The 57,671-nt window shown below is 62.2% G+C and carries 43 protein-coding genes (2 of these 43 running past the window's edge); 22 read left to right on the forward strand and 21 right to left on the reverse strand.

The annotated features are described in order from the left end of the window. From QMK33_RS05540 to QMK33_RS05555, 4 genes are all read left to right on the forward strand, one after another. Window positions 1-4,866, forward strand: partial view of a DNA repair ATPase gene (locus QMK33_RS05540; protein ID WP_283563565.1) — the 3' portion only. The gene continues 27 nt to the left of window position 1, outside the view; the window shows 4,866 of its 4,893 coding nt (coding positions 28-4,893); the start codon falls outside the window, past its left edge; it ends in the stop codon at window positions 4,864-4,866. 97 nt (window positions 4,867-4,963) lie between these two features. After that, window positions 4,964-5,320, forward strand: a complete 357-nt coding sequence (locus tag QMK33_RS05545) for a RusA family crossover junction endodeoxyribonuclease (protein ID WP_283563566.1) — start codon at window positions 4,964-4,966, stop codon at window positions 5,318-5,320. Continuing rightward, window positions 5,317-5,994, forward strand: a complete 678-nt coding sequence (locus QMK33_RS05550) for a hypothetical protein (protein WP_283563567.1) — start codon at window positions 5,317-5,319, stop codon at window positions 5,992-5,994. Before QMK33_RS05545 ends, QMK33_RS05550 begins: the two co-directional genes overlap by 4 nt. Before the next feature lie 239 nt (window positions 5,995-6,233). After that, window positions 6,234-8,519, forward strand: a complete 2,286-nt coding sequence (locus QMK33_RS05555; RefSeq protein WP_283563568.1) for an nSTAND3 domain-containing NTPase — start codon at window positions 6,234-6,236, stop codon at window positions 8,517-8,519. A gap of 137 nt (window positions 8,520-8,656) precedes the next feature. Here QMK33_RS05555 and QMK33_RS05560 read toward each other — a convergent pair whose 3' ends face one another. Next, window positions 8,657-9,490 carry an ATP-binding cassette domain-containing protein gene (locus QMK33_RS05560; protein ID WP_283563569.1) on the reverse strand — a complete coding sequence of 278 codons (834 nt, stop codon included), beginning with the start codon at window positions 9,488-9,490 and terminating at the stop codon, window positions 8,657-8,659. Between the two features lie 278 nt (window positions 9,491-9,768). On the opposite strand from QMK33_RS05560, the gene QMK33_RS05565 reads away from it, so the two are divergent. Beyond that, a complete protein-coding gene (locus QMK33_RS05565) occupies window positions 9,769-10,170 on the forward strand; it encodes a transposase (RefSeq protein ID WP_283563570.1) in 402 nt (133 codons plus the stop codon). A gap of 123 nt (window positions 10,171-10,293) precedes the next feature. Here QMK33_RS05565 and QMK33_RS05570 read toward each other — a convergent pair whose 3' ends face one another. The 5 genes from QMK33_RS05570 to QMK33_RS05590 form a co-directional block, all read right to left on the reverse strand. Then, complete coding sequence (locus QMK33_RS05570) at window positions 10,294-11,010, reverse strand: ABC transporter permease (RefSeq protein ID WP_283563571.1); 717 nt, start codon at window positions 11,008-11,010, stop codon at window positions 10,294-10,296. Window positions 11,011-11,059: 49 nt separating this feature from the next. Further along, complete coding sequence (locus QMK33_RS05575; protein ID WP_283563572.1) at window positions 11,060-12,838, reverse strand: OmpA family protein; 1,779 nt, start codon at window positions 12,836-12,838, stop codon at window positions 11,060-11,062. 136 nt (window positions 12,839-12,974) lie between these two features. Continuing rightward, a complete protein-coding gene (locus tag QMK33_RS05580) occupies window positions 12,975-13,967 on the reverse strand; it encodes a hypothetical protein (RefSeq protein ID WP_283563573.1) in 993 nt (330 codons plus the stop codon). A gap of 202 nt (window positions 13,968-14,169) precedes the next feature. Next, entirely contained in the window at window positions 14,170-14,850 is a 681-nt protein-coding gene (locus QMK33_RS05585) for an outer membrane beta-barrel protein (RefSeq protein ID WP_283563574.1), read from the reverse strand. A gap of 315 nt (window positions 14,851-15,165) precedes the next feature. Further along, a complete protein-coding gene (locus tag QMK33_RS05590; protein WP_283563575.1) occupies window positions 15,166-16,776 on the reverse strand; it encodes an OmpA family protein in 1,611 nt (536 codons plus the stop codon). Between the two features lie 337 nt (window positions 16,777-17,113). On the opposite strand from QMK33_RS05590, the gene QMK33_RS05595 reads away from it, so the two are divergent. Beyond that, window positions 17,114-18,208, forward strand: a complete 1,095-nt coding sequence (locus tag QMK33_RS05595) for a sensor histidine kinase (RefSeq protein ID WP_283563576.1) — start codon at window positions 17,114-17,116, stop codon at window positions 18,206-18,208. Between the two features lie 6 nt (window positions 18,209-18,214). Further along, window positions 18,215-19,009 (forward strand): LytR/AlgR family response regulator transcription factor, encoded by a 795-nt coding sequence (locus QMK33_RS05600; RefSeq protein ID WP_283563577.1) that lies wholly within the window; start codon window positions 18,215-18,217, stop codon window positions 19,007-19,009. Window positions 19,010-19,031: 22 nt separating this feature from the next. On the opposite strand, the gene QMK33_RS05605 is transcribed toward QMK33_RS05600, so the two are convergent. Together QMK33_RS05605 and QMK33_RS05610 are read right to left on the reverse strand one after the other, a co-directional pair. Then, window positions 19,032-19,511, reverse strand: a complete 480-nt coding sequence (locus tag QMK33_RS05605; RefSeq protein ID WP_283563578.1) for a DinB family protein — start codon at window positions 19,509-19,511, stop codon at window positions 19,032-19,034. Window positions 19,512-19,691: 180 nt separating this feature from the next. Next, window positions 19,692-20,375: an outer membrane beta-barrel protein gene (locus QMK33_RS05610; RefSeq protein ID WP_283563579.1), complete on the reverse strand. Its 684-nt coding sequence runs from the start codon at window positions 20,373-20,375 to the stop codon at window positions 19,692-19,694. Window positions 20,376-20,502: 127 nt separating this feature from the next. On the opposite strand from QMK33_RS05610, the gene QMK33_RS05615 reads away from it, so the two are divergent. The 7 genes from QMK33_RS05615 (at window position 20,503) to QMK33_RS05645 (ending at window position 26,978) form a co-directional block, all read left to right on the forward strand. Then, window positions 20,503-21,120: a sce7726 family protein gene (locus QMK33_RS05615; protein WP_283563580.1), complete on the forward strand. Its 618-nt coding sequence runs from the start codon at window positions 20,503-20,505 to the stop codon at window positions 21,118-21,120. 74 nt (window positions 21,121-21,194) lie between these two features. Further along, window positions 21,195-22,931 carry a circadian clock protein KaiC gene (gene kaiC, locus QMK33_RS05620; RefSeq protein WP_283563581.1) on the forward strand — a complete coding sequence of 579 codons (1,737 nt, stop codon included), beginning with the start codon at window positions 21,195-21,197 and terminating at the stop codon, window positions 22,929-22,931. Window positions 22,932-22,963: 32 nt separating this feature from the next. Further along, window positions 22,964-23,293 (forward strand): circadian clock KaiB family protein, encoded by a 330-nt coding sequence (locus tag QMK33_RS05625; RefSeq protein ID WP_283563582.1) that lies wholly within the window; start codon window positions 22,964-22,966, stop codon window positions 23,291-23,293. A gap of 9 nt (window positions 23,294-23,302) precedes the next feature. Next, complete coding sequence (locus QMK33_RS05630; protein ID WP_283563583.1) at window positions 23,303-23,617, forward strand: circadian clock KaiB family protein; 315 nt, start codon at window positions 23,303-23,305, stop codon at window positions 23,615-23,617. Next, a complete protein-coding gene (locus QMK33_RS05635) occupies window positions 23,614-25,314 on the forward strand; it encodes a PAS domain-containing sensor histidine kinase (RefSeq protein ID WP_283563584.1) in 1,701 nt (566 codons plus the stop codon). Before QMK33_RS05630 ends, QMK33_RS05635 begins: the two co-directional genes overlap by 4 nt. A gap of 69 nt (window positions 25,315-25,383) precedes the next feature. Then, window positions 25,384-26,427 (forward strand): DNA polymerase IV, encoded by a 1,044-nt coding sequence (dinB, locus tag QMK33_RS05640; protein WP_502867050.1) that lies wholly within the window; start codon window positions 25,384-25,386, stop codon window positions 26,425-26,427. Window positions 26,428-26,591: 164 nt separating this feature from the next. Beyond that, complete coding sequence (locus tag QMK33_RS05645) at window positions 26,592-26,978, forward strand: nuclear transport factor 2 family protein (protein WP_283563586.1); 387 nt, start codon at window positions 26,592-26,594, stop codon at window positions 26,976-26,978. A gap of 90 nt (window positions 26,979-27,068) precedes the next feature. Here QMK33_RS05645 and QMK33_RS05650 read toward each other — a convergent pair whose 3' ends face one another. Both QMK33_RS05650 and QMK33_RS05655 read right to left on the reverse strand, forming a co-directional pair. Next, window positions 27,069-27,656 carry an REP-associated tyrosine transposase gene (locus QMK33_RS05650; protein ID WP_283563587.1) on the reverse strand — a complete coding sequence of 196 codons (588 nt, stop codon included), beginning with the start codon at window positions 27,654-27,656 and terminating at the stop codon, window positions 27,069-27,071. A gap of 314 nt (window positions 27,657-27,970) precedes the next feature. Further along, on the reverse strand, window positions 27,971-29,896 hold the full coding sequence (locus tag QMK33_RS05655) for a CocE/NonD family hydrolase (RefSeq protein WP_283563588.1): 1,926 nt from the start codon (window positions 29,894-29,896) through the stop codon (window positions 27,971-27,973). Window positions 29,897-30,044: 148 nt separating this feature from the next. On the opposite strand from QMK33_RS05655, the gene mgrA reads away from it, so the two are divergent. Then, window positions 30,045-31,043 carry an L-glyceraldehyde 3-phosphate reductase gene (mgrA, locus tag QMK33_RS05660; RefSeq protein ID WP_283563589.1) on the forward strand — a complete coding sequence of 333 codons (999 nt, stop codon included), beginning with the start codon at window positions 30,045-30,047 and terminating at the stop codon, window positions 31,041-31,043. A gap of 235 nt (window positions 31,044-31,278) precedes the next feature. Here the strand turns inward: mgrA and QMK33_RS05665 are convergent, their stop codons facing one another. Next, window positions 31,279-34,635, reverse strand: coding sequence for an AsmA-like C-terminal region-containing protein (locus QMK33_RS05665; protein ID WP_283563590.1), 3,357 nt, complete (start codon window positions 34,633-34,635; stop codon window positions 31,279-31,281). Between the two features lie 216 nt (window positions 34,636-34,851). Between QMK33_RS05665 and QMK33_RS05670 the strand changes: the two genes are divergently transcribed. Next, the gene (locus QMK33_RS05670; RefSeq protein ID WP_283563591.1) at window positions 34,852-35,892 is read left to right on the forward strand and encodes a LacI family DNA-binding transcriptional regulator; all 1,041 of its coding nucleotides are present in this window, start codon (window positions 34,852-34,854) and stop codon (window positions 35,890-35,892) included. A 99-nt stretch (window positions 35,893-35,991) separates the two neighbouring features. Here QMK33_RS05670 and QMK33_RS05675 read toward each other — a convergent pair whose 3' ends face one another. Continuing rightward, window positions 35,992-37,902 carry a DUF294 nucleotidyltransferase-like domain-containing protein gene (locus QMK33_RS05675; RefSeq protein ID WP_283563592.1) on the reverse strand — a complete coding sequence of 637 codons (1,911 nt, stop codon included), beginning with the start codon at window positions 37,900-37,902 and terminating at the stop codon, window positions 35,992-35,994. A gap of 72 nt (window positions 37,903-37,974) precedes the next feature. Further along, window positions 37,975-38,673, reverse strand: coding sequence for an SMI1/KNR4 family protein (locus tag QMK33_RS05680; protein WP_283563593.1), 699 nt, complete (start codon window positions 38,671-38,673; stop codon window positions 37,975-37,977). A 440-nt stretch (window positions 38,674-39,113) separates the two neighbouring features. Between QMK33_RS05680 and QMK33_RS05685 the strand changes: the two genes are divergently transcribed. Further along, entirely contained in the window at window positions 39,114-40,715 is a 1,602-nt protein-coding gene (locus QMK33_RS05685; RefSeq protein WP_283563594.1) for a family 43 glycosylhydrolase, read from the forward strand. On the opposite strand, the gene QMK33_RS05690 is transcribed toward QMK33_RS05685, so the two are convergent. Then, window positions 40,605-42,965, reverse strand: a complete 2,361-nt coding sequence (locus tag QMK33_RS05690) for a GH92 family glycosyl hydrolase (protein ID WP_283563595.1) — start codon at window positions 42,963-42,965, stop codon at window positions 40,605-40,607. The two genes, QMK33_RS05685 and QMK33_RS05690, sit on opposite strands and share 111 nt — an antisense overlap. A 308-nt stretch (window positions 42,966-43,273) precedes the next feature. Between QMK33_RS05690 and QMK33_RS05695 the strand changes: the two genes are divergently transcribed. The 3 genes from QMK33_RS05695 (at window position 43,274) to QMK33_RS05705 (ending at window position 47,512) form a co-directional block, all read left to right on the forward strand. Further along, window positions 43,274-45,025 carry a class I mannose-6-phosphate isomerase gene (locus QMK33_RS05695; protein WP_283563596.1) on the forward strand — a complete coding sequence of 584 codons (1,752 nt, stop codon included), beginning with the start codon at window positions 43,274-43,276 and terminating at the stop codon, window positions 45,023-45,025. Window positions 45,026-45,126: 101 nt separating this feature from the next. Next, window positions 45,127-45,927: a DeoR/GlpR family DNA-binding transcription regulator gene (locus QMK33_RS05700; protein WP_283563597.1), complete on the forward strand. Its 801-nt coding sequence runs from the start codon at window positions 45,127-45,129 to the stop codon at window positions 45,925-45,927. Between the two features lie 193 nt (window positions 45,928-46,120). Beyond that, window positions 46,121-47,512, forward strand: coding sequence for a sugar porter family MFS transporter (locus QMK33_RS05705; protein WP_283563598.1), 1,392 nt, complete (start codon window positions 46,121-46,123; stop codon window positions 47,510-47,512). Window positions 47,513-47,575: 63 nt separating this feature from the next. Here QMK33_RS05705 and QMK33_RS05710 read toward each other — a convergent pair whose 3' ends face one another. Further along, entirely contained in the window at window positions 47,576-48,253 is a 678-nt protein-coding gene (locus tag QMK33_RS05710; protein ID WP_283563599.1) for a 3'-5' exonuclease, read from the reverse strand. A 79-nt stretch (window positions 48,254-48,332) separates the two neighbouring features. Between QMK33_RS05710 and QMK33_RS05715 the strand changes: the two genes are divergently transcribed. Then, entirely contained in the window at window positions 48,333-48,782 is a 450-nt protein-coding gene (locus QMK33_RS05715) for a GNAT family N-acetyltransferase (protein WP_283563600.1), read from the forward strand. A gap of 117 nt (window positions 48,783-48,899) precedes the next feature. Next, on the forward strand, window positions 48,900-49,331 hold the full coding sequence (locus QMK33_RS05720) for a hypothetical protein (RefSeq protein WP_283563601.1): 432 nt from the start codon (window positions 48,900-48,902) through the stop codon (window positions 49,329-49,331). Window positions 49,332-49,476: 145 nt separating this feature from the next. Here QMK33_RS05720 and QMK33_RS05725 read toward each other — a convergent pair whose 3' ends face one another. The 6 genes from QMK33_RS05725 to QMK33_RS05750 all read right to left on the reverse strand — a co-directional run. Continuing rightward, window positions 49,477-50,709 carry an NADP-dependent isocitrate dehydrogenase gene (locus QMK33_RS05725; protein ID WP_283563602.1) on the reverse strand — a complete coding sequence of 411 codons (1,233 nt, stop codon included), beginning with the start codon at window positions 50,707-50,709 and terminating at the stop codon, window positions 49,477-49,479. Window positions 50,710-51,046: 337 nt separating this feature from the next. Beyond that, window positions 51,047-52,819, reverse strand: coding sequence for a bpX3 domain-containing protein (locus tag QMK33_RS05730; protein ID WP_283563603.1), 1,773 nt, complete (start codon window positions 52,817-52,819; stop codon window positions 51,047-51,049). Then, window positions 52,820-55,264, reverse strand: a complete 2,445-nt coding sequence (locus QMK33_RS05735) for a hypothetical protein (protein WP_283563604.1) — start codon at window positions 55,262-55,264, stop codon at window positions 52,820-52,822. 10 nt (window positions 55,265-55,274) lie between these two features. Then, entirely contained in the window at window positions 55,275-55,979 is a 705-nt protein-coding gene (locus tag QMK33_RS05740) for a hypothetical protein (RefSeq protein WP_283563605.1), read from the reverse strand. Between the two features lie 127 nt (window positions 55,980-56,106). Continuing rightward, window positions 56,107-57,264 carry an AAA family ATPase gene (locus QMK33_RS05745; protein ID WP_283563606.1) on the reverse strand — a complete coding sequence of 386 codons (1,158 nt, stop codon included), beginning with the start codon at window positions 57,262-57,264 and terminating at the stop codon, window positions 56,107-56,109. Further along, window positions 57,261-57,671, reverse strand: the 3' portion of a protein-coding gene (locus tag QMK33_RS05750) for a conflict system bpX4 domain-containing protein (RefSeq protein WP_283563607.1). The gene runs 222 nt beyond the window's last position; the window shows 411 of its 633 coding nt (coding positions 223-633); its start codon lies beyond the right edge, outside the window; the stop codon is at window positions 57,261-57,263. Before QMK33_RS05750 ends, QMK33_RS05745 begins: the two co-directional genes overlap by 4 nt.

Genomic DNA, 57,671 nt, shown 5'->3' on the forward strand with positions numbered 1-57,671 from the left:
GGTACGTACGAAATTCTGCGCACACGCCTGCAAAAAAGCGGTACCGACCTGCAAGCGCGCCTCGAAAAACTCAACGTCGAGCGCAAAACCGTATTTGGGGCCATCGATACGCGCCTGCTGGGCACGGGCCGCATCACCACCACCAATAATTGCGTGCCCTGGGATATGGTGCCGGTGGGCAATCAGTTCGTTTTCGGCTTCAACGTTGTGATTGGCCTGAAAACGGAAACGGATTTGGCCGACGTGTTTGGCGTGTATAACTACGTTAACCATGAATTTCAGCCGCTGGGGCTGGAGCTACTGGAAAATGCGCAGTTTCTGGAGGAATTTCGCAACCTCTATAAGTATTACAAAAATACGCAGTTTGTAAAATTCGCGGTGTTGGGGCCGCACTTGTTCATGGTGTTTCGGGTGGGCAAAACGCCCAACGATACCAAGACGTTTAAGTGGCTGCTCAAGGACGATACGCTCACGTACCTCGATAACCGGAGCGACCACGAATACGGGTTTCCGTCGCAGCAGGAGTTTGTGTGGAAGCGGGCCACGCGCGACATGCAGGTGGCCGGTAAATACCCGCACATCAGCATTGAGAACAAGGTTTTTGTCGAAACTATCGGCGGTGACCTTACCATTAAGGTAGAGAATAACACCGAATCTGGCCGCGGAATTCTGGCCGAGCCGGTGGCCGATAAAGACCAGACGCTTGACGACTCGGAAGTTTATTTTGCCAGCATTGATAATTTGATTCTGCTGAAAATAAAGCCGTATCAGGAGCCAGCTTATCGGTATTTTTTATTCAATACCAAGCTGCGCACTGCCCAGCGGCTCGACGCGCTGGCCGAGGCTTGCATTTTGCTGCCCGATGGCCAGGGCTTAATTTTTCCGCACGGCTTTTATTTGCAAACCGGCGAGGGAAAATTATTTGAAAGCGGGCTGCGCGACATGCTGTTTGAGAAGCGGCTGGCGTCGCCCAACGGCGAGGATTTTCTCTACGTATTTTACAACAAGGAAAGTGGCACGTATTTATTGCTGTCGTATAATTTAATTGCGCAGCGGGTTGATAATCCCATCATCTGCGGCGGCTATGCCTTATTTGACGACGGAGAATTGTGCTATTTGCGGCCCGATGAGGAAGCCAAGAAGCACCATGCCGTGCAAATCTGGCAAACGCCCTACGTGGCGGCCGATTTTGAGCTGCCCGTCACCCAGGAATCGACGCTTTATAAGCTAGGCAACAAGGAGATAGTGCGGGCGATGGCCGAAGTACAGGAAGTGCTGACGCTGGTAGGCAAGGAGGACAGCTACGCGGGCCTCTACCTCGACCTTATCCGGCGTACCACCACCCTGGCCGACACCTACCATTGGCTGCGCGACCCGGCCGCCCAGGCCCTGGCCGAGCCGCTGGCCGACATCCAGCAGGCCGCCACGGCGGCGGTGGAAGAGTTTGATAAAGTGCGCAGTATCCGCAAAAGCACGGCTGAGGCGGTGCAGCGCGCCTTGGGCCAGGCCGACGAGTTGCGCGCCCGCATCAGCCGCATGGCCGACGTGACGGAGGTGAACGAATACGTGGGGCTGCTGGCCGAGTTGCGCGCCACGCGGGGGGCGGTAATTTCGCTGAAAGAGTTGCGTTACGTGGACGTGCCCGCCGTGGAAAAAGCCGCCACCGACCTAGCCGAAGTAAGTCAGCAGGTGGCCGGCCAAACCGTGGAATTTCTGCTGCGGCCCGACGCGCTGAAACCCTACGCCACCCGCGTGCAGACCATTGCCGACGGGGTGGAGAAAGTGCAAAAAACCACCGAGGCCAACGAGCGCGAAAAGGAAGCCAACGCGGTATCGGGCGAGCTGGAATTATTGATTGAAGTGGTGGGCAGCCTGCCGATGGATGACCCCACGCAGACCACGCAGATTATTGATACTATTTCCACTATTTACGCGGGCTTCAACCAGATTCGGGCGGCGCTGAAGCGGCGGCGGCAGGCGCTGGCCGGTACCGAGGCCCAGGCCGAATTCACGGCCCAGCTCAAGCTGCTGGAGCAGGCGCTGGTCAATTACCTCGACCTGAGCGACACGCCCGCCAAGTGCGACGAATACAGTACCAAGCTGCTGGTGCAGCTGGAAGAGTTGGAGGGTAAATTTCCTGATTTTGACCAGTTTATAACCCAGATTGCCGAGCGCCGCGAAACGGTGTACGAGGCGTTTGAGTCGCGCAAGGTGAGCCTCATTGCGGCCCGCAACCAGCGGGCCTCGGCCCTGGCGCAGTCGGCCGAGCGCATTATCAAGGCGGTGCAAAACCGGCTCACGCGCCTCGACACGCTGGACGCCATCAACGGTTATTTTGCCGCCGATATGCTGGTGGAAAAAGTGCGCCAGACCGTGCAGGAATTGCTCGACCTCGGTGACCCCGTGAAGGCCGACGAGCTGCAAAGCCGCCTCAAAACGGTGAAGGAAGATGCCGTGCGCCAGCTAAAAGACCGCGCCGAATTATTTACCGACGGCGGGCAGGCGCTCAAATTCGGCCCCTACGCTTTCACCGTCAATACCCAGGCGCTCGACCTCACCATTGTGCTGCGCGAGGGCGAGCTGAATTACCACCTCACGGGCACCAATTTCTTCCGGCAACTAACCGACCCCGCCGTGCTCAGCGCCCGCCCGGTGTGGGACCAGGCCCTGGCCTCCGAAAGCGCCGACGTGTACCGCGGCGAGTACCTGGCCTGGCTGGTGCTGCAAGCCGCCGCTCACCCCGCACCCGCCCACGCCGACGCGCCCGCCGTGTTAGGTATCAGCGAGTTATCTAAGCTAAATCTCACAGAGTTAACCGCTTACGTGCAGCAGTTTATGGCCCCGCGCTTTGCCGAGGGCTACCTAAAGGGCGTGCATGATGCCGATGCCGCCGTGCTGCTGGCGGCGCTCGTGCGCCTCACCCAAACCGCCGATTTGCTGCGCTACCCGGCCCCGGTGCGGGCCGCCGCCGCGCTCTACTGGCACCGCTTCGCGCCCGAAGCCCGGCGCGCCAGCTGGCAGCGGCAGCTGCACGGCATCGGGGTGCTGCTCCAGGTTTTTCCCGATGCCCGCGAGTTTCGGCCCCTCATGCTGGAATTGCAGCTGGCGGTGGAAGAATTTGCCCTGGCGACCGGCCTATTTAAAACGGAAGCGGTAGCCGAGGCGGGCGAATATTTATTCTACGAATTAACCCGCGGCGAAACATTTATTATTGCCGCCGAGGCCGGCGAATTAATTACCCAATTTCAAGCATCCTTACAAGAGCGCCAAGCTACCGAACAGTACGAAACCTCCGTGGCCGCGCTGGCCGACCAGCCCGCCGCGCAGTTTCAGTTGGTGCGGCAGTGGCTGCGCTCGTTCGGGCAGCAGGCGGGGTCTGATGCGCAATTACTTGATTTCCAAGACGAAGCCGCGCAGCTGCTCGCTACCGATACCTTCGACGCGGCCCGCGTGGTGCGCGCCGCGCTGCGCGAAACGCTCGGCGGCCTGCAAGGCAGCCACCCGCGCATTGAAAACCAGCAGTATAACCTGAATTTCCCGGAGTTTCGGCAGCGGCAGCGGCATTATGCGCAGGTGGTGGTGCCGCAGTTTGAGGCGTTTGGGGCGCTGAAAAAAACGCTGCTGGCCCGCACCACCGACACGCTGCGGCTGGGTGAGTTCCGGCCCCGCGTGCTGGCCTCGTTCGTGCGCAACAAGCTGATTGATGAGGTGTATCTGCCGCTCATCGGGGCCAACCTGGCCAAGCAAATCGGCACGGCCGGGGCCGATAAGCGCACCGACCTCATGGGCCTGCTGCTGCTGGTGTCGCCGCCCGGCTACGGCAAAACCACGCTCATGGAGTACGTGGCCAACCGCCTGGGGCTGATTTTTATGAAAATCAACGGGCCTGCCATCGGCCACGCCGTGACCAGCGTAGACCCCACCCAGGCCCCCAACGCCGGGGCCCGCGAGGAGCTGCTGAAGCTTAATCTGGCTTTCGAGATGGGTGACAACGTGATGATATATCTGGATGATATTCAACACTGTAACCCCGAGTTTTTGCAGAAATTCATTTCCCTCTGCGATGCCCAGCGCAAGATGGAGGGCGTGTACGAGGGCCGCGCCAAAACCTACGATTTCCGGGGCCGCAAGGTGGCCGTGGTGATGGCCGGCAACCCCTACACCGAGTCGGGCGAGCAGTTCCGCATCCCCGACATGCTCGCCAACCGCGCCGACATCTACAACCTCGGCGATATTATCGGCGATACCCGGCCGGCGTTTTTGCTCAGCTACATCGAGAACGCGCTGGTGGCCAACCCCGTGCTGGCCCGCCTCGCCGCCAAAAGCCAGGCCGACGTGTACCCGCTGCTGCGCCTGGCTGCCACCGGCGACAGCACCGGCCTCACCTTCGAGGCCACCCACTCGCCCGAGGAAATCAACGAGTACGTGGCCGTGCTGCAAAAGCTGCTGGCCCTGCGCGACGTGGTGTTTCGGGTCAATGAGGAGTACATCCGCTCGGCGGCCCAGGCCCACGACTACCGCACCGAGCCGCCCTTCAAGCTCCAGGGCTCGTACCGCAACATGAGCAAGCTCGCCGAAAAGGTGCGCCCCATTATGAACGAGGCCGAAATCCAGGCCCTGCTCGACACCCACTACACCAACGAGGCCCAGACGCTCACCAGCGGCACCGAGGCTAACCTGCTCAAGCTTCGTGAGTTGCTGGGCCGCCTCACCCCCGAAGAAGCCGCCCGCTGGGCCGACATCAAAGCCACCTTCACCCGCAACCTGCGTACCAGCAGCGGCGGCCAGCTGCTCCAGGTGCTCACCCAGTTAGAGAATATCTCCGGTGGTATTGGGGGGATTCGGGAGGCGTTGGGAAGGGAGTAAAGCTATTTTTCGGCACGAAATACTGCCTTCGTAACGATGAAATCAGCAGTTGATGGTTACTATTTTTGAGCTTTTACTACCCCGTCGTCCGCTGTCTTTGCAGGCGACGAAGCTGCAACGCTGGAAAGAGTACGTTCGGCAGGAGGCAGCCAGGGTTTGGATTGGCCCGCCGTCGGATGCGCCCGCTTTTCGGCTTACCTTGGTTTACCTCTGCAACACCTATCCGGTCGATATCGACAATATTATCAAGCCCATTCAGGATTCGCTGGAAACCATTGTGTATCCAGCCGACGGCTTGGTTACCGATGTTGATAGCCACCGACGATTATTCACCGACTCCTTCAACCTGGCTACGCTACCGCCCCTGCTCATTCAGGGAATTGTCCTCCAAGCAGAATGCGTTTACGTGAAGGTGCAAGCAGGTTCTGTCAATCCAATCTCCTTATATTTATGAGTATCGCTGCAAATCTGAGTATCGACCAGAAACTCCACGAGGTAATCCGTAGCTATACGGAACAGGGCTTTACCGTGAAGCGAGCGCCCGGCCCCAAAGAGGTGCCCTTTGACCTAGACGGCTACATTCCCGACCTGTTGCTTGAAAAGCTTGACCAGCATATTATTGTCGAAGTAAAATTGGTGGGCGTTCCCCTTTCGGTTGACCGCCTACAGACGCTGGCAGCTGCTATCCGCCAGCACCCGGGATGGCAGTTTCTCCTGGTTACGGCCGATGATGTAGTGGCTGACACGCTCACCACTGACAAGGGTGCTCCGGCACCCTGGCAAATTGCCGTTGAGCGCACGCAACGGGCCGCGCATTTGCTCCATCTCGGCGAAACCGACGCGGCTTTCCTCCTGCTGTGGTCGGCGCTGGAAGCCCTGCTCCGGCACCACGCCGCGCAAATAGGACTTCCTATTGAACGCTTGCCCACCACCGCCCTGCTCGATTACCTGTACTCGCAAGGTGAATTGACTTTTGAGCAATTCGAACAAGCTCGCACGGCCCTCCAGGTGCGCAATCGGCTGGCCCACGGCTACGCAGCCACTGAAACCAACCAAGAAGCCCAGCCTATGCACACGCTCGTCGCCGATTTGCTTCAGGAGTGGCAGCCCATTCGCAACGCCGCGTAACCCTGTCTTCGCCCGCAACCTGCGCACCAGCAGCGGCGGCCAGCTGCTCCAGGTGCTCACGCAATTGGAGAATATCTCCGGCGGCATTGGGGGGATTCGGGAGGCGCTGGGGCGGGAGGGGGTAAAGAACGATTACTAGTCGTCTTATCTTTATCTTGCTTCAGCGTAGAGTAGGGGAAAAGCGGTCTCCGTTAACTATGTTTGTTCATAATACGGATAAGTACAATAATAACTTCAAGATGGCTAATTACGATTTTCTAAGTTTATCTGCTGACGAATTTGAGGAACTTTCAGGTGATTTGCTACAGAAGAAATTCTCAATTGAATTAGAGTCCTTCACAAGTGGTAGAGATGGGGGTATCGATTTGCGCCATTCAACAGATAGGGGAAAGACGTTAATAGTGCAGTGCAAGAGATATAAAGATTACTCATCACTGCTTTCAGTACTGGCCAATAAGGAGCTTGATAAAATTAAGCTTCTAAAACCATCTAGGTACGTATTAGTGACTTCAGTTGGTCTGACTCCGCATCAAAAGAAGGAGATTAAGAGAATATTAAGTCCGTTTATTAAGAGGCAATCTGATATACTTGGTAAAAGTGATATAAACGCTTTGTTGAGGCAGTTTCCAGATGTAGAGAAAGTGCATTTTAAGTTGTGGATGTCTAGTGTATCTGTATTAGAACGTATCATACATAGCAAGGTGTACAACCAAACTATGATTGAAAAAGAATCTATTAAACAAACGGTTAAGCTTTATGTAAGAAATAGGAGTCTTGATGAAGCTTTTGAAATAATAAAAGAAAACAAATACGTTGTAGTGTCAGGTATACCAGGTATTGGTAAAACTACACTAGCTCGAATTCTTGTTTGTCAATTGCTTTCTAGTGGATATGATGAATTAATAGTAATTTCTAATTCTATAGATGAAGCTTATGCTGTTTTGCGTGAAGAAGCAAAACAGGTTTTCCTTTTTGATGACTTCTTAGGGTCAAACTTTCTGAATAATACGCTCACTACTAATGAAGAACAGCGAATAGTTTCGTTTATTGAATATGTAAAAAAATCAAGTAACAAAATATTTATTTTCACTACTCGCGAATACATTTTAACTCAAGCAAAACAAAGGTATGATATTTTTGATATAACTAATTTTGCTAAATGCATAGTAGATGTTTCTAAGTATTCGCAAGGAGTGCGTGCTAAAATATTATACAATCACATATTTTTTTCTGATTTGAGTGAGCCCTATGTCGATGCATTATTGAAAGATGATGGCTACTTAAAAATCCTTGAGCATCCCAATTTCAATCCTAGAACTATCGAAATAGCACTCCGCCCATCAGCTTGGCGTGGGATAGAGCCTGATGAATTTCCTGCTAAATTTATAACTTATTTGAAAAACTCTAATGAAATTTGGCGGCACGTCTTTACACAACAAATTTCTTCTTTATCACAGGTTTTGCTCGCTAATTTAATGTCAGCTGGTGCGCCTATTATGCTCGATGATTTGAAGCAGCTTGTTCAGAATTTTGCTAATAAGTACAGTGCAAAATATGGTGTAAAATACGGAGAACATGATTTTCAGAATTCTATAAGAGAAATAAGCGATACATTTATTAATTTAGATAAAGATGATAAAAATAATTTTTTAGTTTCTTACCATAATCCTTCTGTACAGGATTTTTTAGTTAGCCACTTTTCAGGACTTAATGACTATGTTTTGGACGTTATCAATGGAGCGATTTTCTTTAATCAATTATTTACAATTTTCACTTTTGATAGCAGTTATAAATACTTAAATAAAATTATTCTAAATAGCCTTCAAAAAATTGCTTTAATAAGTCGCCTGAAGAGCAGTGTTGATGAACTCGGATATTCTGTAGTTAGAAGCTCAAAAAATACACTAGGTCAATTGAACTGGTATAGTCCAAAGCTTAGTAGTTATGAGAGGTTACTTACGATTAAAAATAACATAGAACTGTCTAAAAATAAATCGTTAAGAAATATTATCAAAGAAAAATTTGATGCATTAGCTATGCCTTCTAATTTAGCTAGTTGGAATGCAGAGTATTATATTGAACTCATGCAGGAATTCAAAGATGATTTTGAATGGGAGGCATTCGATATTTTAGAAACATATTCTGACAAAATATCAAGTTTAGATGACATTTATAGTTTTGAAAAGCTGAAACAAGTTTTCCCAAATGATTTTTCTAGCTATGTGTTGGGTAATAATGTTTTATATGATAACCTAACTGATATATTTAAATCAGAAATAAAAGATGCTGACGACGAATTAGCTCTTGATAATATATCGCAATCACTAAAATCCATTATTGCGGAGTTTTCAATAAATTATGATGATTTTGAAGATGAAATAAATGAGCGTATTGAGAGTATTCAGCAACAGCAGGATGACACCATTGAGTCTTGGATAGACGATGGTGCTCCTGGTCTCAGAGATGCACCAGATTCGGATTCTTATCATGATTTATTTGATGGATTAAAGGAGAAATTCATTTAAGAAATATTTGTCAAAACTAGTTGGTTTAAAGGTTAATCATGTAGTTCTTTCGGGTCTTTCTTAAAGCTAACCTAACACTACTATTACTTTCGCGGTGCATAATCACGAATTAGACAAATAAATCTTTAGGTTCCGCGCTAATTCCCTCGAATCTCCGCCTTCAATCCCTCCACAAACTGCGTGAACTCGGGTTCGGCTTCTACGTCGGGGTGCCAGGCCAGGCCGAGCTGGGCCAGGTTGTACTGGTGGCGGGGGCTGATGGTGGCACCGGGCAGCAGCTGGCCGGTGGCGGGGTCGCGCTCGGGGGCGAGCAGCCAGAGCTGGTCGGCGAGGGCGGTGGTGGTGGCAATGTCGTGCGAGATAATGAGGACGGTATTCAGCTCGTGCAGCGTGGTGACTTCCAGAATGAGCTTTTTCACCTCGTCAATCATGGCCACGTCGAGGCCCGAGAAGGGCTCATCGAGCAAAATGAGGTGCTCGGAGCACAGCAGCTGCTGCGCGATGGCCGCCCGCTGGCGCTGCCCACCCGAGAGTAGGGCCGGGTACTTGCGGGCGTGGGCGGCCAGCCCGAAGCGGCTGAGGTAGGCTTCGGTGCGGGCCTGGGCCTCGGCGGGGGCGTGCTTGCGGCGGGCGGCCAGCAGCAGGTTGTCGAGCAGGCTGAGGTGATTGAACAGGGGGTAGCGCTGCTGCACGTAGCCCACGGCCCCAGGTTGCACGGGCTGCTGGGCCTCGCCCACGCGCACGGTGCCGGTGCTGGGGGCCGCCAGCCCCGCCAGCAGCCGGCACAGCACCGACTTGCCAATGCCCGAGCGCCCATAAATGCCCACCACCTGCCCCTGATTGATGCCGGGCCGGATAACGTCGAGCACCTGCACGTTGAGGTCGCGCAGGATGATTTCGTTGCCGAAACTCATGGACACGTCTTGCAGCGTGAGCAGCGGGTCTTTGTAGGAGTGGGGGAGGGCGGTCATAATGTAGCGCGGACTTTCAGTCCGCGAGTAGAGAGTATGTTAGCGCCGCGGACTGAAAGTCCGCGCTACGGGAATGTCGAACCTTATTTACTATGAGCGGAATCTGCCGCACCGCCTGCCACCGGGGGAGACAATTTTTATCACTTTCCGGCTAGCGGGCAGCCTGCCGCGCGAAGCCTTAGTACGCTTGCAAGCCGAAGCTCAACAAGCCCAGCAGCGCGCTGAGTCCGATGATGGGCAGCGCTACGTCGAGCAGCGGCGCTATTTTGGGCGCTTCGATGCGCTTCGATGCGCTGCTGAACGGTGCGGATGGTGGCCCGACTTGGCTCCGGCAACCCAGCGTAGCAGCCATTGTGCAACAAGCCATTCAGTACCCGGCTGGTAAAAGCTACGACCTGCTTTGCTACTGCATCATGCCCAATCACGTGCATCTGGTAGTAGCTCTGCCGGATAATGCCCCGCCACTAGCCAAAACGCTGCAACTGCTAAAAGGCTATTCCAGCTTCCAGATTAACAAGCTATTGGCGTTGAGTGGCACATTTTGGCAAGCCGAAAGCTATGACCACGTAGTGCGGCCTGGTGAGCTAGAACGCATCATTAGCTACGTACTTGAAAACCCGGTGAAGGCAGGCTTGGTGGACGAATGGCAAAAATGGCCATACAGCTACCTAGCCCCGTAGTAGCGCGGACTTTTAGTCCGCGAGTGGGCAGGAAAGGAAGAGCCTACTCACTCGCGGACTGAAAGTCCGCGCTACATTTCTAGCCCCTGGTAGCGCGGACTTTTAGTCCGCGCTACACCCACACTACATTTCTCCCAGCCCTGCGTAAGGGAAAAATGCTTTCCGCAGCGCCTCAAAGCCGTAGTCCTGGGCCACGCCCACGGCCAGAATCACCAGCTGAATGGCCACCACGCCATCGAGATGCAGGTAGCGGTTTTGCTTGTAAAGCAGCAGCCCGATGCCGCCTTCGCTTTGGTAGAGCGTTTCGACCAGCGTAATCAGCGTCCAGATGATGGCGAAGTTTTGGCGCACTACTTCGAGCATGTCGGCGAGCTTGCCGCGCACCATCACTTCCCAGAAGCTGCCCCACTCGCCCAGGCCCAGGGTGCGGGCGTGGTCCAGCTCCTCCTGCGTGGTGCCCAGGATAACGCGCGTCATGCCCGTAACGAGGTACACCGTGGCCCCGAATACCAGCACCGAGAGCTTCACCTGGTGCCCCGAGCTGAGCAGCAGGGCCATAAAAAACGTGAGCCCCGTGAGCGTGAGATAGCGCAGCTTGGAGGCCGCAAACGCCAGCGGCCGGAAAAACGGCAGCGCCGTGAGGTACGAAATCAGCAGGGCCAGCACCGTGGCAATGCCCAGCGCTTGGAAGGCCGTGAGCAGGCTGGCCCACAGCTCTTGCAGCAAGCCCTGGCCCGTGATGAGGTCGCCGAGCGCCCGCATTACCTCGCCCAGGCTGGGGAATAATTGGAGCGGGAAGAAGAGCCACAGCGCGAGCAGGGCCAGCACCTGGCCCGCCATGAGGGCGGCCAGCGTGGCGCGGCGCGGGTGGGCGTTGGGGGTGGGGCTGCTAGTTGCCCAGCACCACTTCCACGCGGCGGTTCTGCGCTTTGCCGGCTTCCGTGGCGTTGGTGGCTACCGGCTCGGCGGCACCGTGAGCGTACACCTGCACGCGGCCCTGGGGGAAGGCGCTGGCACTTTTAGCTTGCAGCCAGTGGGCCACGGCTTCGGCGCGCGACTCGCTGAGCTGCTGGTTCTTAGTGGCGTCGCCGGTGTTGTCGGTGTAGCCGTGCACGGCCACTTTGAGGCGGCCGGCTACCACGAGGTCGTCGAAGAGCTGGCTGAGCTCGCGCTGGGCGGCGGGCGTGAAGGTGCTCTGGCCGGTGGTGAACTCGATGTTCCAGGCGCGCTTGCTCACGCTGCGGCGGATTTCATCGTCGGCGGCGAATTGCGGGGTTTCGGCCGGGGCCAGGCTCTTACCTTTATACTGGGCTTGCAGCTTACGCAAGGGGCTCAGGTCAAGCATTTTGGCCAGGGGCACGTAGCTGGGTAGCTCCTTGGGGTAGAGCTTGCTCTGCACGTCGCCGAAGGTTTTGTACACGGCGGCGTAGATGTTGGTGCCGCCCTCGTCAAGACCAAACAAGCTCAGGTTGTCGCTGAAATTGAAGGCTTTGCTGCCGCCCAATTCCACCACCTGGCCGGTGCGGTCGGCCTCGCTAGTGCCCTTGTAGTACTTTAGCCAGTAGGCGCCGGGCTTGTCCTGGTCGCCGTAAACCTGGGCCGAGATGTCGGCGGCGCGGGTCAGGGCTTCGGGATGGCTTTTTACCTGGTCGCCGGCTACGGCGAAGGCGGTCATCAGGCTCAGCACGGCGGGCTGGTGGGCATCGTACCAACGCTTGGTGGTCACCATGATGTTGGGCATCTGGTTGGAGTAGTCTTTGGTGCTCACGATGTTAACCAAGCCGCCCTTTTGCTTGGCGATGTTCACGTCGCCGGGCGTCCAGGTGGCCACGGCGTCGGCTACCACGTCCACGCTCACGCCGGTGCGGTGGCCGCCCACCACTTTCACGCGGCTCTCGGGCTTGCCCACGATGTACTTTTCGGCGGCCACCAGGAAGTCGCTGGCCGCCATGAAGTTAACGGCTTCGGGGTCGTAGGTGGTTTCGTCGGGGTTCACTTTTAGGCCGTTGTCGGCGCACCATTTCAGGGCAATATTGTGGTCGCCATCGCGCAGGTAGCAGGCCACCGTTTTGCCGAGGGCCGCCTTGGGGTTTTCGAGCCACTCCTTGGGGCCCATCAGCTTATCTTCGCCAAAGCTTTTACCTACCGAGTAAGGAATAATCTGGAGCTGAGTACCAGCCTTTTGCAGCTGGGCTTGCACGGCTGAGAAAGCCGGCAGGCCATCGCCCATGATGCTCACAATCAGGCCCGGCGTCTGCGGGTCGCTTTGCAGGTCGAGGGCGTTTTTCACCAGGTCAGCCTGCATTTTCGACACGTCGTCCTGGCGGTTTATCTGCATGTCGATTTTGTTGGCGGCCAGGGCCGAGCCCTGAGTGGTGCGGGGGCCGCCGTTGGCGAGCATCCCGGCCATCTGGGAGTTCCAGGCCATCACTTCCCACACCACGGGCGTGCCGTTTTCGGCGGGGGCGGTGCCGGGCAGTGGGGCCAGCGGCACCACCAGGGTAGCGTGGCTGCCGCCGGGCGCGGCCGGCAGCTCAATCGAGCTGAGCAACACTGACTGCGTATCGGCCTTTTGGAAAAATTTATTACTGGCAATCAGTTTGTTGATGCCGAAGTACAGGAGCACGAAGAAGATGGTGCCGAGTACGATTTTACCGCGAGTTGTCATGGAAGTAGCGCGGACTTTCAGTCCGCGAATAGATTAAATTGTTGAATGAAAGGGGGCTAGCGCCGGGCCGGGCGGGTCGCGGACTGAAAGTCCGCGCTACAGCAGCACGGCGCAGAGCAGCAGGGCCAGGCAGCCACTAATCAAGCAGGCTAGAATAGGCATCATCGGAGCGTTGTTTAGTGGCGGCTACGGAGGTGGAAGCGGGGGCTTTGTCGGTGGTGAGCAGGGCGTTGAAGTCGCCTTTCTGGTAGCGGTCGAGCAGGCGCTGGCCTTTTTCGCTCATCACGCCATTCTGAATATCCATCTCTTTCACAAACTCTTGCGAGTAGCGCATGGCCTGCTTTATCTGACCGAGTTGCTGGGCCATGTCCTGGGCCACGCGGTCGGTAGCCAGGTCGAAGAAGTACTTTTTGTCGGGGTCGCCGCGCAGGATGTTCATGGCGGCGCGCATGCCCGAGCTGGTGCGTTTCACGAGCTCGTATTCGTCTTTCAGCAGGCCGACCTTGAACTTGCTGCCGTCAATCTGGCGCAGGGCGGCTTTCAGAATCTGGCGCATGACCACGCTCACGTTGGCGGTGGTGGTGGCCATGGGTTGCAGGCGCTGGTTGTAGTCCAGAATCTGGGCGGCGCGGCTGGCGTAGGCTTCGGCGGCGTCCTTTTCGTTTTGGCGGGTGGCCGAGTCGGCCAGGGCTAGGTACTCCTTCATCTGGGCGTCGTTGGTGGCCAGCTTGCGCTTCACCAGCTCGTGGGCGCCCTCGATGTGGCCGATTTCGCCTTCCATCTGGCGGGCCTCCTTCTCGGTGTTCGAGATGTAGTCCTCCATGATGCCGATGGGGTCGGTGTTGACGAAAATGCCCGCCGCCGTGCGCAGTATCCGCTGCCCGGCGTACCAGAGCCCGGTCTGAATCCGCTTGTTGGTGACCAGCAAAAACAACCCGAACAGCACGCCCAGCCCGATGCTCAGCTTCACGCTATTGAACACAATATCAACGAGATAAGGCACGAGTTGACCCCAGTAATAGACGCCGGCCGCGGCCGCGCCGCCCAGCACCACCCAGCCCGCTACCTTCTCGGGCTGCTGCCACTTGGGCAGGGTGGGGGTGAAAGGAGTAGGAAGCAAAGTTTTCATGGTATTGGCAGGTTGATAAGTGAGAGATGCGTACTCAATGCCAAGACCAGTGCCGAAACCTTGCTGTTAACCCTTATTTTTGGTTAACTATTTGATTAATAGGTACTTAATAAAAAATCCCGCCTGGCCAAAGGCCCGACGGGATGCTGATTTTTTCAAAATGGAAAGCCTTTTTTGCTAAAAAGGAAAAGCGAAGAAGCCATTAAAGCTGACCAAAGCGGTAGCGCAGGCCCAGGGCCCCGGCCAGTGAGGGAGGCGATTCGAGCCGGCTCAGCGGCGAGTTGAGCGTAGCGTCCAGCACGGCATCTAGGTGCGGAGTGCAGCGGTAGCGGGCACTAAGGCCGGCCGTGAGCTGCCCCACTGAGTAGCGGTAGGCGGAGGTGTTGGTGCTGCTGGAGAACACCGCGCCCGTGCCATCGAAGGTAGTGTATTGGTAGCTGGTGGCCGCCCGCTCCTTCTCCAGGGTAAAGCCGCCGAGCAAGTCAACTTGCAGCCGGTGCGTGGCGCGGCGCGTGAGCGTGTAGCGGGCCAGTAGCGATAAGCTGGTGTGGTACCAATTGGCCTGCCCGAAATACTGGTGCCTGGCAACAATCGCCCGCGGGTCCTGCTCCACGAAGCTTAGGGTGCCGTAATCGAAGGTGTCTTGCTTATAGGCCAAGCCCGCCTGCACCGCCAGGCGCGGCAGTAGCTGGTAGCCCGCCGTAAGCTGCACCGGGGCCCGCAGCTCGCGAAAGGAGTTGCCACCAATGCCTTGGTAATCGCTGGCGTAGGCCGCCAGCCCCACGTAGTAGCGGCCGTAGGTGGGGGCAGTTGCCTGCTGAGCCACCCCGAGGAGCGGGCTGCCAAGTAGTAGTGACGGTAGAAATAGGTAGCTGATTTTCATAAAGCTTAAGTTGTAGCGTTAGCAAGCGGCTAAAGATATACCAATTTCTACGCTTCTGGCCCAAGTCTCTTGAAAATTAACCACTTACTAGGAGATTGCCTACGCAGCCGGAATGCAGGATAAGCTTCAGCTTGCCGGCAAAATAACGTACTATGCTGTTCAGTAATTAGCTGTACGATAGTCCTTGCCACTGGCAAGCTAAAGCTTACTCTACAGTCCAACTTTAAACCCTTTCAAAACCAAAAAGCCCTACCTGCGGGATGCAGGTAGGGCTTTTCAAGCTTTAGGTTAGAGACCTAATTGCTGGGCTTTCGCTTAGCGGCGGGCTTTCTTAACGGGAGCCTTCTTCTTAGCGGGGGCCTTTTTGGCCGGAGCTTTCTTCACCGGGGCCATTTTGCCCTGGGCGCGCAACTCAGCTACCGTGGGGGCGGCACCGTACTTCACCTCGGCCGAGTTGGCCTCACCGGTGAGGAAGGGGTCGAAATCCACGCGGCGGTTCAGGGCCTGGCCAGCAGCCGTAGCGTTGTCGGCAATCGGCTTGGTTTCACCGTAGCCACGGGCTTCGATGCGGTCAGCGGGGATACCCTTGCTCAGCATGTAGGCCCGGGCCGATGAGGCGCGGTCGTAGCTCAGTTTCAGGTTGTAGGCGTCGTCGCCCTTGCTGTCGGTGTGGCCAGCGATGCTGAGCGAGTAGTCGGGGTACTCGTTCAGAATCTGCACCATCTGCTGCAATTTCGGGTACGAGCTCGGCTTCAGGGTGGCCTTGTCGAAGTCGAAGTTGATGTACTTCGTGGCCTCTTTCAGCACCTTCTGCGTCTCGGCCTTCATTTCGGGGCAGCCTTTGTTGCTGGCGGGGCCGGCACGGTCGGGGCAGCGGTCCATGTAGTCGGGCACCCCGTCGCCGTCGCGGTCAAGCGGGCAGCCGTTGGCATCGACCTGCGTGCCAGCCGGCGTGTTGGGGCACTTGTCCAGGTAATCCGGTACTTTATCGCCGTCGGCGTCAAGCGGGCAACCCGAGGCATCGACGCGCACGCCAGCCGGGGTGTTGGGGCACTTGTCGTCGTTGTCAGCCACGCCGTCGTTGTCAGCGTCGGGGCATCCTTGCAGGGCCGCGAGGCCCTTCACATCGGGGCACTTGTCCTGGTAGTCGGCTACGCCGTCGCCGTCCGTGTCAATCGGGCAACCGTTCAAATCCACCTTCACGCCAGTCGGCGTGCCGGGGCACTTGTCCTTCTTGTCCGATACGCCGTCCATGTCCTCGTCCTTGGCTTTACCCAGGTTAGCCCGCAGGCCAGCCGAGAAAGTCAGGTAGCGGTCCTTCTTATTCCAGAAGGTGGTGGCGTTGTTATCCACCCCGTCGAGGCGGGCATCACTGGTTTGCATGTACGACTGGCTGGCCTGCAGGAACAGGATAGCCGACTCGCCCAGGTGAAAGTCCAGACCCCCACCAATCTGGCCGGTGAAGGTGCCGAAGCGGGTGAAGTTATTCGGTCCGGTCGGCGTGGCGTAGCGGTCCGTGGTTACCCAGGCAAAGCCTGGCTCAATCAGCACGTAGGGGTGCAGGAAGAAGGCATCGTTGATGGGCGCCTTAATCTTGAAGCCCAGGCCCGCCCCGTAGGTCTGCGCCCGGAAGCGGCGACCCGCACTGTTGAACTTACCTTCATCGGCAGGGCTGCGCAGGCGGGTATAGTCCAAGTCAAGTTTGATATCGAGCACCTTGCCGATGTAGCGGGTGATGTCGATACCCCCGCTGTAGGGCATGTTTTTGAACTCGAAGAAGTTGTTGCCCAGGTCGCCGCGGTACTGCGTGGCGTTGGCGTGCAGGCCAATAGCCGTTTTGCGGTCCGCCGTCTGGGCGTTGGCTGTGGACGCAGCGGCCAGCAGGCCGAGTCCGAGTAGGGTAGCTTTAGAAGCTAGATGGTTCATATAAACCGGGGTAATTGGTAAGAGGAAGCAAGCTTTTAACTAACCCAAAGTGGCACAAGACTGGCATAGGGTTGGGCGTTAAACGGGCTAAGTGGCCCGGAGGATATGTTTTCGTCTAAAAATCGCGCTACTTTATCCGCTTTTACGGCTACTTCGCTACTTGATTCAGCAAGTTCACCCCCACTAGCCGGCACATTCAGCGCCCACTTTGGCACGTTCGCATAATTGGCAGAAATAGCCTGTTTTTGCGCTTCAGCGCGGCGCAATGCGGGGGGCGTGGCCGTAGCTTCACTGCCAGAACCGGTACCTTAACCCGCGTTTTTTGTTTGTTACAGGTATGCGTTCGCCGGTTGTGTCTTCTGCTGCTAGTCCGCCCCGCCGGCCCAAGCTTGGCCAGGCCCAGGCCCACATCGTGTTTTCGCGGCGCACGTACCTGCTCATTACGCTGGCCGTTTCCATCGCTTTTGGGGTGTTGGTGCTGCCCTCGGCCATCTTGCCGCGCAAGCACACCAGCGTGGGCGAGGTGCTGCTGACATTCTTTAACACAGTACTGATTTTTGAGGTGCAGTTTGGGTTTCACTATTTGCTGCGCTACGGCCACAACCCGGTGCGGCGCTGGCTGAGCCGGCAACCGGGGCGCACCAACCGGCTGCTGCGGCTGCTGCTTATCATGCTGGGTACCAGTCTGTACAGTATAGCGCGCCACTACGGCGACTGGCACCTGGGCATTCGGCTGGATAATAATCCGCTGGGGGTAACCCTGGCGGTGGTGCTGATTGTGACGATGGTGGGGGCCTCCTTCCAGCTGGCTATCGAAATGGTGGAAAACAGCCGCTACCTGGCCCTGGAAAACGAGCTGCTGAAGCGCGCGCAGCTGCAAGCCCGCTACGAAAGCCTCAAGCAGCAGCTGAGCCCGCACTTTTTGTTTAACTCCCTCTCCACCCTCGGTGAGCTTATTCACGACGAGCCCGCCGCCGCCGCCCTCTTTGTGGAGGAAATGGCCCAGGTGTACCGCTACCTGCTGCACCACGGCGAGCAGGCCGCCGTGCCGCTGCACGAGGAACTGCGCTTTTTGCGCTCGTACATGTACCTGCTGCAAATGCGCTTTGGCGAAGGCATTCGGCTGCACATCGACTTGCCGGCCGCCATTCAGCACCGCCTGGTGCCGCCGCTGGCCTTGCAGCTGCTGCTCGAAAACGCCGTGAAGCACAACACCGTGAGCCGCCGCCAGCCCCTGGTCATCGACCTCGATTTTGTGGCCCCCGCCACGCTGCGCGTGCGCAACACCCGTTCGCCGCGCCTCACGCCCGAGCCCAGCAGTGGCACCGGCCTGCGCAACCTCACCAACCGCGTGCGGCTGCTCAACCAGCAAACGCTGCTGGTGGAGCCCACCGCCGCCAACTTCTTCGTGTACCTCCCCTTACCCGCTTAGCCCGCCGTGTTAACTATCCTGATTGTTGAAGATGAGCTGCGCCCGGCGCGGGCCTTGCAGCGCCTGCTGCTCAGCGAGCGCCCCGATGCCCAGGTGGTGGCGCACCTCGAATCTATTGCCGATGCCGTGGCCTGGCTGCCCGCCCACCCAGCCCCCGACCTCATCCTGATGGACATTCACCTCTCGGACGGCAGCAGCTTCGAGATATTCCGGCGCGTGGAGGTTACGAGCCCCGTCATCTTCATCACCGCCTACGACGAGCACGCCCTAGAGGCCTTTCAGGTCAATGGCATCGACTACCTGCTCAAGCCCATTGGCCGCGAGAGCCTGCAGCGCGGCCTGCACAAGTTTGAGGCCCTGCAACGGCACTATACCAGCACGGTGGCCCCCACGGCCGGGGCCCTGCCCGGCCTGCCCGCACTGCTACGCACCATGCAGCAGCTCAGCAGCGCGCCCGCCCACCCCAGCAGCTGGCTGGTGCCCCACAAGAATAAGCTGCTGCCCATTGCCGCCGCCGACGTGGCGCACTTCGTTATCCGGCACGGCGCGGTGCACCTCACTACGCTGGAGGGCCAGCAATACCCCCTCGACAGTAGCTTGGAAGAGCTGGAAGCCCAGGCCGACCCCCAGCAGTTTTTCCGGGCCAACCGCCAAGTGCTCTTCGCCCGCGCCAGCGTGGTAGCCCTGGAGCCCTACAGCAACAGCCGGATGCTGGTGCACCTGCAACCCCCTGCCCCCGAGAGCGTTATCGTGCCCAAGCTGCGCGTAACCGAGCTGCGCCGCTGGGTGAGTGCCGGCTAGGCGCGGGGCCGGCGCGCCGCCGCTACCAGGCCCCCAGCAGGCGGCGCACCAGAATGATTTCGCCGGTGTGGTAGGCCGCGTGGTCGCCGATGAGCAGGGCCTCGCGCAGCAGGCTCTGGCCGGTGCCGTGGGGCAGGGGCGCCAATAAATCGGTAGCGGGGTCTTCGAGCAGCTCGATAAACCGCTGCTGGTCAGCTTCTATTTGCTGAAGGGCGGCCTGCCAGCCGGCCTCGTCCGCGCCGGGCGTGGGGCTGGGCCAGTAGCCGGCCGGCCACTCGGGTGATACGTGGGCGGGGTCTACGCAAAACTCCACAATGTCGTGCTGCGCAATGCGCACGTGCTCAACTAATTGCCAGATGGTGTAGGGCAGGCTGGGCACCACCTGGTTGCGCAGCGGCGCGGGCAAGTCGGCCACGGCCTGCTCAAACGGGACGTGGGCATTGCCGCCGGCCAGCAGGGCAGTCAGCTCGGCCACAAGGGCGGCGCGGGTGGGGTCTTTCATAAAGCAGGTAGCAAAATCCTATCTACGCAACCCGCCCGAAAACAGGTAGTCGTGTCGTGGAGCGGTTTCGGAGCTGGTGTACAGTAGCAGAAGTAGCGCGGACTTTCAGTCCGCGGGTGGAATAGCCAGTTCACTCGCGGACTGAAAGTCCGCGCTACTGTACCCGACTCAAAAACCGTCTTAGCGCTGGCCAAACCGGTAGCGCAGCCCCAGTGCCGTAGACCCTGGGAAGCCCGAATTCTGGCCCCGCATAAAGCTGCGGCTGAGCGTCACGTCCAGCACGGCTTCCAGCCGCTGGCTAAAGCGGTAGCGGGTGCTGAGGCCGCCCGTGAGTAGAAAATTGGTGAAGCTGTAGTGGTCGTCGTAATTTGTAGTGACGATAACGTTTTGCAGGCTGTCGCTATCGGTGCGGGTGATGTGGGAGTTGGCTCGTGCGTATTCGAAAGTGAGGCCGCCCAGCACGTCGAACTGCACGCGGTGCGCAGGCTGGCGCGTGAGGGTGTAGCGGACCAGCCCGCGCACCGACGTTTGGTAGTCGCTGCCGTGCGATGAATAGGCGAAGTAATAAGGCAGCCCCGGCGCAGCCCCTGAGTAAAAAGACTGGCTCGTATTGACGTAATCGTACGTTTTCTGGCTGTAGGCCACGCCCAGCTGCACCGCCAGCCGGGGCTGCAGCTGGTAGCCCAGTGTAAGCTGCACCGGCACGGTAGTGCCGCCGTAATAAGTGCCACCCAGGGGCTGAAAATCACTGCTATACGCTGCCAGGCCCACGTAGTAGCGGGGCAGCGCAGCAGTAGTTTGGGCGCGGCCCAGCAGGGGGGAGCCTACCAAGAGCGCGCAGCAAGCCAGTCGAAAGGCAGTCATTGGAAAAAGGAAGAATACGTGAATTACAAGGAAGAAGCCCTGCAACGCCCAAGGGTTGCAACCTACCCGTAATGATAGCCCCGAAAGCTAGCCAGCCGGCCCCGGCGCGGGTAAATTTGCGCTGCCCATGAACGACCCCGAAATCCGCGCCCGGCTCTACCCGCTGCTCCTGGGGGGCGTGCACATCGATGAGCTGCCCACCGGCACTACCCGCGCCGATGTGGTGCACATCACGCCTGCCTTCATGCACGGCTACGAGGTGAAGGGCGACGGCGATACCCTGCAACGGGTTAAAAATCAGCTCAAATGCTACGGCGAGGTCTATGACTTCGTCACGTTTGTAGTCACCGAAAAGCACCTGGCCAAGCTGCTGCCGCTGCTGCCCGCGTGGGTGGGCATCCTGGTGGCCCCGGCCGAGGGCACGGCCCTGCGCCCGCACCGCGAGGCCCGCTACAACGCCACCGTGCAGCGCGCCCCGCTGGCCGCCCTGCTGTGGGTGGAGGAAATAAAGCAGTACCTGCTGGCGCTGGGGCTGGCCGGGGCCAGCACGCTGCGCCAGCGCGAAATAGCGCAGTTTCTGCGCACCACCCACACCGTGCCGCTCTCGGGCCTGGCCCAGTACGTGCGCGAGCGCCTCATGGCCCGGCTGCCCGAGCGCCTGCTGCTGCGCGAGGCGCGCCGCGCCGAGCGCGCCCGGCTGGCTGGCATCCGGGCGCGGCGGCGGGCCGGGCGCAAGCGAACGTAACGCACCATAATTCGGTATAAGCCGCAGCTTACCCCGTAACTTTCGGATAAAATCCGCGTCGATTATATTTCGCTATGCAAGAAAAGCAACTGCCCTTGGCCGCCCTGCCCCGGCTGCCGAAGGCACCCACCGGCATTGAGGGCCTCGATGAGATAACCGAGGGCGGCCTGCCGCTGGGCCGCCCCACGCTGGTGTGCGGCAGCGCGGGCTGCGGCAAAACGCTGATGGCCATTGAGTTCCTGGTGCGCGGCGTGGAGGAATTTGGCGAGCCGGGCGTGCTCATGACCTTTGAGGAAACGGCCGACGAGCTGGCCGACAACGTGGCCTCGCTGGGCTTCGACCTGCGGCAGCTGCAAGCCGACAAGCGCCTGCGCCTCGACCACGTGCACATCGACCGCTCGGAGATTGAGGAGGCCGGCGAGTACGACCTCGACGGCCTGTTTATCCGCCTGGGCTACGCCATCGACTCCATCGGGGCCAAGCGCGTGGTGCTCGATACGGTGGAGGCCCTGTTTTCGGGCTTCGACAACCAGGCCGTGCTGCGCTCCGAAATCCGCCGGCTGTTTCGCTGGCTCAAGGACAAGGGCGTGACCACCATCATCACGGCCGAGCGCGGCGAGGGCACCCTCACCCGCCAGGGCCTGGAAGAATACGTGTCGGACTGCGTGATTTTACTCGACAACCGGGTCATTGACCAGATAACCACCCGCCGGCTGCGCATTGTGAAGTATCGCGGCAGTACCCACGGCACCAACGAGTACCCCTACCTCATCAGCGAAGACGGCTTCTCGGTGCTGCCCGTGACGTCGCTCAAGCTGGAACATGCTGTTTCTGATGAGGTTATCTCCTCGGGGGTGCCCGGCCTCGATGAGATGTTTGCGCGCCGGGGCTGGTACCGGGGCAGCAGCGTGCTGCTCACCGGCACGGCCGGCACCGCCAAAACCACCCTGGCCGCCGCCTTTGCCCTCGAAACCTGCCGCCGCGGCGAGCGCTGCCTCTACTTCGCCTTTGAGGAGTCGCCGGCCCAGCTGCTGCGCAACATGCGCTCGGTGGGCTTCGACCTGCAACCCTACCTCGACCAGGGCCTGCTGCGCATCGACTCGTCGCGGCCCACGCTCAACGGCCTGGAGCGCCACCTCGTGACGCTGCACCGGGTGGTGGCCGAGTTCAAGCCCCAGGCCGTGATTATCGACCCCATCAGCAACCTCATCTCGGTGGGCAGCATCAGCGAAGTGCGCAGCATGCTCACGCGCATGATTGATTTTCTGAAAATTAACAACGTAACGGCGCTGTTTACGGCGCTCATCAGCAACCGCAATGGCCAGCTCGAAATGGCGGAGGAGGGCGTGTCGTCGCTGGTCGATACCTGGATTTCGGTGCGCGACCTCGAAGGCATCGGCGAGCGCAACCGGGGCCTCAGCATTCTCAAATCGCGCGGTATGGCGCACTCCAACCAGGTGCGCGAGTTTATCATGACCGGTACGGGCGTGCACCTGCTCGACGTTATCATTGGCCCCGCCGGTATTATCACCGGGGCGGGCCGCCTCACTCAGCGCATTCAGGAAGAAGCCCAGCGCGTGGTGCAGCAGCACGAGAGCGACCGCCGCGACCGCGACCTGGAGCGCAAGCGCCGCATGCTCGAAGCCACCATCACCAACCTGCGCGCCGACTTTGAAACCGTGGAGGACGAGCTGCGCCGCATCAGCCACGAGGAACTCACGCGCGGCACGGCCCTGCGTGAGGGCCGCACGGCCCTCACGCAGGGCTTGTCGGCCGATTATTTGGCCAGCCAGCCCAACACCCAGCTTTAGGCGCCGTATTCTCTCGCAGTTATGCATTAGTTATGATGGAAATAGAGGAACAACTGCTTGCTACCCCCCTGCCCGGCCCCGGCGAAACCTGGGAGCTGCGCCTGTACGTGGCCGGCCAAACGGCCAAGTCGATTGCGGCCCTGACCAACCTGCGCCGTTACTGCGAGCAGCACGTGCCGGGCAAGTATCAGCTGGAAGTGATTGATTTGCTGCAACATCCGCAGCTGGCTGAGGGCGACCAGATTCTGGCCATTCCCACGGTGGTGCGCAAAATGCCGGAGCCCATCCGCCGCGTCATCGGCGACCTCTCCAACGAGGAGCGCGTACTTGTGGGGCTTGACCTGCGGCCCACCCACTTGTAGGCCGTGCTAATGGATTTGCTTGCCCCGCCCGAAGAGCCTGCCTACGAATTTTACCTCTACGTGACCGGCGCCACGCCCAATTCGACACGGGCGGTGCGCAACATGAAAGAGATTTGCGAGCAGTACGTAGCTGGGCAGTACACCTTGCGTGTTATTGATATGTATCAGCAACCTGAGCTGGCCCAGGCGGCGCAGATCGTGGCCGCACCCACGCTGGTGCGGCGGCGGCCGCTGCCCCAGCGCCGGCTGGTGGGCGACCTTTCCAACCGCGCCGCCGTGCTCACCCTGCTCGGACTCGCCCACCCGCTGCCCCCCACCGCATGACCCCCACCGCCGCCGAGCTGGCTCGCGAAAACGAAGAGCTGCGCCAGCAGCTGCGCGAGGCCGAAGAGCTGATTGAGGCCGTGCGCACCGGGGCCGTGGATGCGCTGGCCATTCAGGGGGCCGAGGGCCCGCGCATTTTTACCCTCGAAAGCGCCGACCACGGCTACCGCACCCTGGTAGAGCAAATGAGCGAGGGCGCGGTGCTGCTCGCCGCCGATGGCTTTGTGCTGTACTGCAACGCCGCCCTGGCCCAAGGGCTGGGCTGCGCCCAGGCCGACATGCTGGGGCATTCCTTCACCGAGTTTGTGCCGGCCCAGTACCTGGCCTACTGGCTGGGTCTGTGCCAGCAGGGCTGGCTGCGGCAGGTGCGCGGCGAAATGCCCCTGCAAAGCTGCCACGACGGGTCGCTGCACCCGTTTTCGGTGTCGATGAATGTGCTGACATTCAGCGGGGCCCCCACGCTGGCCGTGCTGCTGGCCGATGTGTCGGCGCGCAAAGAGATATCGGCCATCCGCTCGATGGTGGTGCAGCAAAATGCGCTGCTCGACCGCAAAAACGAAGAGCTGCTGCGCCAGCAGGCCGCCCGCGTGGCCATTGAAAAAACGGCCGCCGAAGTGGGCCGTATGCTCGAAGGCATTCCGCAGATAGCCTGGACGGCCGACCTCCAGGGCCGGACGACCTACCTCAACCAGCGCTGGTTCGACTACGTGGGCGAAAATGCTACCACGCCGGAGCAGTTGGCCAGCCGCATTCACCCCGACGACTTTGCGGTGTCTTTTCGCAGTTGGGAGCATAGCTTAGCCACCCAGCAGCCCCTGGAGCTGGAATGCCGCATCCGCAACCAGACCGGCGACTACCGCTGGATGCTGGGCCGCGCCCTGCCCTCGCGCAATGAGGCAGGCGAAGTGGTGCAGTGGATTGGCACCTACACCGACATCCACGCCCACAAGCTGGCCCAGGAGCGCGTGGCCCAGGCCCAGCGCCTGCTGCGCGACAACAACGAGGAGCTAACCCGCGTGAACGTGGACCTGGACAGCTTCATCTACACCGCCTCGCACGACCTCAAGGGGCCCATCACCAACATCGAGGGCTTGCTGCAAGCCCTCACCGACGAGCTGCCCGTGGAAGCTCGGCTGCGCCCCCCGGTCAACGATATTATGGGCATGCTCACCAAGTCGGTGACCCGGTTTCAGCGTACCATCGAGCAGCTCGGCGACGTGGCTAAGCTCCAACGCGAACACGGCCTGGCCGTGGTGCCGGTACCCTTATCATCAGTAGTACAAGGTGTTAGCCTCGACCTGGCCCCGCTGGTGCGCGCCAGCGGCGCGCAGCTCGACGTGGAGCTGGCCGACAACGCGGCGGTGCGCTTCCTTGAAAAAAACCTGCGCAGCTTGGTGTACAACCTGCTCAGCAATGCCCTCAAGTACCGCGACCCCGCCCGCCCGGCCCGCGTGCAGCTGCGCGCCCGCCCCGATGGCCAGTTTATGCGTCTCACGGTGCAGGATAACGGCCTGGGCATTGACCCCGCCGGCCAGCGCAAGCTTTTTGGCCTGTTCGAGCGCCTGCACAACCACGTGGAGGGCAGCGGCATTGGCCTGTTTATGGTCAAGAAAATGGTGGAGAACGCCGGCGGCCGCATCGCGGTGGAGAGCGAGGTGGGCGTGGGCTCCACGTTCACGGTGCTGCTGCCGCAGTAGGCGCGCGGTGGTAATTTCGTAGGAGTGACCCCCGCCCCCGCCGCGCCGCGCAAAATTATTCACCTCGACATGGACGCGTTCTACGCCTCCGTGGAGCAGCGCGACGACCCGGCGCTGCGCGGCCGGCCCCTAGCGGTGGGCGGCACTCGCGAGCGCGGCGTAGTGATGGCCGCCAGCTACGAGGCCCGCGCCTACGGGGTGCGCTCGGCCATGCCGGCCAGCACCGCGCGCCGCCTGTGCCCCGAGCTGCTGTTTGTGCCGCCGCGCTTCGAGGTCTACAAGGAAGTGTCGGGTCAGATTCGCGAAATATTTGCCGAGTACACGCCCCTCATCGAGCCGGTGGCGCTCGATGAGGCCTACCTCGACGTGACCCACAACCTCAAGCACTTACCGCTGGCCAGCGAGGTGGCCCGCGAAATAAGGGCGGCCATCTTGGCGCGCACCCAGCTCACGGCGTCGGCGGGCATTTCCTACAACAAGTTTTTGGCCAAGCTGGCCTCCGACTACCGCAAGCCCAACGGGCAGTACGTGATTCCGCCCGGCCGAGGGCTGGCCTTTGTGGAGCGGCTGGCGGTGGGGCAGTTTCACGGCATTGGGCCGGCCACGGCGGCGCGGCTGCACGCGCTGGGCATCTTCACCGGGGCCGACCTGCGCCAGCAGCCCGAGGCACTGCTGCGCCAGCACTTTGGCAAGGCCGGCGGCTACTACCACGCCATTGCCCACGCCGAAGACCACCGCCCCGTGCAGCCCGACCGCCCCCGCAAGTCGGTGGGGGCCGAGATGACGTTTGCCCAGGACCTGCACGCCTTGCCCGACCTCCTGGCCGCCCTGCTGCCCGTGGCTGCCAAGGTGTGGGCCTACTGCGCGCGCGCCGGCCAGTCGGGCCGCACCGTCACGCTGAAGGTAAAGTATGCTGATTTTCAGCAAATTACCCGCAGTCGCAGCGTGTCGGTTCCGGTGCCCGATGAGGCCGCTTTGCTGCGCACCGGCCAGGAGCTGCTCACCGCCCTGTTGCCCCTGCCCAAGGGCGTGCGCCTGCTGGGCCTGTCGCTTTCGAGCCTGGGCGGCGAGGAGCCGGCGGCGGGCCCCGGCGGGCAGCTGGCGCTTTTTTAGTGATTGAAATTCAGCGAGTTAAATAGGGCATCAGGCAGGCCGCAGGGGCTAGCCGCCGGCTCCCTGCGGCCGTACGATTGAATTACTGCTGCGCGCGGGCTGCTTCCCTGCGGTCTGCCTGACGTTCTTTTGCACTGTTTATTACCCACTGCTCATTACCACCCATGTCTGCCATTCAAGAAATCGAACAGCTGGAGCGCCGCCGCTTCGATGCCCAAATTGCCCGCGACCTGCCCACGCTGGCCACCATCTTCGCCGACGACCTCATCTACACCCACTCCAACGGCCACCAGGATGGCAAGGCCAGCTACCTGGCCTCCATCGAGAGCGGCCAGAGCCGCTACGATAAGGTTGATATAGAGGCTATTACCGTGCGTCCCTACAACGACGACCGCACGGCCATCGTCAACGCGCTCATTCAGATTGACCTCGGCCCCGGCGCCGATGGCCAGCCCAGCTTCACCCGCATCAAGTACGTGGTGGTGTATATTAAAGACGAGGCAAAAGGGTGGCAGCTAGTACTTTGGCACGCTCAGAAGCAAGCTAGCTAACCGTAGCGCGAAGCTTCCGCTTCGTGCGCGAGCGCAGCGAGCATCTGGGGCCTAGTGCCGCCAGCTTGCGCACGAAGCGGAAGCTTCGCGCTACGGTGCCCAGTAGGTGTAGGGCCATTGTTGCCAGTCGTTTGTAAGGCCTGCTTTCACCGGGTTATTCACCACATAGGCAATTACCCGTTCCAATTCCTGGCCGTTACGCACCACGTGGTCGTAGCTCTCACGCTGCCAAAAATGGCCGGTACGCCCTAGTAGGGCATTGGCCGCGCGGCCGGTATAGCCCTTCAGGGATTGCAGCGTACGAGCCAGCGAAGGAGCATTATCGGGTAGGCATACAACGAGGTGCACGTGGTTGGCCATCAGGCAGTAGCAAACCAGCTGGTAGTTGCGCCCATCGCTAAAATGAAGCGCCTGCTGTACCAGCTGCGCAATGGCCGGCTGCCCGAGCCATACCGGGCCCGCGTGCGCCGCATCTAATTGCGCGTCAAATTTGCCGAAGTAGCGTCGTTGCCGGGCGTAAGTCGCAGCTTCATCATCTGCCCCTGGCACCGCGGCAAACTCTTGTTGCAGTGCGGTCATCATCTCCAACGGGAGAGAGCCCGCCAGCCGAAAAGTAACGAAAATCGTTTCACCCGGCGGCAGCCGATGAGGAAGGTTACGCTGGTAATAAATGAGCACAGCCGCAAAGTAGCGCGAAGCTTCCGCTTCGTGCGCGAGCAGGTGGTGTGTGGCGTCGTCCGGTGCACAGCCGCGAAGTAGCGCGAAGCTTCCGCTTCGTGCGCGAGCGTAGCGAGCATCTGGCGTGTGGTGTTGTCCTTATACCGCCTGCTCGCTGCGCTCGCGCACGAAGCGGAAGCTTTCGCGCTACTTCGTGGGTCGTCCGGTGCCGCCTGCTCGCTGCGCTCGCGCACGAAGCGGAAGCTTCGCGCTACTTCGTGGGTCGTCCGGTGCCGCCTGCTCACCGCGCTCGCGCACGAAGCGGAAGCTTCGCGCTACTGCACGCGCAGCGTCAGGCTGGAGGCGTGGCCCGGCTCGTGGTAGATGCGGATGGTGGCTTTTTGGAAATCCTTGGCCTCGGCCGTGGAGATATTGACGAATTGCTGCGGGTTGCGGTCCACGAGCGGAAACCAGGTGCTTTGTACCTGCACCAGGAGGCGATGGCCTTTTTTGAAGGTGTGCAGCACGTCGTTCAATTCGTATTTTACCTCGGTGGGCACGTTGGGCTGGAAGGCTGCGGGCCTCTCGAAGCTGTTGCGGAAGCGGCCCCGAAATACGTCGGCCCGCACCAGGCGCTGGGTGCCGGGCAGGGTGGTGTTTTCTTCCGCGGGGTTGGGGTCGGGTACGTCGCCGGGCAGCACATCGATGAGCTTCACCACGAAGTCGGCGTCGGTGCCCGAGGTGCTCACCCAGAGGTCAACGCCCAACGGGCCGGCCACGGTGAGGTCCTGCGCCAGGGGCTCGGTTTGGTAGGTGAGCACGTCGGGCCGCTCGGCCGCAAAGCGCTGGTCAGCAATCATGTACTCATTAGTGCGGCTGCTGAGGATGCCGGGGGCGTAGGGCACCGGGTGGGCCGGGTCGCTCACGTATTCGTCGGCGGGCGCGGCGGTGGGGGCGGTAGTCAGCTGGCCCGCGCCGCCCAGGTAGTAGGGGCGGGGCTGCGCGCTGGCTGGCGGCCAGGCCGGATACATTTTCCACTCGTTGCTGCCCGTGTCAAATACCGTGGCTTCGGCCACGTTAAAGCTGCCTCTGTCCTTTAGGTAGTAGTTGAAAAACGGCGTTTCCAGGGTGCGGCGGTAGTATTCGGCGGTGTTCTGGCCGAAGCTGAGGGGGCCAAATTTGCTCCAGTTGGGGCGGCTCCAGGCGCCGTGGGTCCAGGGGCCCATCACGAGGCGGTTGGTGGCGCGGGGGTTCTGCTTTTCGATGCTTTGGTAGGTGTGCAGCGCCCCAAAGAGGTCCTCGGCGTCGTACCAGCCGCCCACGACCAGCACGGCGGGTTTTACGCCCGTGAGGCTGGGGCGGGTGTTGCGCGCCTGCCAGTAGGCATCGTAGGTGTCGTGCTGCAAATACTCATTCCAGATGCGCGCCCGGCCGTTGAAATACTTGGTCGAATTAGCATTTTTGAGCGGCCCCAAATCCAGGAAAAACTGGTAGGCATCGGCAATCTTCAAGGGAAATAACTCCTCGTACTTGGCCAGCGGCTGGGGCCGGGGCACGTCGAAAGAGTTAGTAAAGTCGAAGTTATCGAGCAGAAAAAACGCGCCATTGTGCCGCGCATCGTCGCCCATAAACTCATCCGTAACCGGGGCCTGGGGCGACACGGCCTTGAGCGCCGGGTGGGCCGCCGGCAGGCTGGCCGTGGCGTAAAAGCCTGGGTACGAGATACCCATGATGCCCACGCGGCCGTTGTTGCCGGCCACGTTTTTGAGTAGCCACTCGATGGTGTCGTAGGTGTCGGTGCTTTCGTCGTGGGGCGCGCTTTTGCCCTTGGGGGCTTTGCCCCGGCGGCTGGCGGGTAGGGCGGGCGTCATTTCCTCAAACTGCCCTTCGCTGAGGTAGCGCCCGCGCACGTCCTGGTACACAAAAATGTATTTTTCCTGGCTCAGCTCGCGGCTGGGTCCGGGGCCGCGGGTGAGGTAGGTGTCGGCCCCGCGCGGGCCGGCCGAGTAGGGCGTGCGCTCCATCAGGAAAGGGTAGGGGCGGGCCTTGCTGGCATCGAGCGGCACGTAGAGGATGGTGGCCAGCCGGGTGCCGTCGCGCATGGCAATGAGCTGCTCCACCTTGCGGTAGTTCTGGCGCACAAACGCAGAATCCTGCGCGCGGGTGGGCGGCGCGGGGGCCTGGGCGGCGGCGGGCCGGGCAAGGGCGGTGGCCAGCAGGGCAAGGCCCGCGAGCAGCCGGCCAGAGGAGGAGCGAAGCATAAGAAAAGCCGCGCAAAAGTGGGCGCGGCCCGGAAAGTAATGCCAACCAGGCCTTTGCCAGGCCGCCCGCCGCCACGTGGGCCGAAACCCGCGCGGTAGCTAGTAGTTTTAGCGGCACAAAGCAGCCTTTCCCTACCCTTTTCCTTTTATGGCTTACCAACCCAACCCCGCCCGCTACGAGGCGATGGAATACCGCCGCTGCGGCCGCAGCGGCTTGCAGCTGCCGGCCGTGTCGGTGGGCCTGTGGCAAAACTTTGGCGAGAAAGATGCGCAGGCCAACTGCCGCGCCATTTTGCGCACGGCCTTCGATGCGGGCGTTACGCATTTCGACCTGGCCAACAACTACGGCCCGCCCCCCGGCGCGGCCGAAGAGATGTTTGGCCGCCTGCTGCGCACCGATTTTCAGGCGTACCGCGATGAGCTGATTATCTCAACCAAGGCGGGCTACGGCATGTGGCCCGGCCCCTACGGCGACGGCGGCTCGCGCAAGTACCTGATGGCCAGCCTCGACCAAAGCCTGCGCCGCATGGGCCTCGACTACGTCGATATCTACTACCACCACCGGCCCGATTCTGACACGCCTGTGGAAGAAAGCATGGGTGCCCTCGACGCGCTGGTGCGCCAGGGCAAGGCCCTGTACGTGGGCCTGTCGAGCTACTCGCCCGCCGAAACGCGCCGCGCCGTTGCCGTGCTGCGCGAGTTGGGCACGCCCTGCCTCATTCACCAGCCCAAGTACTCGATGCTGGTGCGCGACCCCGAGCAGGGCTTGCTCGACGTGCTGGCCGAGGAGGGCGTGGGCTGCATCCCGTTTTCGCCCCTGGCCCAGGGCTTGCTCACGGACAAGTACTTACAAGGCATTCCGGACGATTCGCGGGTGGCCCGCAACCTGGGCAACGGCGCGCTGGAAGAAAACCAGCTCACGCCCGCCAATATTGCCAAGGCCCAAAAGCTCAACGCTTTAGCCCAGGAGCGCGGCCAAACGATGGCGCAGCTGGCGTTGGCCTGGGTGCTCAAAGACCCGCGCATCACCTCCGTCATCATCGGTGCCAGTAAGCCCCAGCAGGTGACCGATGCCGTGGGCAGCCTGGCCAATTATCAGTTCAGCGCTGCCGAGCTGGCGCGAATTGAGGAAATTTTGCAGGGGTAGTTGTGCGGGTGGCTCGCCCTGCGTGGGCGCCTCACGGGACCCCTATGGGCATAGCCCCTTCTCCAAAAAGGAGAAGGGAAACTAGTTTTTAGTCTTAAAAAGCTGGAAAGCAGCACTATCTCCCCCTCTCCTTTTCGGAGGGGGGCCGGCCCCATAGGGGTCCCGTGAGGCGCCCGCGAAGGGCGACAAAACCAGAAATTAACGACTCTGGGCTAGGGTGAACCGCGTGAGGTACCTACGGCGACGTGGCCAGCTTGGGTACCGGAGTGGCCAAATCAGGAGCCGCGATTGTTGGCGCGGCAAACGGTGACCCCGGCAGCAGGCGCAACGTGGTATCGAGGCGCTGGGTGATGACGAATTGTCGAAGCTGGCGGCGCAGGGCTACCTGTTCCTGCCGCTGCTCCTGCTTCTGAAAAATCTTGACGCGGTACTTGCTGCGGGGCGCGTCGCGGGTCAGGTTTACGTAGCTGAGCTTGGGGTCGTGGCGGGTGGTCGATTCGCCGGCCTGGATGCGGGCGATGCGCTTGTTGTTGCTACCCAGGATGGCGTGCAGCGGGTTCATGCCAATGTAGAGGTCGGCGGGGCCGGCGAGGTCGTAGCGGCCATTTATTTGCAGCTCGGTGAGGTTGCTGTCGAGGCGCAGATTGGGGATGAGCAGCTCGCCCCGGCTCAGCACAAACTCGGTGCTGACGGGCTCAAAGAACAGGTGCCCGGTGCGCTTCTTGAAAAACTTGAAAGCGTCTTGCAGGGCCTCCACCTCAATCAGCTCCAGGTCGCGCAGGTCCACCTTGAGGTAGGCGTTGGTATTGTCGAGGCTGGGAATAAACTTCTCATCGAGGTCGGTGCGCAGGGCCACGGCGGCGCGCAGCGTGCCTTTTATATTTTCTTTGCTCAATACATTGAGGTTCAACGAAGTAGCCAGGTCGAAGAACGTGGGGAGCTGAATGTCTTCCAGCAGGGCCTGCACCCGCAGGGGGTGGTGGTGGCGGCCCGCGTTGGTGATGAGGCGGCCCCGCAGCGTCACGCGGCCGCCCAGGGTGTTCACGGTGCATTCGTCGAGCATGGCTTCGCCCTCCTGTAAGTGCGTTACCAGCTGAAAGCGAGTGCCTTGCACCGCGCCGTAGCTCACGCGGTCGGCCTCCACGCGCAGCAGAGCGGTAAAGCGGCCATCGGCGATGAGCGAGGTGCGAGCCGGGGTGCCCGGTGCCTGGCGGGCGGCCCGGCGCGAGGCCCGCTGGGCGCGCTGCGCCCGCCGGGCGGCCGCGGCCGCCGAGTCGGTGGCGGGCGGGGCCACGCTGGCCAGCATGCGCAGCAGCTCGGGCACGTCGAGGCTAGGGTAGCGCAGGTGCAGGCTGGCATCGGCGCTCTCAATGCGGAGGCCCGCCACCTGCACCGTGGCCGAGCCGCTGCCCACGCCGCCCTGCGGGGTCATAAAATACACGTAGGGCAGCCGCAGCATGGGCCCTTGCTTATCGAAGCGCAGGCGCATGTTGCGCAGCCGCTGGCCATCGGGCAGCACCAGCGAGTTGATTTCGTAGCTCAGCTTGCCATTGGCGGCCAGCAGCAGCTCGCGGATGGCGGGGCTACCCGGCGTCTTGGTCGAGCGCCGGGGCGGCCGCGACAACCGCTCTAGCAACGACTTGTAATTGAGCGTATCAAACTTAAAATCAATGTTATAGGCCACGGGCACCACGCGCGCGGAGGAGTCGGTGAGCCACTGGGCCTCGCCGCGCACCTCGCCGTCCCAGAGCTTGCCCCGGATGCCGCTGAGCTGCACGCGCTCGCCGTCGTGGCGGATGCGCACGGCCAGCTCGCGCAGGGTGTCGGTGGCCAGGGCCAGGCGGTCGCAGCGCAGGGCCACGTCGAGCAGCATACCGGGTGGCACCATGTGGCTGCCCAGCGTGGTGGCAATGCGGCGGCGGTCGGCCTGGTTGAGGCGGGTGCGGCGGCTGGCCTGCTCGTAGGCCGAGCTGCCGGGCGAGGGCCGCAGCAGCTGCCGCAAGCTGCTCACATCCAGCTCATCCACCGCAAAGCTGCCCTTGATGGTGGTGGTGGGGTGCTGGCCGGTGAAGTAATCGAGCAGGTACGTGGTGGTGGCCGAGGCCTTGAACTTCATGCCCGCCAGCATACCCGAGGCATTGGAGAGGCGCCACAGGCTGTCATTGAGGCCGATGCGCACGTTGAGGTTGCGCAGGCCGCTATCGTGGCCATTGAGCCGGAAGTCGGCATCGCGCAGGGTGGCCGTGCCGCGCACCGACAGGTTGCGCCGGAAATCGCCGCGCCGCAGCTGGCTCATCACGGGCAGCAGGCCCTTAATGCGCACATCGAGGTCGGCAATGCCGCGGCTGGCGTACCAGCGCTCGGGCGAGAGCAGGCCCATGAGGGCGGGCAGCGTGGTGCGCCCGTGCAGGCGGCCCTGCACGCGGGGATGCCGAAAATCGCGCAGCAAAAAAGCCATATCGAGCTGGCCGGCCGGCGAGTAGATGCGGCACTGGCTCAGGTTGAGCGACATCGTTTTGGGCAGGTGGGCGGGGCCGTTGTCGTAGGTGCCCTGCAAGTCCCAGCGGTCGATGCGCCGCGCCGAGTCGGGCCAGGCAATGCGGGCGTTGCGTAGCCCAAAGCGCAGCGTGACGCGGGGGCGCACCAAGGGCCCGCTTAGGCCCGTCATGCGGTAGTCTATCTGGGCCTTGCTGGGGCTGCGGGCCCCGTGCAAAATGGGGTGCAGCGTGGGCGGCAGGGCGGCGTGCAGCACGGCTAGCAGCGGCTGGCTGCCCGCAAAGCGCAGGTTGAGCACGGTGCCGGCCGGGGGCTGGTTGCCCACGGCCACGGCCGCCGTGTGGGTGCCGCTGATGCGGATGGTGTCACCGTTGAGCGTGGCGCGGGTGCGGGCAAAAGTGCCCTGGCGCTTCTCAAAATTGTACGTGTAATTCAGCCAGGCATTTACGGGCTCGTTGGTGAGCAGGTCGCCACTGCGGTTGTGCAGCTGCACGAGGCGGCCCGCAAAGCGCCCGTGCACCGCTAAAATGCCCTGGCGCAGCGTGGCCGCCACCCGCGCCTGGTAGATGCGGCCTCGTAAGATGCTCTGGGTAAAGTCGTTACGGGTGAATATCCCGAAGTTGTAAATAACAATGGAATCCAGGGCCAGGTCTATTTTGGGGGCCGGGCCGGAGGAGGTGCGCTTTTTGCCGCGCAGGCCCCAGCTGTGGCCCACCGAATCGACGCGCTGGCCAATGGCCACGTCGTGCAGGGTGAGGCGCGTTACCTGCACGCGGCGGTGCAGCAGCTCGCGCAGGTTGAGGCGCAGGTCGGCGCGGCCCAGGCGCATTACGGGCACGGCGCGGTGATGGGCCGTGTCGGTGAGGGTGAGGTGGCTGAGCGAGGCCGAGAGGTACGGAAAGTCATTCCACACCGAAAAATCAACTTCAAACGGGGCGAGCACCAACTCCGAGTTGTGGGTAAGCTGCTCACGCACAAGCCGTTTCACATAGGGGCGGGCGTAGTGGCTGCTCAGCAGCCAGCCGCCCAGCCCCAGGGCCAGCAGCAGTAGCAGCAAAACAACGCCCAGCACGCGCCAGAAGGAAAATGACCTCATAACAGCAAGCTACACTAGCCGGACTAATACGGCCGGTAACATACGTGGCCGGTCAGGCGTTCGGCTACATACGTGGCCACGCGGGTTGCAACTGGCCGCCCTGGCTTGGGGGCAGCGGGGCTAAGTTTACCCGGCTGGCCCGCGTGCCCACGACCCAAACCCCATCTTTGCGGTTGTTATTGCCTGCTAGCGTCTTCGCCTTTTTCTGCTGCTCCTATGAATCGTCGCGCCTCCATCACCGACTTGGCCAAGGCCCTGGGCCTGTCGCCCTCGACCATTTCGCGGGCCCTGGCCGACCACCACGACGTGAGCGAGGCCACAAAGGCCCGCGTGCGCCAGCTGGCTAAGGAGCTGCACTACCAGCCCAACCCCTTGGCCGCCGGCCTGCGCCGGGGCCGCAGCAACACGCTGGGCGTGATAGTGCCGCACATCACGGGCTACTTCTTTCCGGAGGTTATCCACGGCATTGCCAGCGAGGCCAGCGCGGCGGGCTTCAACGTCATGATTTGCCAGTCGGGCGAGGATGCGCAGCAGGAAAAGCAGATTATCGAGCTGCTGATGGGTGCGCAGGTGGCTGGCATTCTGCTCTCCTTGTCGGATGCTACCACTGATTTTGAGCACTTTGAGGCCGTGCGTCAGCAAGGCGTGCCGCTCGTGTTTTTCGACCGCCTGGTGCCAGGTTTCAAGGGCCCCAACGTAACGTCGGTGACGCTCAACGACTACCTCGGGGCCTACCAGGTCACGGAGCACCTCATCAAGCAGGGCTGCCGCCGGCTGGCGCATTTTACGGGCCCGCTGCACGTCAACATTCACCAAAACCGCCACCAGGGCTACCTCGACGCGCTGGCCGCCCACGGCCTCGTGCCCGACTCGCGCCTGGTGGCCTTCTGCGAGCTGAGCCAGCAGGGTGGGGCCGCCGCCATGCGCGGCCTGCTGCGCCTCTCGCCCACCCGCCGGCCCGACGGCGTGTTCAGTAGCAACGACCTGGCCGCCGTGGGCGCCATGCAGGTGGCCAAAAAGCTGGGTTTCCGGGTGCCCGAAGACGTGGCCATCGCCGGCTTCAGCAACGAGGTGTTCACCCAGCTCACCGAGCCCGCTCTCACCACCGTAGACCAGCGCTGCGAGCAAATGGGCCGCACCGCCGTGCAGCTGCTGCAAAAAATGCTGCCCAGTCCCGAGCACAAAGCCACCACCCCGCGCGGCATCGTGCTCAAGCCCAAGCTGATAGTAAGGGACTCGTCGCAGCGGCCCGGGTAGGTACGCGCCACGGCGCGTTCGGCGCAGGTAAGATGCCGTTTGAGGCGCGTTCGGTACCCGTCGCAACCCTGCGGCCGAACGCGCCATGGCGCGTGCCTACTAGCTCAGTAGCTTCGCAAAATTGACCTTGATTTTTAGCTGCAAGTCAGCAATTACCTTGAAAATCTCCTTCAAAGTCACGCGCTCAACTTTAGTTAACTTCTTAGGGTTTAGATAGTTATCGGGTGGGAGCTTGTCGTGCATCATTTGGGTGGCCTGCTTCTTGAGGCGCATGCCCATGAGGTAGTAGTACGATTGCAGCAGCTCCTGGTATTCCTTTTCGGTGAATACGCCGAGCGTGCGCAGGGCGGCCAGGCGCTGGCCGGTATTGGTGGCGAAGACGCGGTTTTTAAGGGCGAAAACCCGCACCGCATCCACGATGGGCGACATGATTTTCTTGAGGTTCACCACCTGCTGGTCGCCCACGGCGAAGGTGCGGATGTTGTTGAAAAACGTGAGCGGCGGCTCGTACTGCAAGGCGTTGGTGGCCATGTAGTGCAGGAAGCGGTCGAGCGGCTGCTGCAACTCAGTATCGAGGAAGTCGCGCAGCTCGTCGAGAATGGCGGGCTCGCCATACAGAAAGCGGATGTCGAAAAAGGCCGCGAAGCGCATCACGTTCTCGGGGTTCGACTCGTGCAGCCACTCGCGGTAGTTGCGCTTCCAGTGCGACAAGGAGTGCGTCCACTTGGGGTTTTTGGCCATGAGGCCGCCATCGCAAAAGCTGAAGCCAATGTCGTTGAGGCGGTCCGATACCTCGGTGGCGAAGCGTAGAAAGTAGTCGCGCACCACCTCGCGTTGCTCGTTGGCCTTGTCCTCGTAAATGATGGCGTTGTCCTGGTCGGTGAGTAGGGTTTGCTCCTGCCGCCCTTCGGAGCCCAGCACGATAAACACGAACTTGGCCGGCGGCGGCCCCAGCTCGCGAATCACGTCCTCAACGACTTTGAGGGCGATGGTATCGGCCACGGTCGTGATGACCTGATTCACGATTTCGGGCTTCACGCCGCGGTCGAGCAGCTGAAACACGATGTCGGGCACCTTCTGCCAGTTGCGCCGCAGCTCGCGGGCGCTCACGGCCTGCTTCACGCCCTGAATAAAGAGAAACGGCGACTGCGCCTGCTCGGCCAGCAGCTTGTTGCGCGAGATGAAGCCCAAGTACCCGCCGCCGGGCCCTTCGATGAGCAAATAGCGCGTTTTGGTGCGGAACATCAGCAGCAGGGCCTCGTACACAAACGCCTCGCTGCTGACGCTACGGGTGGGCGCGTCGAGGTAGGTGCTAATGGGCAGGCGGGCATCACCGAGGGCGGCTACCACCTTGTCGCGCAGCGTGATATCGGTGACGTAGCCCACTATTTTTTCGCCGGCCTCGTCCAGCACGAAGTAGCAGCTGCTGCGGGCCTTGGCCATGCGGCGGGCTACCTCGTGGGTGGGCGTGGTGCCGGGGCAGGCCAGCACGGGGCGCAGCTCCACGGCGGCCATGCGGCGCGAAAACAGCTCGTCGGCGGCAATGAAGTTTTGGGGGGCCTGCGGGCCGGGGTTCACTAGCTGGGCATACTCGTCGTTGAGCATGAGGCGGCCGTAGCGGGTGGTAAAATGCTGAAAGAAAGCATCATAACCCAGGCACAGCGCTCGAAAGTCGTTGCGATGCAGCACGTACACCCGCGTGCCGGCGCGGGCCTGCACCGTGCGCAGCGAGCGCTTTTTGTTGAGCAGCACCGACACGCCGCCGTAGCAAGTGCCGGGCCCGTACACCTCGGGCAGGAGCCGGGCCTGCTGGCCGTCGTAGAAAAACGTGTCGTAGCCGCCCTCCAGTATCAAATCGACGCCGCGCAGCTTGGTTTCGCCCTGCCGGTAGATGACGGCCTCGCGCGGGTGCGTCACCTCTTGCAGCAGCGCGGCCACCTCCTCCAGCACCTCGGGCGGCAGCAGGTCGAAGGGCTGAACGGTGCGGAGGAATGCTAAGCGTTCGTTCATGTTTAAATTATTTATAATCAACAAGTTGTGAAATTTGCCCGCCCGAATGGGAGCTGGCGCAACTTGGGTTAGCTAGTCGGCCGCGTATTCGAAGCTGACATCCAGCTGAGCAAATCCAATTATTTCGGTCAGCATAGCGCCCAGTTCCGTGGCGGTTAGCAGCCCGCGCCTGGTTTCCGTGTACGAGCACTCGGTGTGCTCGTAGCTTATGAGTGGTCGCAGTAGCATACTGGTTGCAATAGTGCGTTGCTGCTCAGTTAAATACCGACCGTGGGTTTTGAGGGTGGCGGTTAAATTTTCCCGAAATTCCTCGTCGCTGATTTTATTATACGTGTCCTGCTCCGCCATATCGGTGAGGATGCGGCGGAAGATAAAATCCTGTAAGTTCTTCGCCAAAAAAGTCGCCTCATTTGCATCGTGCCACAGAAAAATAACCGGTATGTCGTTGGCTTGCTGCGCCGTAGGAAGCAAACAGAAATAGTCTCCGGCCCCGTTTTGGGCAAAAGCAATGAACTTATAGGCCGGCTTAATTTGGCGGTAGTCGTCCGGCGCAGCCAAGTCCGCTGTTACCTCGCTAGCGTGCGCCAAATTGAGCAACTCAAAGTCGCTGCTGAATAAAAGGAGCGTCGGGTTGTCGCGCAGCTTCGGCAGCACGGTGGTGGCCCAATCGGGTCCGTATTGCCCGACGTCCAGCATGCCATCCTGGTCAAGCTGCTTATATAAAGCGGGATACTCAAACCCATGCTGCTGCTCAATAGCGGAGGTTGTCATAACAAAAATCAGTAAGAATGGGAAACGGTTATCGGTTGGTAAACAACCGCTTTTCTACGCTTTATTAGCAAGGAAAGAGGCTGGTTACCAAATGCCCAGCCAGTATTTGCAGCAGGGGCGGGCGTAGGGCAAGCGGCCGGCAGCTGGGCGCAATCCCGGCTACTCGGTCCGTATGTTGAAGGGCCGGCCAGGGTGCAAAAAGGCCGGGCGATACTCCATAACAGGAGTCGTGAACAAGCAGAAACCGGCGGCAAGTACGCGAGGGCGGCGCAAACGGGCCGGGTTATGTGGCTGGTAGGCGGGTTTGTTCAGGCGGCGCGGGCGGGGGGCGGGGCAAAAGCGGCGGGCTACCGGATGCGGTACCCAAAACGGCCGCAACTGCCCAAAAAAAGCTGTAAAAAGCCTAATGACCTGCCTTGGTGTCCGCTACCTTGCCCCCGATGAAAACCGTCTTACTTTTCTTGGCCGCGCTGCTGGCCGGCTCCTCCCGCGCCCGCGCCCAGGCCCCGGCCGACTCGTCGGTGCTGCGGCTCTGGCACCACCCCGACAAGCCCTTCAACGCCCCCGGCAACGGCAACCCGCTGCTGCCCGGCTACTACGCCGACCCCACCATTATCGAGGACAAAGGCACATATTATATCTACGCCACCAGCGACCTCACCGATTGGAACGGCATCAACCGGATGGCCGCCTGGACGTCCACCGATTTTGTGAACTGGCAATGCCAGTACCTCAACTGGCCCACCAAGGCGCTGTGCGGCAGCTCGACTTCCCAAACCGCCGGCGTGTGGGCTCCCAGCGTGGTGAAAGCGCCCAACGGCAAGTTCTACATGTACGTGTCGGTGGGCGAGGAAATCTGGGTGGGCGTGGCCGATGCGCCGCTTGGCCCCTGGCGCAACGCCCGCCCCGGTGGCGGGCCGCTCATTCGGCACAAAGCCTTTTGGTTTGTGGAAACCATTGATGCCGAATGCTTTATTGATGATGATGGCCAAGCGTACCTCTACTGGGGCTCGTCGCACTCCGACTTCGATATTGAGGGCCGCTGCCTGGCCGTGAAGCTCAAGCCCGACATGATAACCTTCGACGGGGAGCCGCGCGACGTGACGCCGCCGCACTACTTCGAAGCGCCCTACATGCTCAAGCGCAACGGGCAATACTACTTCTCCTACTCCTGGGGCCACACCTGGGACAAGACGTATCAGGTGCGCTACGCTACCGGCCCCACGCCCTTCGGCCCCTGGACCGAGGGCATGATGCGCCCCATCCTGGGCACCAATACCAGCGACGCCACCATCTTCTCGACCGGCCACCACACCCTGCTGCGCAAGGGTGCGGATACCTACATCATCTACCACCGCTTCAACACGGTGAACGAGTACAAGATATCGGCCAAGCTGCGCCAGGTGGCCGCCGATAAGCTCCTCTACAACCCCGATGGCTCCGTGCAGCGGGTGGTAACTACGCACGTGGGGGTGGGGCCGCTGGGACCAGTGCCGCCGCGCAAAAACCTGGCCTACCGCGCCCCCACCACCAGCTCGGGCGACCTCGACCCCAAAACCAAAGCCAGCTACGCCACCGACGAAAACAACGGCACGCCCTGGATTGGCAAGCCCGGCCCCACCGCCTGGCTCACCGTGGACCTGGGCACCGCCCAGCCGGTGAAGGAAGTCGCCATTTACCCCGAGTATCCAATTTATACCTATCAGTTTGAGGTATCTACTTCTAATGATAACCGCACCTGGACTTCGGCTGGTCGCCAAACCAGCACGCCAGCCGTGGCCTCGCCGCTTACCGTGACTTTGCCCAATACCAAGGCGCGGTACGTGCGCGTGCAGCTGATGCAGCGTACGGGCGGGCCGCGGGCGGGGGTGGGGCTGCACAGTAAAGCGTGTCTAAAAGGTGAGGCGCACGCGGAGGGCGACCTTGCTGCCCTACTTCCCCCACTCCCTATTCGGCTGCGGCCCCATTTGCAGCACCAGCGTCCCGCCCTTCACCAAGTCGGCGTGCGCCAGCAGCGGCTGGCTCAGCGGCTGCCCATTTAGCGTGGCGGACTGGATATAAACGTTGGTTTCGGAGTTGTTCTTGGCCTCGATGGTGAAGGTGCGGCCGCCGTAGTACTTCTTGTCGAGGTGCAGCACTACGCGGGTGAAAAGCGGGCTGCTGAGGTCGTAGGTGGGGCGCACGGCGGTGCCGCCGTCCATCTCGAAGAGGCCCATCGCCAGCAGCACGTAGAAAGAGGAAAGCTGGCCCTCGTCTTCCTCGCCCACCCAGCCGCTCAGGGGCGAGTTGTTGTAGAACTTGTTGAGCACGTAGCGGGTGTACTTCTGCGTGAGCCAGGGCTTGCCCGAGTAGTTGAACAGGAACGGCGCCTGCATATTGGGTTGGTTGCTGAGGTCTACGTAGCCCTTGGCGAAGCCTTCCTCCAGGCGCTGGTTGAAGCGCTCGGGGCCCACCATGCGCACCAGCTCGGGCACGTTTTGGGGTACGAAGAAGGAATAAATCCAGGCGGTGCCCTCCATCCAGCCGGGCGAATTCCAGTCGCTCACGGTGCCAAATTTATGGATGTCAACCGGCGTTACCCAGCTGCCATCGCGCTTGCGGCGGCGCATGTAGCCGGTCTGCGGGTCGAACTGATTTTTGTAGGACAGCGCCCGCTTGGCGAAGTACGCCTGGTCGTCGGTTTTGCCCAGGGCCTGCGCAAACTGGCTGGCCACGTAGTCGTCGTAGGCATATTCGAGGGTGTTGGACGAGGCCCCGTCCTCATCGGGCACGTAGCCATATTGCAAATACGGCCCGAGCTGGCGGTTGCCCACGTAGCCCCCGCACGGCCCGGCCTGGCCGGGCGTGGTGAGGTCGTGCTTAGTGGCGGCCCAGGCTTTGTTCACGTCGAAGTCCCGAATGCCTTTCTGGTAGCTGCTCACAATCAAAGCTTTGTGGTGCTGCGCACCCATCACGGCCGAGTATTCCAGGCCCACCGGCGCGTCGGGCATCCAGCCGCCCGTGTCGTAGAGCGCCAGGAAGGAATTGACCCAGGAATTGGCCTTGGCGGGTGTGAGCAGCGTCATGAGCGGCGTCAGGTTCCACTGCGTGCCCCAGAACGAGTCGCTGCTGTACGCGGCATCGGCGGGGGCAACTAGCTGCTGGGTTTTCTCGCAGGCGTCGGTGTACTGCCCGTTCACGTCGCTCATAATGGCGCGGCCGGTGTAGGCGCGGTAGAGGTTGGTGTAGAAAGTTTCCTTGTGGGCTTCGCTCCACCCCGTCACCTCCACCCGGCCCAGCAGCTCGTTCCACTCGCGGCGGCCGGCGGCGGCCACGGCATCGAAGTTGAAGCCGTAGGGCTTGGTTTCGGTTTCCAGGTTGAGCCGCGCCTGGGCTACGCTCACGAAGGAAATGCCCGACTTCATCACTACCTGTTCGCCCGCCTTGGTATGGAAGGAAAGCCACACCCCGCAGTCGTCTTTGCCCTCAAACTCCTTGATATTGTTGTGGATAGTGGCCGGGTTGCGAAACGCGGTGCCGTAGGTGGTGGCGGTGCCCGTGTAGGGCGGCGTCTGCCAGCTACTGAGGCTGTCGGCGGGCTTGCTGAGCTGCGTCACGAAGTACACCGTGTACTGGTCGGGGTAGCCGCTCTTCTGCTGAATGGAACCCTCTAATTCCGTGGGACTTACCTGGCGCACCTGCACCTTCTGGATGGCCACCTGCTCCTCGGTCGGGAAGTCAAAATCGAACAGAATGCGGGCCGGGCCGCTGGTGTTTTCGTCGCCCTGGCGGTTGCCGGTTTCGGGGAAGGTGAAGCGCAGCCAGCCGGTGCGGGTGGTGGCCGTAAGCTCGGCTTTGGTGCGGGCGTCAATCAACTCCACGCCGTAGTAGCCGGGCGCGGCGTGCTCGGTACGCTTGTCGAAGCGCGAGCGGTAGCCGGCGGTCCACATCGTGCCGAAAGGGCCGTCGGGTTCGCCAGGATAGGTTTTGGTTTGGTTGAGATTCTCCAAATGGCCGGTGGCGGGCATCACGCTCAGGCCACTCAGGCCGAAGGCGTGCAGGTGGCTGAAGCCCGAAATGCTGCTCACCGTGTACTCGTAGCCGGCCGTCCACACCTGCCCCTGGTTGTCGGGGCTGAGCTTGACCATGCCAAACGGCACCGTCGGCCCCGGAAATAGCGCCCAGCGCGAGTTGGAAGTGCCCGTGAAAACGTTGACATAATCGACTGGCTGCTTAGTAGTTGCCTTAGTGACTGTTGCCGCCGGTCCTTTCCGCCGCGCCTGGGCCGGAGCCAGCCGCGGCAGGAGCAGCAAAGCCAGTAGGCAAGCCAGTAGTAGTTTGGCTGTATAATGCTGACGGTCAATAAATTGAGTAGGGAAAGAGCAAGCCAGTGTAGTCATGGGAATGGGAGTAAGGCTAGGTGCAACCAGCTGGCTCCACCCACTTAGTAAGCTGGAGAAATGGTCAGCCGGCCTGGCTTTTTTATTGAGGCAGTAGGATTAAGACAAAATAAGCTTCTTTTTAAGCTAAATAAAAATTATTTTGCTTGGTTTACTAGTAAACAAACATTTTTAACGTCAATATTTGTGATAGCTAGCCAATATGGCTTTGGCTTGACTCTATGCGTTCCTCCAACTACGATAAATATCCCTTCGTGCCGGTAGCCGCCGGGGCCGATGCTTGCCACCTCGGTTGGGCGGCCATTGGCGCGGTGTTGCAAGCGGCCCTCCCCACGGCAGCCCCGGCGGTGCTGGCCATCGAGTGCTATCCCGGCACCGACCTGGCCCGCCTGCGCCAGGAGTTGGAGCCGGCCCTGCCACCCGCCCGCTGGGTGGTGGCCGATGCGCTATATCGCCCCCCGGCCGAAATTGACGCGCTGGTAGCCGGCCCGCTCACCGACGACCCGGTATTTGGCCGGCTCAATGGGCTGACGGTGGCCGATTTTTTCGACCCTGCCAAGCTGCAAGCGGCTCAGCAGCAGCTAAAAGATGATACTGGCTTAGTAGTACTACTGGGCACCGGGGCCACGCTGGTCTGCCCAAAGCCCGACCTATTGGTGTATGCTGACCTGGCCCGCTGGGAAATCCAGCTGCGGCAGCGGCGCGGCGAAATCGCCAACCTGGGCAGCGAGAATTTCAGCGAAAAAGCCAGCCTCAAATACAAGCGGGCTTTTTTCGTGGATTGGCGGGCCGCCGACCGGCTCAAGAAGCAGGCCCTGCCCCGCGCCGATTTCCTGCTCGATGCCCACGCCCCCGCGCAACCCAAGCTCATCACCGGGGCCGACCTGCGGGCCGGCCTGGCGGCGGCCGCGCGACGGCCGTTCCGGGTGGTGCCGTTTTTCGACCCCGGCCCCTGGGGCGGGCAGTGGATGCGCGCGGTGTGCGACCTGCCCGACGGCCCCGCCAACTACGCCTGGTGCTTCGACTGCGTGCCCGAGGAAAACAGCCTGTTGCTGGGTTTCGGCGCGGCGCGGGTCGAAATTCCGAGTATCGACCTGGTGTTTGCCCACCCCCGCGAGCTGCTGGGTGAGGCCGTGCACGCCCGCTTCGGCACCGAGTTTCCCATCCGCTTCGACCTGCTCGATACCGTGGGCGGCGGCAACCTCTCGCTGCAAGTGCACCCCCTCACCGAGTACGCCTTCGACCACTTCGGCCTGCCTTATACCCAGGATGAAAGCTACTATATGCTCGATGCCGAGCCGGACGCCACGGTGTATCTAGGCCTGAAGGAAGGTGCTGATTACCAGGCCCTGCTGACCGATTTGGAACTGGCCCAGCAGGACCCTGCCAAGCCCTTTCCGGCCGAGCGCTACGCGCAGCAGTTCCCGGCCCGTAAGCACGACCACTTTCTGATTCCGGCCGGCACCATCCACTGCTCCGGAGCGGGCAGCATGGTACTGGAAATTTCGGCGACCCCCTTCATTTTTACCTTCAAGCTCTGGGACTGGAACCGTCTGGGTCTGGATGGCCGGCCCCGGCCCATTCACCTCACCCACGGCGCGGCCAATATTCAGCCCGAGCGCACCACGGCCTGGGTAGCGCAGCACCTGGTGAACGCGGTGGAGCCCGTGGCCCAGGGCGCGGGCTGGCGCGAGGAGCGCACCGGCCTGCACGAGCGCGAATTCATCGAAACGCGCCGCCACTGGTTTACCGGCCCCGTGCCGCACCACACGGGCGGCGGCGTCAACGTGCTCAACCTGGTGCAGGGCGCGGAGGCCGTGGTGGAAAGCCCAACCGGCGCGTTTGCGCCGTTTGTGGTGCACTACGCCGAAACGTTTATCGTGCCGGCGGCGGTCGGGGAGTATATTATTCGGCCTCATGGGCTTGCGGAGGGCACCGAGTGCGCCACGTTGAAGGCGTACGTGAGGACGTGAGGGGGGAGGGGCCGTTCTGGTGGGCGCCTCACGGGCCCCCTTTGGGGCCGGCCCCAAAGGGGGCCCGTGAGGCGCACCGTTGAACAAATAACTAACTGACCATGAGTAACTTATTCACTACCGAAAACGCCGCCGCCGCCCGCGCCCAAACCATTGTCGAAAAGCTGCTGCATACCGGCACCGTAACCGTTGACGAGCTGGCCGAGCAGTTCGACGTGTCGGTGGCCACCGTGCGGCGCGACCTGGTGGAGCTGGAGCAGCGCGGCCGGCTGCGGCGCACCCACGGCGGGGCCGTGCCCATCGAGCCGCTGCTGTACGAGCCGTTTCGCTACGACTCCAGCTTTCACGAGCAAATGGACCGCAACCTGGCCGAAAAGCGCCGCATCGGGCTGGCCGCCGCCGCCCTTATTGAGCCCGGCGAAACCATTTCGCTCACCGCCGGCACCACCACCACGCAGGTAACGCGCAGCCTGCGGCCGGGCGCCAACGTAACGGTCGTAACCAACACCGTGAATGTAGCAATGGAGCTGAGCCAGCGCGACGACGTGCGGGTATTCGTGGCCGGGGGCTTCCTCACCGGGGGCTGGTTTTCGCTGGTCGGGGCGGCCACTGCGCAGGCGCTGAGCCAGTTTTTCGTGGATAAAGTCTTCATCGGCGTCAACGGGATTGACGCGCAAAAGGGCCTCACCTCGCTGCATCCCGAAGAAGCGGCCGTCATTCAGGTGATGCTGCGGCAGGCCCGGCGGCGCATCGTGGTGGCCGACCACACCAAGCTTGGCACCGTGGCCACCGCCCTCATCTGCCCCACCGCCGAGGTCCACCAGCTCATCACCGACTCGGGTGCCACGGCGGCGCAGCTAGCGCCTTTTCGGGAAATGGGTATTGAGGTGCTGGTGGTTTGAGGCTCTTTAGTGAAGTTTCAAGGACTAAAAAAGAACGTCATGCTGAGCGAAGCGGAGCGTAGTCGAAGCATCTCTACCGCTTCGTTGAACGGCACGGATGAAGCGGCAGAGATGCTTCGACTACGCTTCGCTTCGCTCAGCATGACCGTTCATTCAATTATTTAATTACTAACTCACCATTCATTCCCACCCCATGCCCGCTTCTCATTCGCCCGGCTCTCTATCCCGCGAACCGGCCGGCCCGGCGGCCCTTGCGGCCCCAGCCGGCTCTACCGGCTACGTGTACCTGATTGCGGCGGTGGCGGCGCTGGGCGGGCTGCTGTTCGGCTTCGACACGGCCATCATCAACGGCGCGCTGGTGTTTTTGAAGAAGGATTTTGGGCTGAATGACATGCAGACTGAGCTGGCGGCCAGCAGCATCCTGTTTGGGGCGGTGGTGGGGGCGGCGGTGGCCGGCTGGCTCACCGACCGCTACGGGCGGCGGCGGCTGCTGTTTGGGGCGGCGCTGCTGTTCACGCTGTCCTCGCTGGCGGCGGCGGTGCCGCGCACCCTCACCGAGTTTGTGGTGGCCCGGCTGGTGGGCGGCCTCGCCATTGGCGTGGCCTCGCTGCTGGCCCCGCTCTACATTGCGGAGGTTGCACCGGCGCCCATTCGCGGCAAGCTGGTGACGCTCAATCAGCTGGCTATCGTATCGGGCATTCTGATGGCCTACGTCACCAGCTACTACCTGGCGGGCCTGGGGCTGGTGGCGTGGCGCTGGATGTTTGCCTCGGCGGCGCTACCCTCGGCGCTGTTCATGTTCGCGCTGCTGCTCGTGCCCGAAAGCCCGCGCTGGCTGCTGGGCCGGGGCCGCGAAGCCGAGGCCCTGCGCACCCTCACCCGCCTCAACGGCCCGGCCGCCGCCGCCGCCGAGGCCACCGAAATTCACGCCGCGCTGGCTGCCGAGCGCGACGAAGCCACCAGCCTGTTTCAGCCGCGGCTGCGGCGGCCGCTGCGCATTGCGGTGGTACTGGCTGTGTTGCAGCAGGTTACGGGTATCAATACCATTCTGTACTACGGCTCCATTATTTTCACCGAGCACAGTGGGCAGAGCGCGGCCTCGGCCATCGGGGCCAATGCCCTGATTGGCGGTATCAATTTCGCGGGCACCGTCGTGGCCCTGTTCGTGATTGATAAAGTAGGGCGCAAGCCGCTGCTGCTGCTGGCGTCGGGCGGCATGGCGCTGGCGCTGGGGGCGCTGGTGGTGGCGTTGCAGCTGCACGCGCCGGGCCCGTGGCTGCTGGGCCTGATTATGCTTTACGTAGCCTGCTTTGCCGTGGGGTTGGGGCCGGGCGTGTGGGTCGTCATCACCGAAATTTTCCCCACCGCCGTGCGCGGCCGGGCGGCCTCGGTGGCCACGGTGGCGCTGTGGGTGGCCTGCACGGTCATTTCCTTCACCTTCCTCTCGCTGGTAAAAGCCGCCGGACTGGCCGGCGCGTTCGGACTCTACGCGGTGTTGTCGGCGCTCACGTTCGTGTTCGTGTGGCGCGCCGTGCCCGAAACCAAAGGCCGCACCCTGGAGGAGATTGAGCGCACCTGGCAGTAGATGAGGGAGTTATCAAATTCTAGCGAAACGCCAGAACTCAATGCGCAGGTAAAGCCCCCATTCTCAAATCATCCCGAGCCAGTATTTCCAAAACGGGCGGCGGGCGGCGGCCAGCGCGGCGTGGGTGGGCGGCGGCAGCAGCGGGGGCTGGCTGGCCAGCACCTCGGCGTCGATGTCGCCGGTGCGGCGCAGCTCGAAGAAGCACTGGGCGGTGGCTTCGGCGTCGGCCAGGGCGTCGTGCTGGCGCAGCATGGGCCGGCCAAACTGCCGCTGGTATAAGTCGGCCAGGCGCAGGTACTGCTGGCGCACCGGTTGCCAGAAGCGCCCGGTGAGGCGCATGGTGCAGAAGGTGGGCAGGCCCAGCAGCGCATTGCTCAGCCCCGCGCGGTGAAAGCTCACGCCCACCATGTGGTAATCCAGCTCAATGAAGTGCCCCACTACCAGGGGTTTATAGCGCAGCAGGTCGTCGTGCAGGCGCTGCATCACGGGCCGGCGGGGCTGGCCGTGCTCGTGCAAAAAAGCCAGCGTGAGGCCGTGCACCTGCATGGAGGCCGGCGTGAGGTCGTAGTCGCTGGGCCGGATGTAGTGGTTTTCGGTCTTCACCAGCTCGCCGGCGGCCGTGTAGATGAGCCACGCCACCTGCGCCACGTGCGGCCACGCGCCGGGCTCGGCGTAGGGCCGGCGCCAGTCGGCGGGCAGCCCCGAGGTCTCGGTATCGACGAAAAGTAAGTACGCAGGCACGGCGTAAAAGTAAGCGCGCCGCCCCAATGCGCCGGGCCGGGCTTGCCACCGCCGCGCGCCGCCCCTAGCTTCGCAGCTTATGACCCTTACCTGGACCACCAAACCCTTCGCTGCCCTCACTGTGCCCGAGCTGTATGCGCTGTTGCAGCTGCGCAGCGAAGTATTCGTAGTAGAGCAAACCTGCCCCTTCCAAGACCTTGACGGCCAGGACCAAGCCGCCCACCACCTGCTGGGCTACGCCGCCACCGGCGAGCTGGCCGCCTACGCCCGGCTTTTCGGCGCGGGCATCAGCTACGCGCAGGCCAGCATTGGGCGGGTGGTGACCGCGCCGCGCTACCGGCGCTTCGGCCTGGGGCGGCAGCTGCTGCAACAAGCTATTACGCAGTGCGATACGCTGTATGGCCCGCAGCCCATCAAAATTGGCGCGCAACTGTACTTGCAGGCGTTTTACGAAAGCTTCGGCTTCGTGCAGCAGGGGGCGGGCTATTTAGAAGATGGTATTCCGCACATTTATATGCTGCGGCCGTAAGCGCGGCGTCTAGGCTTGCGTAGGGGCTTGCGCCAGTTTTCGGCCGGCGCGGCATTTGCAAGTAAGCGCGGCCGGCTCCTATCTTGGTAGCTACCTAACGCGTTCTAGCGCAGCCCTATGCCGTTCGTAATCCCTCACTTGCTAGGGAAAAAGAAACCCGCCGCCCCAGCCAGCGCTGCCGAAACGCCCGCCACCCGCCGCCGCGAGCGCCTGGAAGTAGCCGTGGCCACTACGGCCACCAAGCTGCTGCCCCTGGTGGCCCTGCTGGATGCCGTGCAGGCGCAGGCGACCAACGAGTCGGTATTTCGCGCGCGGCGCAAGAAAATTCAGCTGCACCTGGCCGTGGCCTACGCCGAGCTGCGGGTGCCACAGCCCCGCCGCCAGGCCCTCGCCCACGCCTTCCAAACCCTGGCCGAACTGGTGCGCGACGAAACCCGCGACATCAGCCCCGACGAGCTGCGCCAAGCCGCTAAGGAGCTGGCACTGGCTACGCTCAAAAATGCGCCGGCGCTTATTAATGCGGCGCACCAGGCACGGCTGCTCAAGTAAGTGGCGTGGGCCTCACCCCCCGGCCCCCTCTCCTTCAAGGAGAGGGGGCCGGGGGGTGAGGCCCACGCCAGCACGAACTACCCACAAAAAAAACGCCCACTCGGCTACCGGGTGGGCGTTTCTCAACGGGCTATAAACCAACGGTTTACTTACTCAGTTTTTTCTTCAGGTTCTCGTTCAGCGCTTCCAGGAATTCCTCGGTGTAGAGGTAGTCGCGGCCGTGCGCCACTTTGTTGCCGTGGATGCACACGGCGAGGTCCTTGGTCATTTTGCCGCTTTCCACGGTTTCGATGCACACGGCTTCGAGGGTGTGGCAGAAGTCGATGAGCTCTTGGTTGCCATCGAGCTTGCCGCGGAACTCCAGGCCGCGCGTCCAGGCGAATATGCTGGCGATGGGGTTGGTGCTGGTGGGCTTGCCGTTCTGGTGGTCGCGGTAGTGGCGCGTTACGGTGCCGTGAGCGGCCTCGGCCTCCATGGTGCCGCCGTCGGGCGTTACCAGCACGGAGGTCATAAGGCCCAGTGAACCAAAGCCTTGCGCTACGGTGTCGCTCTGCACGTCGCCGTCGTAGTTTTTGCAGGCCCACACAAAGTTGCCGTGCCACTTGAGGGCCGAGGCCACCATGTCGTCAATGAGGCGGTGCTCGTAGGTGATGCCGGCCGCCTGGAACTTGGCCAGGTAATCCTGCTCGTAAATCTCCTGGAAGATGTCCTTGAAGCGGCCGTCGTACTTCTTGAGAATCGTGTTTTTGGTGCTCAGGTACAGCGGCCAGCCCTTGCTCAGGGCCTGGTTGAAGCAGGCGTGGGCAAAGCCCCGGATGCTCTCGTCGGTATTGTACATGGCCAGGGCCACGCCGTCGCTCTTGAAGTTGAACACCTCAAACGACTGGGTTTCGCCGCCATCTTCGGGCTGGAAGGTGATGGTGAGCTTGCCCTTGCCCTTGGTGAGGAAGTCGGTGGCGCGGTACTGGTCGCCAAACGCGTGGCGGCCGATGCAGATGGGGGCCGTCCAGTTGGGCACCAGGCGGGGCACGTTGCCCATCACAATGGGCTCGCGGAACACGGTGCCATCCAGAATGTTGCGGATAGTGCCGTTCGGCGACTTCCACATCTGCTTGAGGTTGAATTCTTTAACCCGGTCCTCATCGGGCGTGATGGTGGCGCACTTAATGCCCACGCCGTACTGCTTGATGGCGTTGGCCGCGTCGATGGTCACCTGGTCGTTGGTTTCATCGCGGTACTCGATGCCCAGGTCATAGTACTTGATATCCAGCTCCAGGTAAGGCGTAATGAGCTTATCCTTAATGAATTTCCAGATGATGCGCGTCATTTCGTCGCCATCAAGCTCAACTACGGGGTTGGCTACTTTGATTTTGGTCATGTGGGAGGTGGGAGTAGGTAAAGCCCGGGTGTGCCACCGGCAAAAGCGCGCGGTGCCGGGCAAGAAATTTGGTCCCGGCTAACAGGCCACGAGGTGGCCTTGTTAGATACGGGCGTCAATATTAAGCACGTTTTAGCACCTGGCGGCTGCCCCATGCGGTCGCAAACGTTTGCATTCGCCTAAGACGCGCAATAATTTATTTTTGAAGCTTCCGGATGGGGGTTGCCCGGCCCCGCGCGGCTGGTGCCAAGCCCGGCAAGCCGCCGCGGAGTGCCCCGGGCAGTTGCGTCGCTGAGCTGCTTCGTTTCTATATATTATGTAACTAATTTATAATCAATTAGTTAGAAAAAGTTCGCTGGGCGGCGTAGCGGCTGGCATCGCCGGGCAGCAGGCGGTCGTGGGGCAGGAGCTTTTTGAGGAGATGGAGGTTTTGGGTGCGGCCCGCCCCCGCCTCCTGGCTAATGATTTCGAAGCCCAGCTGCTGCACCTCGGCGTGCAGGGCGGGGTCGGTGAGGCGGGTGGGCAGGCTAGCGAGCAGCCCTTCGAGCAGCTGCACGCGGCGGCCGGGCGGCGTGTGCCGCTGGGCCAGGGTGCGCACGGCGGCCGGCAGGTCGGCGGGGCGGGTGGCGCTGAGCAGCAGCAAATACTGCTTGAGGTGGGCCGCGGGCTTGCGCAGGCCGGCCCAGCCGGCCAGCAGCAGGGTTTCGGCCTCAGCGGGGCGTAGTAGTTTGGTAGCCAATATATGAGCTGCCGCCAGCAGGTTGTTGGCGGCCTGCGCCATGGCGGCGGCGCGCTCGTAGTAGGGCACGGCCCGCGCGGGCTGGCCCAGGGCGCAGTACAGGTCGCCCACCTTCTCGTAGGCGTTGAGCTCCTGGTAAATTTCCAGGGCTTCGGCCAGCAGGCCGCCCTGCTCCAGGGTGGTGGCGGCGGTGTGGGGTTCGCTCAAGTGCTCGCGGTAGAGGGCGGCAGCCTCGCGGAAGTAGCGGCCCTGCACCAGCACCTGCGCGGCGGTGCGGTAGTCGCCCAGCAGGTGGGCGTGAATGTAGGCCGCCTTCTGGAAGCGGCCAGCGGCCACTTCCTGGGCGGCCGCCGCCAGGTAGCTTTTGCGCAACCGCTCTTCATAAGTGCTTAGCCCCCAGCCATCGACGCGCTGCCCGCCGCCCAGCCCGCCCAGGCTAAAATTGGTGCTGTGCGCTCCCAGGCTGCTGCCGGGCGCGGCCGTGCCCCGGTGCTGGTAGGGGCTGCTCAGCGGAATGGCAAAGCGCAGGGCCGCCTCCATATTTTGCCCAAACAGCTCTAGCAGGCGCGCTAATTCGTCGTTGCGCTTGCGCTCCAGCTCGGCCAGGCTCCCGCTGAAATAGTCGTGCAGGCGGTCCAGTGGCCCCGGCCCGGTGGCCCCACCCGCGCCGGCCCCGCCCAGCGGGGCCAGGCCAGCCCCCAGCCCCCCCAACGCTCCCAGCAAGCCCTGGCTGGCCGCCAGGCCCGCGCGCAAGGCGCTTTGCTTGAGCGAATTCAGGGTTTTTTCGAGCGGCGAGGGCGTTTCGGGTGCGCCCGGCAGCTCGGTGAGGGGGGCGCTGCCTACTTCGGCCTGGGCCTCGGCCAGCACCTCGGCCACGCTGGGGGCCTGCACCCGAATGCTGCGCAGGGGCGGCGGCAGCGGCGCGCCGGGGTGCGCCCGGCTCCAGTCGGCCGGTTGCGGCGGGGGCAGCGCCAGCAGGTCGGCCAGAGCGAGGCAGTCGGTAGCCTCGAAGCCCACCAGGCCCACAGCGGGGTGCAGCAGCTGCACCTCGTAGAGCAGGCGGCCGGGCAGCTCGGCGGCGGGGGTGGCGGGGCGCAGCGTGGCGTGGGTGGGCAGGTAGAGGCGGCCGGCCACTACGCCCAGTGGCTCGCGCAGGTGGGGCGGCGGGGGGCTGCCGGCGGGCAGCAGCACCAGCAGCCCCGCCGGGCGCACCGACTGCACCGACTCGGGCACCACGTAGCAGGCCAGCGCCCCGGGGGCCACGTTCCAGCGGCTCAGCTCGCGCAGCCAGGCCAGCGGCTCGGCCCCGGCCAAAAAGGCGGCCACCGCCGGGCGCTGCGCGGTAGGGGCGGGGTGCAGGGTGAGCAGCATTTAGCAGATTTGGTTGATAAAGGGTTGAATATAAGCCGCATAAAAATCTGGCACCAGCAATGCCTGCTCGTCGAGCTGCGGTTCGATACCCGTGAAGTAAGAAAAGCCGCACCGCTTGCCATCGGCGGCCCAGGCCGCGGTGGGCCAGTCGGCTACTAAAACCAGCGTAACCTCGGGCAGCTTTTTAGTGGCGCTTCGCAAGTGCAGCAGACCCCGCGAATCTACGAACGCCTCACTGCCATTGGGCCACACAAATCTTTGGAAATCAACTGATTTATTGGAAATGAGCTGCTGACTTTCAACCAGCTGCGGCTGGGTTCTTTTGTTGCGCAGCTGCGTGTTGGGGCCGAGGGGCTGTAGCTTGAGGATGCCGCTGGCTTCGGCCACGAGCAGGTAGTTGCCCAGCATGAGCTTGCCGGTACTACTGAGGCCAATGTGCGGGAGCGTACTCAGTACCTCGTAGCTCGTTTGGAGAAAATCGGCGGGCACTCCGGGCCGCGCCACTTCCCGGTGCGGCTCGTCAAGCTGGTCGAAGCTTTGGTTGAAACATTCGAAGGCTTGCGGTGCCGCCGGTGTTTCGAGGGCCAGGCAGCCGTCGCCGGCGTAGCGTAGGCCCGCCCAGCCCGCCGCCAGGGCAGGGTGGCCGGATAGGTCTGTGTAACAGGTTTTTAGGCCAGGCAGGCTGATGGCGTAAAACAGCAGCCGTGGGGCCTGGTTGGCCGGCCGCTGCTCTAGCAGCAGGTGCAGGCGGCCAGCGGGAGTATCGGCATCGGGGTCGAAGCTGTCGTCGATGCTGAGGTGTATTACGCCTTCTTCAACTGCTGGCAGCAGCTCCTGCGCCCCGCGCCCGGAAGCGGGCCAATAAAGCAGGCGGCGGTCGTTGGTAACAGCCGCCGTGCCCAGGCCCTCGTGCTGGCACAGGGTAGCTAGCTGCAAGCCCGCCCGCATGGCCGGAAATAACAGCGGGGCCTTTGGCTGGCGCAAAAAAGCCGGCCGCTGCACGCTCTTCGGACTCTTTACCGTCTTCCGGCCCGGCGGATTCAGCAAGAGCTCCAAGTCTACCTGGCTGGTGCTGAGCACGGTGCGGTGCCCAGCCTTCACCTCATAAAGCACCAGCTCGCCGCTGCGGGCTATGGTGAGCAGAAAGCGCAGGGCCGCCGGCGCAGCGGCCAACGCCGCCCTAAACTCGGGTTGGCGGGCGGCTTGCGCCTCCGTAATAAGCAGCGCTTCGGCCCGGGCGGGCAATATGGCCCGCATCGCTCGCAGGGCCTCGCCGCAGTGCAAGGCCGGGTCGAGCAAGCCGAGGGTGGCCACCACGCCGGCCCGCGAGCGCAAGTCAAGCCGCTGCAAGTGGTGGCTCCACACGGCGAAGGCCGCCGGTGGCTCCGGGCCGGCCGGCTGGGCCAGCGCGAGTGCCGCTGCCAGGCCCGCCACGCGGGGCAGCCCCCACATGGGCAGGGTAATATCGAGGAGCAGCACGCGGGTGGGCGGCTGGGGTAGGGGCGGGGCTTCGCGGCGCAGGTAGAGGGCTTCGCCGTGGGCGAGGCGGGCCAGCAGGCTGAGGTCGTCCTGGGCCAGCTCGCTCAGCAGCAGGCGGTGGAGGGGGCCGCGGTTGCTGAGGTCGGCCACGCCGCCCAGGGGCTGCTCGCTGGCCTGGGGCGCCGGGTGGGGCAGGTGCAGGGCGGCGCGCAGGTGGGGCACCAGGCGGGCCAGGCCCGCCGTTTGCTGGTTCTGGGCCAGCTCGGCCAGCAGGTCGAGCGCGGGCCCGGTGGGTGGGGCAGGGGGCGGGGCAGGGGCTTCTTCGAGTGGCTCGGGCAGCTGGTCGAGGCCGGTGCGCAGGCGCAGCTCCAGGCTATGCACGGTGCGAAACTTGCGGGCGGCTTGGTCAAAAAACAGCAGGTCTTCCCGGAATTGCCAGCGGGTGAGTTGAGCTCGGGGCTGAATCAACTCACTTTGAAAGAAATTAGCGAGGTCGTTGGCCAGTTCTTTTACCTGCACAACGGCAATAGACCTGGGCAGGGTATCTCCCAGTACTAGGCGCAGCAAGTGCTCCTTGGCCACGCCCTGGCGCAATTCGGTGGGCAATTCGCGGATGATATCCCAAAAGCTGCGGGCCACGCTGAGGTGAAATGTCAGCTCCTCATCGGGCGGGCCGCCCGGCGGCAGGCTGCGCAGCAAACCTTGTAGCAGGCCAGTTTCAGCACGGCTGCTTTGCCAGGTAGAGCTGCAGGCGGCCAGCAGCAGCAGTGCCGGGCCCAGCCTTGGCAGGCCCGTAGGGGCCAGGCCCGTGAGCAGGGCGGCCAGCTCCTCGCGGTAGGTGATGGTGGTGCCATTCACCCACTCCACCACCTCATTGCTTTCGGCCCAGCGCCAGAAATAGCCCTGGAGTGGCCGGAAGTAGCTGGTAACGCCCTGGCCGGGCGCGGGGTCGGTTTGCTCAGGCATTAGTAGTTAACTAAATGAAGGTAAGTCGAATAGCTGCGCGCGTGGCGGGGTGCAGCTGCGCGGTCGGCACAACTTCGTACTGGCCCGTGGCCTCAAATAAAACGAAGCGCTCGCCGCCGTGGGTTAGCTGGGCCGCTACCAGCGGCGCCGCAATCGGCAGCTCAAACTCGAAGCCGGCCGGCAGCAGCAGCCCGCTCGCCAGCCAATATTCCTGGCCGGGCAGCGGGGGCAGCGGCGTGCCCAGCAGCAGCGCCTGCCCGTGGCTGCTCACCGCAAAGCGCAGGCAGGCCAGCCGCACGGCGGGGGCGGTTTCGGCGTAGGCCTGCCAGGCGGCCAGGGAGGTGCGCAGGGCCGCGCCCGGCCGGGGCTGGGCACTGGGCACCAGCCGCACGGGCACCAGCGCGGGCGGCTGGCCGGGCAGCGCGGCGGTGGGTAGCTCCAGCGGCACGAAGGCCGTGATGGGCTGCCAGGCCAGCAGCGGCAGCCGGCCGGTGGGCGTGGGCCGCCCAGCGGGGAAAAGCCGGCCGGCCGCATCGGCCACGTAGGCCGCCAGGGCGGGCAGCTGGCGCAGGGCCAGCGGCAGCGGGCCGGTGGCAGGCAGGCCGCGCAGCCACAGCTGGCCTGCGTCGGCCGCCACGAGCAGGCCGGGCTGGTCGCGCACCGTGCCCAGGGCCGCGCGTTGGGCTTCGGCCAACACTAGTATGCGCTCGGTCATAGTGACTAGGAATTCATTGAATTGACAAGTTTGAGGGGCATACAATCGCAAGCGTTTTTAGCCCGCAGAAGCCGCAGAGGGTTGCGCAGAAGGCGCAGAAGCAAACGGCTCCAAGAGGTCAATCCAATTAATTGTCAAAACGCAGCACTTCTTGCCAGAGCGCGTCCAGGGGTTCCTGCACGTAGCGGCGCTGCTCGGGGTTGGTGAGCCACTGGGCGCGGCCGTGCAGGTAGCGGAGCTGGTCTCGGAGGGTGGCGCGGTCGGCGGGGGTGGTGGCGGGGTCGTGCCAGCGCTCGGCCAAGCGGCTCACTTCCTGGTAGATAACGTCGGCATCGGGCACTAGGTCCACGGCGGCGCGGGGGTGGGGGCGGGGCGCGGTATCGGCGCTTACTACGGTGTTGACGAGGCCAGCCAGCACCTCGCGCTGCTCGTCGGTATCCCAGATGTGGCGCAGCACCCAGGCATCGGAGGGCACGGCCACCAGGCGCTGGCTGAGCAGGGCGCTGGCCGCCAGCAGGCGCTGGAGCTTCACGGCGCGGCGGTCGCTCAGGGCCAGGCCGGCCTGCCGCAGCTGGCCCACCAGGGCGGCGTAGGCGGGGCGCACGGTGGCCAGGTCCACGGTGGGCACGGCGGCTTGCAGCTGCGCCACCTCGGCCGCCGCGATGGTGGGCAGCTCGGCGGGCGCCGCGCGCTGCTCCAGGCCCCAGCCGGCGGCGAGCACGGCGCTGAGGTCGGCGGGGGCGGCGTTGTCGGAGCGCACGCGCACCAGGAAGCGGTCGAAGAGCGCACCCAGGGCCTCGTCTTCGGGCAGGTGGTTGCTGGCGCCCACAATGAGCAGGGCCGGCAGCGGCCGGGTTTCGCGGCCCCGCCGAAACACCTTCTCATTCAGCACCAGCAGCAAGCTGTTGAGAATGGCGCTGTTGGCGTTCAGCAGCTCATCCAGAAAAATGAGGTTGGCCTCGGGCAGCATGCCCTCGGTGTTGGTCACCAGCTCGCCCTCGCGCAGGCGGCGGATGTCGAAGGGGCCGAACAACTCGTTGGGCTCGGTGAAGCGCGTGAGCAGGTAGTCAAACGTCTGGCCCTCGACCGAGCGGGCCAGGGCGTGCACCAGGGCGCTTTTGGCGGTGCCGGGCGGGCCCAGCAAAAACAGGTTTTCGCGGCTCACCAGGCACAGCATCAGCAGGTCGATGATGTCGTCTTTGCCCACAAACGTGGCTTTGAGGTGGCGGGCCACACGGTGCAGCTTGTCAATCAAAAGCCCGAGCGGGGCCGGAAAATCAGTCATAAAATGGTTGGAACAACAGTCAGAAAATCGGGCCAGAGCTGCGCCACGTACTCGCCCAGCGCCGCCCGCACGCCTTCGTACGCGCCCGGCTGGGCCGCCCGCGCCCGGTCGCGCCGCTCGATAAGGCGGTCGAGGTACAGGGCGCGCAGGGCCGGGTGGGCCAGCACGGCGGCCGGGGCTGCGGCCGGGGCCGGGCCCACCAGCGAGAGCGGCCACTGCTGCCCCACGGCTTGCAGCCGGGTTACCAGCGCATCGGCCGGGGCCAGGTCGCGGGCCAGGCCCAGCAGCGCGGGCAGGTGGCGAAAGGTTAAGTCGACCGAGTAGCTGGCCTCGGGCGTGGGGTCGCCGGGCCAGTCGGCCAGGTGCTGGGCCACGGCGTCGGCACCATGGTCGCGCAAAAAGGCCAG

The organism is Hymenobacter sp. H14-R3, assembly GCF_030063445.1.
Taxonomy (GTDB): Bacteria; Bacteroidota; Bacteroidia; order Cytophagales; family Hymenobacteraceae; genus Hymenobacter.

Bases quoted from the DNA above. Each gene is read 5' to 3' on its own strand.
- kaiC (WP_283563581.1), top strand. From the start codon at position 21,195: ATGCAAGAAAAGCAACTGCCCTTGGCCGCCCTGCCCCGGCTGCCGAAG.
- QMK33_RS05720 (WP_283563601.1), top strand. From the start codon at position 48,900: ATGCCGTTCGTAATCCCTCACTTGCTAGGGAAAAAGAAACCCGCCGCC.
- QMK33_RS05615 (WP_283563580.1), top strand. From the start codon at position 20,503: ATGAACGACCCCGAAATCCGCGCCCGGCTCTACCCGCTGCTCCTGGGG.
- QMK33_RS05570 (WP_283563571.1), bottom strand. From the start codon at position 11,010: ATGGCGGGCCAGGTGCTGGCCCTGCTCGCGCTGTGGCTCTTCTTCCCG.
- QMK33_RS05715 (WP_283563600.1), top strand. From the start codon at position 48,333: ATGACCCTTACCTGGACCACCAAACCCTTCGCTGCCCTCACTGTGCCC.
- dinB (WP_502867050.1), top strand. From the start codon at position 25,384: ATGGACGCGTTCTACGCCTCCGTGGAGCAGCGCGACGACCCGGCGCTG.
- QMK33_RS05655 (WP_283563588.1), bottom strand. From the start codon at position 29,896: ATGCTTCGCTCCTCCTCTGGCCGGCTGCTCGCGGGCCTTGCCCTGCTG.
- QMK33_RS05565 (WP_283563570.1), top strand. From the start codon at position 9,769: ATGCGCTTCGATGCGCTGCTGAACGGTGCGGATGGTGGCCCGACTTGG.
- QMK33_RS05745 (WP_283563606.1), bottom strand. From the start codon at position 57,264: ATGACTGATTTTCCGGCCCCGCTCGGGCTTTTGATTGACAAGCTGCAC.
- QMK33_RS05705 (WP_283563598.1), top strand. From the start codon at position 46,121: ATGCCCGCTTCTCATTCGCCCGGCTCTCTATCCCGCGAACCGGCCGGC.
- QMK33_RS05630 (WP_283563583.1), top strand. From the start codon at position 23,303: ATGGATTTGCTTGCCCCGCCCGAAGAGCCTGCCTACGAATTTTACCTC.
- QMK33_RS05675 (WP_283563592.1), bottom strand. From the start codon at position 37,902: ATGAACGAACGCTTAGCATTCCTCCGCACCGTTCAGCCCTTCGACCTG.
- QMK33_RS05595 (WP_283563576.1), top strand. From the start codon at position 17,114: ATGCGTTCGCCGGTTGTGTCTTCTGCTGCTAGTCCGCCCCGCCGGCCC.
- QMK33_RS05610 (WP_283563579.1), bottom strand. From the start codon at position 20,375: ATGACTGCCTTTCGACTGGCTTGCTGCGCGCTCTTGGTAGGCTCCCCC.
- QMK33_RS05740 (WP_283563605.1), bottom strand. From the start codon at position 55,979: ATGACCGAGCGCATACTAGTGTTGGCCGAAGCCCAACGCGCGGCCCTG.
- QMK33_RS05585 (WP_283563574.1), bottom strand. From the start codon at position 14,850: ATGAAAATCAGCTACCTATTTCTACCGTCACTACTACTTGGCAGCCCG.
- QMK33_RS05625 (WP_283563582.1), top strand. From the start codon at position 22,964: ATGATGGAAATAGAGGAACAACTGCTTGCTACCCCCCTGCCCGGCCCC.
- QMK33_RS05700 (WP_283563597.1), top strand. From the start codon at position 45,127: ATGAGTAACTTATTCACTACCGAAAACGCCGCCGCCGCCCGCGCCCAA.
- mgrA (WP_283563589.1), top strand. From the start codon at position 30,045: ATGGCTTACCAACCCAACCCCGCCCGCTACGAGGCGATGGAATACCGC.
- QMK33_RS05605 (WP_283563578.1), bottom strand. From the start codon at position 19,511: ATGAAAGACCCCACCCGCGCCGCCCTTGTGGCCGAGCTGACTGCCCTG.
- QMK33_RS05555 (WP_283563568.1), top strand. From the start codon at position 6,234: ATGGCTAATTACGATTTTCTAAGTTTATCTGCTGACGAATTTGAGGAA.
- QMK33_RS05550 (WP_283563567.1), top strand. From the start codon at position 5,317: ATGAGTATCGCTGCAAATCTGAGTATCGACCAGAAACTCCACGAGGTA.
- QMK33_RS05670 (WP_283563591.1), top strand. From the start codon at position 34,852: ATGAATCGTCGCGCCTCCATCACCGACTTGGCCAAGGCCCTGGGCCTG.
- QMK33_RS05560 (WP_283563569.1), bottom strand. From the start codon at position 9,490: ATGACCGCCCTCCCCCACTCCTACAAAGACCCGCTGCTCACGCTGCAA.
- QMK33_RS05725 (WP_283563602.1), bottom strand. From the start codon at position 50,709: ATGACCAAAATCAAAGTAGCCAACCCCGTAGTTGAGCTTGATGGCGAC.
- QMK33_RS05580 (WP_283563573.1), bottom strand. From the start codon at position 13,967: ATGAAAACTTTGCTTCCTACTCCTTTCACCCCCACCCTGCCCAAGTGG.
- QMK33_RS05590 (WP_283563575.1), bottom strand. From the start codon at position 16,776: ATGAACCATCTAGCTTCTAAAGCTACCCTACTCGGACTCGGCCTGCTG.
- QMK33_RS05685 (WP_283563594.1), top strand. From the start codon at position 39,114: ATGAAAACCGTCTTACTTTTCTTGGCCGCGCTGCTGGCCGGCTCCTCC.
- QMK33_RS05575 (WP_283563572.1), bottom strand. From the start codon at position 12,838: ATGACAACTCGCGGTAAAATCGTACTCGGCACCATCTTCTTCGTGCTC.
- QMK33_RS05645 (WP_283563586.1), top strand. From the start codon at position 26,592: ATGTCTGCCATTCAAGAAATCGAACAGCTGGAGCGCCGCCGCTTCGAT.
- QMK33_RS05730 (WP_283563603.1), bottom strand. From the start codon at position 52,819: ATGCTGCTCACCCTGCACCCCGCCCCTACCGCGCAGCGCCCGGCGGTG.
- QMK33_RS05735 (WP_283563604.1), bottom strand. From the start codon at position 55,264: ATGCCTGAGCAAACCGACCCCGCGCCCGGCCAGGGCGTTACCAGCTAC.
- QMK33_RS05665 (WP_283563590.1), bottom strand. From the start codon at position 34,635: ATGAGGTCATTTTCCTTCTGGCGCGTGCTGGGCGTTGTTTTGCTGCTA.
- QMK33_RS05635 (WP_283563584.1), top strand. From the start codon at position 23,614: ATGACCCCCACCGCCGCCGAGCTGGCTCGCGAAAACGAAGAGCTGCGC.
- QMK33_RS05680 (WP_283563593.1), bottom strand. From the start codon at position 38,673: ATGACAACCTCCGCTATTGAGCAGCAGCATGGGTTTGAGTATCCCGCT.
- QMK33_RS05695 (WP_283563596.1), top strand. From the start codon at position 43,274: ATGCGTTCCTCCAACTACGATAAATATCCCTTCGTGCCGGTAGCCGCC.